Annotated in this window: 46 protein-coding genes and 1 riboswitch (2 of these 47 running past the window's edge); of the genes, 26 read left to right on the forward strand and 20 right to left on the reverse strand. The window is 69.1% G+C overall.

Going from position 1 to position 57,671, the window contains the following annotated elements; translation table 11 throughout:
- From AC069H_RS09805 to AC069H_RS09830, 6 genes are all read left to right on the forward strand, one after another.
- Positions 1-1,346, forward strand: the 3' portion of a protein-coding gene (locus AC069H_RS09805) for a trypsin-like serine protease (protein WP_478231978.1). The gene continues 112 nt to the left of window position 1, outside the view; 1,346 of the gene's 1,458 nt are visible here — the last part of the coding sequence; the start codon falls outside the window, past its left edge; the stop codon is at positions 1,344-1,346.
- Between the two features lie 27 nt (positions 1,347-1,373).
- On the forward strand, positions 1,374-2,912 hold the full coding sequence (locus tag AC069H_RS09810; RefSeq protein ID WP_478231979.1) for a S8 family serine peptidase: 1,539 nt from the start codon (positions 1,374-1,376) through the stop codon (positions 2,910-2,912).
- A gap of 214 nt (positions 2,913-3,126) precedes the next feature.
- Positions 3,127-3,825, forward strand: a complete 699-nt coding sequence (locus AC069H_RS09815; protein WP_478231980.1) for a TetR/AcrR family transcriptional regulator — start codon at positions 3,127-3,129, stop codon at positions 3,823-3,825.
- Positions 3,825-6,347, forward strand: a complete 2,523-nt coding sequence (locus AC069H_RS09820; protein ID WP_478231981.1) for an ABC transporter ATP-binding protein/permease — start codon at positions 3,825-3,827, stop codon at positions 6,345-6,347. Before AC069H_RS09815 ends, AC069H_RS09820 begins: the two co-directional genes overlap by 1 nt.
- Complete coding sequence (locus AC069H_RS09825; RefSeq protein WP_478231982.1) at positions 6,344-8,059, forward strand: ABC transporter ATP-binding protein; 1,716 nt, start codon at positions 6,344-6,346, stop codon at positions 8,057-8,059. The genes AC069H_RS09820 and AC069H_RS09825 overlap by 4 nt, the downstream gene beginning before the upstream one ends.
- Positions 8,056-8,910: an alpha/beta fold hydrolase gene (locus AC069H_RS09830; RefSeq protein ID WP_478231983.1), complete on the forward strand. Its 855-nt coding sequence runs from the start codon at positions 8,056-8,058 to the stop codon at positions 8,908-8,910. Before AC069H_RS09825 ends, AC069H_RS09830 begins: the two co-directional genes overlap by 4 nt.
- Here AC069H_RS09830 and AC069H_RS09835 read toward each other — a convergent pair.
- Positions 8,897-9,823: a hypothetical protein gene (locus AC069H_RS09835; RefSeq protein ID WP_478231984.1), complete on the reverse strand. Its 927-nt coding sequence runs from the start codon at positions 9,821-9,823 to the stop codon at positions 8,897-8,899. The genes AC069H_RS09830 and AC069H_RS09835 overlap by 14 nt on opposite strands.
- Positions 9,824-10,061: 238 nt before the next feature.
- Between AC069H_RS09835 and AC069H_RS09840 the strand changes: the two genes are divergently transcribed.
- The gene (locus AC069H_RS09840; protein ID WP_478231985.1) at positions 10,062-16,433 is read left to right on the forward strand and encodes a DUF7927 domain-containing protein; all 6,372 of its coding nucleotides are present in this window, start codon (positions 10,062-10,064) and stop codon (positions 16,431-16,433) included.
- Positions 16,434-16,617: 184 nt separating this feature from the next.
- Here AC069H_RS09840 and AC069H_RS09845 read toward each other — a convergent pair whose 3' ends face one another.
- Complete coding sequence (locus AC069H_RS09845; protein WP_478231986.1) at positions 16,618-17,031, reverse strand: RidA family protein; 414 nt, start codon at positions 17,029-17,031, stop codon at positions 16,618-16,620.
- 112 nt (positions 17,032-17,143) lie between these two features.
- Between AC069H_RS09845 and AC069H_RS09850 the strand changes: the two genes are divergently transcribed.
- Positions 17,144-17,794, forward strand: coding sequence for a maleylpyruvate isomerase family mycothiol-dependent enzyme (locus AC069H_RS09850; RefSeq protein WP_478231987.1), 651 nt, complete (start codon positions 17,144-17,146; stop codon positions 17,792-17,794).
- Here the strand turns inward: AC069H_RS09850 and AC069H_RS09855 are convergent.
- A complete protein-coding gene (locus AC069H_RS09855; RefSeq protein ID WP_465536937.1) occupies positions 17,785-18,114 on the reverse strand; it encodes a rhodanese-like domain-containing protein in 330 nt (109 codons plus the stop codon). The two genes, AC069H_RS09850 and AC069H_RS09855, sit on opposite strands and share 10 nt — an antisense overlap.
- An 81-nt stretch (positions 18,115-18,195) precedes the next feature.
- Between AC069H_RS09855 and AC069H_RS09860 the strand changes: the two genes are divergently transcribed.
- From AC069H_RS09860 to AC069H_RS09875, 4 genes are read left to right on the forward strand one after another with little or no spacing between them, the layout of a single operon-like run.
- Positions 18,196-18,771, forward strand: coding sequence for a TetR/AcrR family transcriptional regulator (locus AC069H_RS09860; RefSeq protein ID WP_478232272.1), 576 nt, complete (start codon positions 18,196-18,198; stop codon positions 18,769-18,771).
- 28 nt (positions 18,772-18,799) lie between these two features.
- Positions 18,800-19,192: a hypothetical protein gene (locus AC069H_RS09865; protein WP_478224747.1), complete on the forward strand. Its 393-nt coding sequence runs from the start codon at positions 18,800-18,802 to the stop codon at positions 19,190-19,192.
- Between the two features lie 60 nt (positions 19,193-19,252).
- Positions 19,253-21,532, forward strand: a complete 2,280-nt coding sequence (secD, locus tag AC069H_RS09870; protein WP_478231988.1) for a protein translocase subunit SecD — start codon at positions 19,253-19,255, stop codon at positions 21,530-21,532.
- 54 nt (positions 21,533-21,586) lie between these two features.
- Positions 21,587-22,810, forward strand: coding sequence for a cation:proton antiporter (locus tag AC069H_RS09875; protein ID WP_478231989.1), 1,224 nt, complete (start codon positions 21,587-21,589; stop codon positions 22,808-22,810).
- A gap of 321 nt (positions 22,811-23,131) precedes the next feature.
- Here the strand turns inward: AC069H_RS09875 and AC069H_RS09880 are convergent, their stop codons facing one another.
- Entirely contained in the window at positions 23,132-24,439 is a 1,308-nt protein-coding gene (locus AC069H_RS09880) for a hypothetical protein (RefSeq protein WP_478231990.1), read from the reverse strand.
- 160 nt (positions 24,440-24,599) lie between these two features.
- On the opposite strand from AC069H_RS09880, the gene AC069H_RS09885 reads away from it, so the two are divergent.
- A complete protein-coding gene (locus AC069H_RS09885; RefSeq protein WP_478231991.1) occupies positions 24,600-25,583 on the forward strand; it encodes a LysR family transcriptional regulator in 984 nt (327 codons plus the stop codon).
- A 132-nt stretch (positions 25,584-25,715) separates the two neighbouring features.
- Complete coding sequence (locus AC069H_RS09890) at positions 25,716-27,041, forward strand: alpha-lytic protease prodomain-containing protein (protein ID WP_478231992.1); 1,326 nt, start codon at positions 25,716-25,718, stop codon at positions 27,039-27,041.
- 353 nt (positions 27,042-27,394) lie between these two features.
- On the opposite strand, the gene AC069H_RS09895 is transcribed toward AC069H_RS09890, so the two are convergent.
- Positions 27,395-27,709 (reverse strand): DMT family transporter, encoded by a 315-nt coding sequence (locus AC069H_RS09895; RefSeq protein WP_063277207.1) that lies wholly within the window; start codon positions 27,707-27,709, stop codon positions 27,395-27,397.
- 11 nt (positions 27,710-27,720) lie between these two features.
- Positions 27,721-27,789: riboswitch (guanidine-III (ykkC-III) riboswitch) on the reverse strand.
- A gap of 78 nt (positions 27,790-27,867) precedes the next feature.
- On the reverse strand, positions 27,868-29,079 hold the full coding sequence (locus AC069H_RS09900; protein ID WP_478231993.1) for an MFS transporter: 1,212 nt from the start codon (positions 29,077-29,079) through the stop codon (positions 27,868-27,870).
- Between the two features lie 83 nt (positions 29,080-29,162).
- Between AC069H_RS09900 and AC069H_RS09905 the strand changes: the two genes are divergently transcribed.
- Positions 29,163-30,065 (forward strand): LysR family transcriptional regulator, encoded by a 903-nt coding sequence (locus tag AC069H_RS09905; RefSeq protein ID WP_478224740.1) that lies wholly within the window; start codon positions 29,163-29,165, stop codon positions 30,063-30,065.
- A 2-nt stretch (positions 30,066-30,067) separates the two neighbouring features.
- On the opposite strand, the gene AC069H_RS09910 is transcribed toward AC069H_RS09905, so the two are convergent.
- Positions 30,068-30,649, reverse strand: coding sequence for a TetR/AcrR family transcriptional regulator (locus AC069H_RS09910; RefSeq protein WP_478224739.1), 582 nt, complete (start codon positions 30,647-30,649; stop codon positions 30,068-30,070).
- Positions 30,650-30,708: 59 nt separating this feature from the next.
- On the opposite strand from AC069H_RS09910, the gene AC069H_RS09915 reads away from it, so the two are divergent.
- A complete protein-coding gene (locus AC069H_RS09915; RefSeq protein ID WP_478231994.1) occupies positions 30,709-31,254 on the forward strand; it encodes an SRPBCC family protein in 546 nt (181 codons plus the stop codon).
- On the opposite strand, the gene mptB is transcribed toward AC069H_RS09915, so the two are convergent.
- Entirely contained in the window at positions 31,158-32,597 is a 1,440-nt protein-coding gene (gene mptB, locus AC069H_RS09920; protein WP_478231995.1) for a polyprenol phosphomannose-dependent alpha 1,6 mannosyltransferase MptB, read from the reverse strand. The genes AC069H_RS09915 and mptB overlap by 97 nt on opposite strands.
- Before the next feature lie 111 nt (positions 32,598-32,708).
- Between mptB and AC069H_RS09925 the strand changes: the two genes are divergently transcribed.
- The 4 genes from AC069H_RS09925 to AC069H_RS09940 all read left to right on the forward strand — a co-directional run bounded on the left by AC069H_RS09925 (position 32,709) and on the right by AC069H_RS09940 (position 36,803).
- Positions 32,709-33,344 (forward strand): DUF4230 domain-containing protein, encoded by a 636-nt coding sequence (locus AC069H_RS09925; RefSeq protein ID WP_478231996.1) that lies wholly within the window; start codon positions 32,709-32,711, stop codon positions 33,342-33,344.
- A gap of 59 nt (positions 33,345-33,403) precedes the next feature.
- Complete coding sequence (locus AC069H_RS09930) at positions 33,404-35,746, forward strand: molybdopterin oxidoreductase family protein (protein ID WP_478231997.1); 2,343 nt, start codon at positions 33,404-33,406, stop codon at positions 35,744-35,746.
- Between the two features lie 3 nt (positions 35,747-35,749).
- Complete coding sequence (locus tag AC069H_RS09935; RefSeq protein WP_478231998.1) at positions 35,750-36,208, forward strand: hypothetical protein; 459 nt, start codon at positions 35,750-35,752, stop codon at positions 36,206-36,208.
- Positions 36,209-36,293: 85 nt separating this feature from the next.
- Entirely contained in the window at positions 36,294-36,803 is a 510-nt protein-coding gene (locus AC069H_RS09940) for an SRPBCC family protein (protein WP_478224734.1), read from the forward strand.
- A 441-nt stretch (positions 36,804-37,244) separates the two neighbouring features.
- On the opposite strand, the gene AC069H_RS09945 is transcribed toward AC069H_RS09940, so the two are convergent.
- A complete protein-coding gene (locus AC069H_RS09945; protein WP_478231999.1) occupies positions 37,245-38,501 on the reverse strand; it encodes a cation:proton antiporter in 1,257 nt (418 codons plus the stop codon).
- A gap of 44 nt (positions 38,502-38,545) precedes the next feature.
- A complete protein-coding gene (locus AC069H_RS09950) occupies positions 38,546-39,748 on the reverse strand; it encodes a sigma-54-dependent transcriptional regulator family protein (protein ID WP_478232000.1) in 1,203 nt (400 codons plus the stop codon).
- 158 nt (positions 39,749-39,906) lie between these two features.
- On the opposite strand from AC069H_RS09950, the gene AC069H_RS09955 reads away from it, so the two are divergent.
- Positions 39,907-41,724, forward strand: coding sequence for an NAD(P)-binding domain-containing protein (locus AC069H_RS09955; RefSeq protein WP_478232001.1), 1,818 nt, complete (start codon positions 39,907-39,909; stop codon positions 41,722-41,724).
- A 134-nt stretch (positions 41,725-41,858) separates the two neighbouring features.
- Here AC069H_RS09955 and AC069H_RS09960 read toward each other — a convergent pair whose 3' ends face one another.
- The gene (locus AC069H_RS09960; protein ID WP_478232002.1) at positions 41,859-42,812 is read right to left on the reverse strand and encodes a helix-turn-helix transcriptional regulator; all 954 of its coding nucleotides are present in this window, start codon (positions 42,810-42,812) and stop codon (positions 41,859-41,861) included.
- 91 nt (positions 42,813-42,903) lie between these two features.
- Here AC069H_RS09960 and AC069H_RS09965 point away from each other — a divergent pair, with 91 nt between their 5' ends.
- From AC069H_RS09965 to AC069H_RS09980, 4 genes are all read left to right on the forward strand, one after another.
- Positions 42,904-43,467, forward strand: a complete 564-nt coding sequence (locus AC069H_RS09965) for a DinB family protein (protein ID WP_478224729.1) — start codon at positions 42,904-42,906, stop codon at positions 43,465-43,467.
- A gap of 297 nt (positions 43,468-43,764) precedes the next feature.
- Entirely contained in the window at positions 43,765-45,801 is a 2,037-nt protein-coding gene (locus tag AC069H_RS09970; protein ID WP_478232003.1) for an acyltransferase family protein, read from the forward strand.
- Positions 45,802-45,919: 118 nt separating this feature from the next.
- On the forward strand, positions 45,920-46,675 hold the full coding sequence (locus AC069H_RS09975; protein WP_478232004.1) for a carbon-nitrogen hydrolase family protein: 756 nt from the start codon (positions 45,920-45,922) through the stop codon (positions 46,673-46,675).
- Positions 46,672-48,363, forward strand: a complete 1,692-nt coding sequence (locus tag AC069H_RS09980) for a flavin monoamine oxidase family protein (protein ID WP_478232005.1) — start codon at positions 46,672-46,674, stop codon at positions 48,361-48,363. Before AC069H_RS09975 ends, AC069H_RS09980 begins: the two co-directional genes overlap by 4 nt.
- Here the strand turns inward: AC069H_RS09980 and AC069H_RS09985 are convergent.
- The 4 genes from AC069H_RS09985 to AC069H_RS10000 all read right to left on the reverse strand — a co-directional run bounded on the left by AC069H_RS09985 (position 48,327) and on the right by AC069H_RS10000 (position 51,447).
- Positions 48,327-48,839, reverse strand: coding sequence for a VanZ family protein (locus AC069H_RS09985; RefSeq protein WP_478232006.1), 513 nt, complete (start codon positions 48,837-48,839; stop codon positions 48,327-48,329). The two genes, AC069H_RS09980 and AC069H_RS09985, sit on opposite strands and share 37 nt — an antisense overlap.
- 12 nt (positions 48,840-48,851) lie before the next feature.
- Positions 48,852-49,400 (reverse strand): isochorismatase family protein, encoded by a 549-nt coding sequence (locus AC069H_RS09990; RefSeq protein ID WP_478232007.1) that lies wholly within the window; start codon positions 49,398-49,400, stop codon positions 48,852-48,854.
- Between the two features lie 10 nt (positions 49,401-49,410).
- Positions 49,411-50,409, reverse strand: coding sequence for a TolB family protein (locus AC069H_RS09995; RefSeq protein ID WP_478232008.1), 999 nt, complete (start codon positions 50,407-50,409; stop codon positions 49,411-49,413).
- 174 nt (positions 50,410-50,583) lie between these two features.
- Positions 50,584-51,447: an alkaline phosphatase family protein gene (locus AC069H_RS10000; RefSeq protein ID WP_478224722.1), complete on the reverse strand. Its 864-nt coding sequence runs from the start codon at positions 51,445-51,447 to the stop codon at positions 50,584-50,586.
- A 346-nt stretch (positions 51,448-51,793) separates the two neighbouring features.
- Between AC069H_RS10000 and AC069H_RS10005 the strand changes: the two genes are divergently transcribed.
- On the forward strand, positions 51,794-52,429 hold the full coding sequence (locus AC069H_RS10005) for a MerR family transcriptional regulator (RefSeq protein ID WP_478232009.1): 636 nt from the start codon (positions 51,794-51,796) through the stop codon (positions 52,427-52,429).
- Here AC069H_RS10005 and AC069H_RS10010 read toward each other — a convergent pair.
- The 5 genes from AC069H_RS10010 to AC069H_RS10030 form a co-directional block, all read right to left on the reverse strand.
- Positions 52,386-53,192 (reverse strand): serine hydrolase, encoded by an 807-nt coding sequence (locus AC069H_RS10010; protein WP_478232010.1) that lies wholly within the window; start codon positions 53,190-53,192, stop codon positions 52,386-52,388. The two genes, AC069H_RS10005 and AC069H_RS10010, sit on opposite strands and share 44 nt — an antisense overlap.
- A gap of 174 nt (positions 53,193-53,366) precedes the next feature.
- Positions 53,367-54,965, reverse strand: a complete 1,599-nt coding sequence (locus tag AC069H_RS10015; protein WP_478232011.1) for a purple acid phosphatase family protein — start codon at positions 54,963-54,965, stop codon at positions 53,367-53,369.
- Between the two features lie 232 nt (positions 54,966-55,197).
- Positions 55,198-55,467: a hypothetical protein gene (locus AC069H_RS10020; protein WP_340685579.1), complete on the reverse strand. Its 270-nt coding sequence runs from the start codon at positions 55,465-55,467 to the stop codon at positions 55,198-55,200.
- Positions 55,468-55,626: 159 nt separating this feature from the next.
- Entirely contained in the window at positions 55,627-57,579 is a 1,953-nt protein-coding gene (gene glpK, locus AC069H_RS10025) for a glycerol kinase GlpK (RefSeq protein ID WP_478232012.1), read from the reverse strand.
- A gap of 13 nt (positions 57,580-57,592) precedes the next feature.
- Positions 57,593-57,671, reverse strand: the 3' portion of a protein-coding gene (locus AC069H_RS10030; RefSeq protein ID WP_007033228.1) for an IclR family transcriptional regulator. Its footprint extends 689 nt past the window's final position; only the last 79 of its 768 coding nucleotides appear in the window; its start codon lies beyond the right edge, outside the window; the stop codon is at positions 57,593-57,595.

Here is a 57,671-nt window from a genome sequence, read left to right on the forward strand (position 1 = left end):
CCGATGCCGCGCCCCTGCCGGCGGGTGGCGTCCAGGGCCAGAGCATCGGCGGCACACCGGCGTCGGTGAAGGACTACCCGTACGTCATCGCCGCGCTGCGGGAAGGTGGCTCGCGACCGAAGGGGCAGAGCTGCTCCGGCTCCGTCATCGCGCCGCGGAAGGTCCTGGTCGCGGCCCACTGCAAGGAGCTGGCGGGTGAGAAGAGCGTCCTTTATGGACTCGACGACCTGAAGAGCGCGGGCGGCACCCAGCTGAAGGCCGTCGACTACAAGATCCACCCCAGGTTCACCCAGCCCTGGAACGGTTACGACGTCGCGGTGATCACCGTCGACGGCGACATCCCGGTCCCGCCCGGCGGCTACGCGAAGGTCGCCACGTCCGCAGACACCGGCCTGGAGGCGCCGGGCAAGGACGGGTTCAGCCTCGGGTACGGAAAAAAGGACATCAACGACTCCACGCAGGACGTCACGCTGCACAAGCTGACGTTGCCGATCGTGAACGCGAGCCAGTGCACCGGCGTGGAGAACGGCGTCGACCCGAAGACGATGATCTGCGCCGGTTACCCCGACGGCCACAAGACCGTCCTGCCGGGCGACTCCGGCGGCCCGTTCGTCGTGAACGGGAAGGTCGTCGGGGTCACCTCGTGGAGCCGCAGCGACTTCCGCTGGTACAGCGTCTACAGCAGGCTCAACAACGAGATGGGGGACTGGGTCGCCGAGCAGATCGGCGGCGAACAGCCGGGTGACGCCTTCACTCTCGCGGCTTCGCCCTCGTCGGTGAAGGTCCTGCCGGGGAAGTACGTGTCGGCGAGTGTCACGAGCGAACCGGGCAAGAACGGCGCCGAGAACATCACCCTGTCGGCGTCGGGACTGCCCGAAGGTGCCAACGCGACGTTCCAGCCCGCCACGATCAAGGCGGGTGAGGTGGCGAAGCTGACCATCGAGACCGCCACCGGCACTCCGGAAAAGACTTATCAGGTCACGGTTTCCGGAAAGGGCACCACCGAGACGGCCACCGCGGGACTCTCGCTCACCGTCGGCGCGGGTGAACCTCCGGTCGGCGACCTGAAGGTGACCGTGAACCCGTCTTCGGGATCCGGCCGCGCGGGCTCGCTGGTGAGCGCGACGGTCACCGCGGCCGGGGGCATCGGCTCGATCACCCTGTCCGCCAGTGGATCCGGACTGCCGACCAACCCGTTCTTCTCGCCGCAGAGCGTGTCGAGCGGTGGCAGTTCGACCATGCAGGTCTTCGCGCCGTTCCAGCCGGGCACGTACCCGGTCACGGTGACCGCCAAGGACGGCGGCGGCGAGACCGCGACCACCACCTACACCCTCACCGTCCAGTGATCTTCACCGAAACAGAGGGGAATTCCCATGCGTGACAAGACGAAAACCCTGCTGGCGCTCGGCCTGCTGAGCCCGTTGCTCGCCCTCGGCGCCGGAACGGCCGTCGCCGCCGAGGCCGAAGGTGTGGTGATCCCCGCCAAGGTGCACTACGGCGACCAGTACATCGTCGTCCTCCATGACGTCGCCGCGGCGGGACAGTCGGCTTCGGCCGATCTGGCCAAACGGTACGGCGGTGAGGTCCGTTCGGTCTGGACGTCGGCCATCCGCGGGTTCTCGGCCAAGAGCATGACCCCCGCGGAAGCGCGGAAGCTGGCCGCGGACCCGTCGGTCAAGGCGGTGTACGAAGACGGCACCGCGCGCGGCACCGGCACCCAGCAGAACCCGACCTGGGGCCTGGACCGGGTCGACCAGAAGAACCTCCCGCTCGACAAGGCCTACACGTATCCCAACGAGGGCGCGGGCGTCACGGCGTACGACCTCGACAGCGGCATCAACCCGTCGAATCCGGAGTACGAAGGGCGCGCCGGCCTCGGCAAGGATTTCATGGGTGGCGACGGCACGGACTGCAACGGACACGGCAGTCACACCGCGGGCACGATCGGCAGCAAGACCTACGGGGTCGCGAAGAAGGTCAAGATCGTCGGGTTGAAAGTATTGGGCTGCGACAACTCCGGTCCGGACTCGGGCATCATCGACGCCGTCGACTGGGTGACGGCGAACGCCAAGAAGCCCGCCGTGGCGAACATGAGCCTGACCATGGACGCTCCCGGGGTCGGGGACGACGCGGTGAAGCGGTCGATCGCGTCGGGTGTCGTCTACGGCGTGGCGGCGGGCAACGCCTCCACCGACGCCTGCAACACCAGCCCGGCCCGGGTGCCCGAGGCGATCACGGTCAACGCCTCGGACTCCTCGGACAACCGGTCTTCGTTCTCGAACTACGGAAGCTGCACCGACATCTTCGCCCCCGGTTCGAACATCACGTCGCTGAGCCCGAGCAGCGGCGGTTCGGCGGTGATGAACGGGACTTCGATGGCGACACCGCACGTCGTCGGCGCGGCCGCGCTCTACCTGTCGGCCAACCCCGGCGCCACTCCGCAACAGGTGCGGGACGCGCTGGTGAACGGCGCGACCGCGGGTGTCATCAAGAACGCGGGCAGCGGCTCGCCGAACAAGCTGCTGAACGTCTCGTCGATCGGCAGCGGTGGCCCCGGGCCGCAGTGCGGGGCCAAGTCGAACACCACGCCGGTGTCCATTCCGGACGCCGGGGCGGCGGTGACCAGTTCCGTGACCCAGGAAGGCTGTGACGGCAAGGCTTCCGCTTCGCTGCCGGTGAAGGTGGACATCTCGCACACCTACACCGCGGACCTCGTGCTCGACCTGATCGGGCCGAGTGGCAAGGCCTACCGGCTCAAGGAGTCGGGCGGAGTCGGTTCGGCCGACGGCGTGCACGAGACCTTCACGGTCGACGCCTCCGGTGAGGCGGCCAACGGCACCTGGAAGCTGAGCGCGCAGGACGTCTACCGGTTCGACACCGGCTCGATCGACGGGTTCGCCATCACGTTCTGAACCCGCTGAGACTCGCCGGCAGGGCGGGAGGGAAAACACCGGTGGGGCCGCTTCGGCGGTCTCGCCGGTGTTCGTTCGTTTGGCGACATGGTCACAGCGCGATCGAAGGCAACCCCTTGGCAGCTTCCGGCCACCAGCCGAACCGTGTCTTGACACCAAACTAAGCCTACCCTTAGTTTCCCCCTATAACTTTCCTTGGCCGCGAAGGGGCGAAATGCCGAAGATCGGTGGCCGTCCGGCGATGATCGCGCGGGACGACATCCTGCGTGCCGGTCGCGAGCTCGGGATGCGCCGGCTCAGTGTCAAGGCGGTCGCGGTCCGGCTGGGGGTGACCGCGACCGCCCTGTACCGGCACGTCGACGGCCGGTGGGGCCTGGAGCGGCTGGTCGGCGAGAGCATCCTGGCCGAGCTGCGGCTCCGGGACGATCCGCGGCACGACCTCGAACAGCATTTGCTGTCCTTCGCTCTGCAGATGCGGGCCTTCGTGCTGGACCATCCTGGCCTCGTCACCTACCTGCAGTTGCTGTTCCCGCGCGGTGACGGCGGTCAGCGCCTGCTGAACACCGAGGTCGACGCCCTCGTCCGCCGGGGTTACGAGCCCGCCGCGGCGATCGTGCTCAGTGGTGCCGTCGCGTCGCTGACCATCGCGATGACCGCGTCCGAGGAGAACAGCATGGCCGCGGAGGAGGCCGACGGCGACGGGCTGGACCGGGAGCGGCAGGCCGTCCGCGACCGGTTGTCCCGCGACGACCGGCTCGCCGGGCCGTCCGCCGCGTTGCCGGAGGTACCGCGGCCCGAGTACGTGCGGCTGCTGCTGACCGCGTCGATTCGCGGGTTGATCGAGTCCTGCCCGCCGGGCAGGCCGGTCGCCGAGATGGTGGCCGTTCTGGCGGCCACGGGGGAGGGTCTGTGATGGCGCGCGGGTTCCAGGGCGCGGTGATGCGGGGTTTCGGAGCCAGAGACCACGAAGCGACCGTCGTCGGGACAGAAGAGATCACGCCGCGTTTCGTGCGGGTCCGTTTCGTCTCACCGACCTTGTTCGAGGACGTCGTCGTGGAGCCGACGGCCTGGCTCCGGTTCTGGTTCCCGGATCCGGAAGGCGGCACGACGGAGTTCCAGCGCGCGTACACCCTCACTGAAGCCGATCCGGAAGCCGGCACGTTCGCCATCGACGTCGTCCTGCACGAGCCCGCCGGACCCGCCTCGCGGTGGCTGCGGGAAGCGCGGCCCGGAGCGAAGGTCCCGGTGATGTCACTGGGTTCCTCGTCCTTCTCGGTTCCCGCGGAACCTCCGGCCGGGTACCTGCTGATCGGCGACTCCGCCTCGATCCCCGCGATCAACGCGATCCTCGCGGTGGTCCCGGCGGACATCCCGATCGAGCTGTACCTCGAAGAGCACGACGAGACCGATCGCCTGATCCCGCTGGGGGAGCACGCGAGGCTGACCGTGCACTGGGTGCCACGTCTCGACGCGACCTCGCTGGCCGCGGCGATCGAGACGCGCGACTGGTCGGACTGGCAGGCCTGGATCGCGACGGAAGCCGGTTCGTTCAAGCAGCTGAAGACGCGTTTGCGCGACACGTTCGGCTTTCCCAAATCCGAGGTGCACGGCCGGGCGTACTGGTACTACGGCCGAGCCATGGGCGCGTTCCGCGGGGAGAAGGAGGAACCGGCCGCCGAAGTCGTGAAATCCGTCAAGGAGGCGCCCAAGGGAGCATGGCGGGCACAGGCGGCCGGACGCCTGCTCGCGCCGGTGCGCAGGACGCTGATCTTCGCCGGCCTCTTGCAGGCCGTCGTGACGCTGATCGGTCTCGCGCCGTTCGTGCTGCTGGTCGAACTGGTCCGGCGGCTGCTCGCGGGCGGCGAATCGCTGTGGGCGATGGGCGTCGCGGCGCTGGTGCTGCTGGGCGTGGGAACACTGCTCGAATCCGCGGTCGTGCTCTGGCTGCACGCGGCCGACGCGCGTTTCGCCCGGGATCTGCGGCAGCGGCTCTTGGGCAAGCTCGCGCGGCTGCCGCTGGGCTGGTTCACCGCGCGCGGTTCGGGCACGGTCGCGAAACTCGTGCAGGGCGACACGCTTTCGCTGCACTATCTGGTCACGCACGCCGTTCCCGACGCGGTGGCGGCCGTCGTCGCGCCGGTCGCGGTGCTGGCCTATCTGTTCGCGGTGGACTGGCGGCTCGCGCTCGTCCTGCTCGTCCCGATTCTCGTCTACCTCGTCACCACGTCGATCATGGTCGTCCAATCGGGACCCAAGACCGGCCAGGCGATGCGCTGGGCGGAACGGATGGCGGGCGAGGCGGGCGCGTACCTGGAGGGGCAGCCGGTGATCCGTGTGTTCGGCGGCGCCGCGGCTTCGTCGTTCCGTCGGCGGCTCGACGAGTACATCGGTTTCCTCGGCGACTGGCAGCGTCCGTTCACCGGCAAGAAGACCATGCTGGACTTCGCCACCAGACCCGCGACCTTCCTGCTCCTGATCACCGGCGCCGGGACACTGATGATCTCGGGTGGCGGCATGGAGCCGGTGACCCTGATCCCGTTCCTGCTGCTGGGCACCACCTTCGGCGCGCGGCTGCTGGGCATCGGGTACGGCCTCGGCGGTGTCCGCGAGGGGATGCTGGCCGCCCGCCGCGTCCAGGTCGTGCTCGACGAGCCGGAACTGTCCACAGTGGAACTCAAGGACCGGGACGGCGTCGAGCCGGGCACGGTGGAACTGGACCGCGTGGGTTTCGCCTACCGCACCGGCGTTCCCGTTCTGGAGGACGTCTCCCTGATCTTGCGGCCCGGCACGGTGACCGCGCTGGTCGGCCCGTCGGGAGCGGGGAAGTCGACCCTCGCCGCCCTGGTCGCGCGGTTCCACGACGTCACCGAGGGCGCGATCCTGGTCGGCGGCCGGGACGTCCGCGCCTTCGCCGCCGACGAACTCTACGGCCGGGTGGGCTTCGTCCTGCAGGATCCGCAGCTCGTCAAGGGGACCGTGCGGGAGAACATCGCCCTCGCCGTCCCCGGCGCCACCGAAGACCAGGTCGTCGCCGCGGCGCGCGACGCGCAGATCCACGAGCGGATCCTGCGGCTGCCGCGGGGTTACGACACCGTTCTCGGTGCCGGTTCCCAGCTGTCCGGCGGGGAACGCCAGCGGGTGGCCATCGCCCGCGCGATCCTCGCCGACGCCCCCGTCCTCGTCCTCGACGAGGCGACCGCCTTCGCCGATCCCGAGTCGGAGTACCTCGTGCAACAAGCACTCGACCGGCTCACCGCGGGCCGGACCGTCCTCGTCATCGCCCATCGGCTGCACACCGTCACCGGCGCCGACCGGATCGTGGTCCTCGACCGCGGACGGATCGCCGAAAGCGGGACCCACGAAGAACTTCTCGCTTCGGAAGGGCGGTACGCCCGCTTGTGGCAGGCCGGTGCCGGTGCGGGGGTGACCGCGTGATCCGCACACTGCTGGACCTGATCCCCGGCCCGAAACGCGCGGCGTTCCGGCGTTATGTCGTGCTCGCCGTGCTGTCGGTGCTCCTGCGCGCCGCCGGTGTCGTGCTGCTGGTTCCGTTGGTGGGCGCCTTGTTCGGTGCGGGCCCCTCGGACGCGCTGCCCTGGCTGGGTGCGCTCGCGGCCTCCACCGCGGCGGGCTGGGCCGTCGACGCCGTCGTGGGGCGGCTCGGGTTCGAGCTCGGGTTCGGCGTGCTGGACCACGCCCAGCACGACGTCGCCGAGCATCTGACGAACGTCCGTCTGTCCTGGTTGGACAGTGAGCACACACAGACCGCCCGTCAGGCGATCGCCGCCACCGGACCCGATCTCGTCGGCCTGGCCGGCTACCTGCTCACCCCGCTCATCGGCGCGGTCCTCCTGCCGATCGCGATCGCGCTGGCCCTGCTGCCGATCGCCTGGCCGCTCGGCGTCGCCGCGCTGGCCGGGGTCCCGGTGCTGCTGGGCGCGCTGTGGGCGACCGGGCGGATCACCCGGCGCGCCGACCGCGCTGCGGCCGACACGAACACCACACTGACGGAGCGGATCGTCGAGTTCGCCCGTACCCAGCAGACATTGCGCGCCGCCCGCCGCGTGGAACCCGCGCGCAGTCACGCCGGTGCCGCGCTCGCCGCGCACCATGGCGCGACCGTCCGGCTGCTGCGTCTGCAGATCCCGGGGCAGGTGCTGTTCGGCGTCGCCGGTCAGCTGGCGCTGGCCCTGCTCGCCGGGACGACCGTTCTCCTTGTCACACAAGGCGGTTTGAGCGTGCCCGAGGCCATCGCGCTGATCGTCGTGATCGCCCGGTATCTGGAACCGTTCACCGCGCTCGGCGATCTCGCGCCCGGTATCGAAACCGCCGCCACCACACTCGGCCGCATCCGCACCGTGCTCATCGCACCGGTCGCCCCGTCGGGGGAGGCCGCGGCACCGGCCGAGGCTCCGCTGATCCGCTTCGAGAAGGTCGGGTTCCGGTACGCGGCCGGGACCGAGAACGTGCTGGAGGACTTCGACCTCACCCTCGAACCGGGGACGACGACCGCGATCGTCGGGCCGTCCGGCTCGGGCAAGAGCACCGTCCTCGCGCTGCTCGCCGGCCTCTACCAGCCCACCAGCGGGCGAGTGCTCGCCGACGGAACCGACCTCGCCGGGTTGTCCACGGCCGCCCGCCGGGATCTCGTCACCGTCGTCTTCCAGCAGCCGTACCTCTTCGACGGTTCGGTGCGCGACAACGTGCTCGCCGGGGATCCCTCGGCGAGCGACGAGAGGATCGCCGAGGTCGCCGGGCTCGCCAGGGTGGACGAACTGCTGGAGCACACGGCCGTCGGCGAGGCGGGCGGCGCGCTCTCCGGCGGTGAGCGGCAGCGGGTGTCCATCGCCCGCGCGTTGCTCAAACCGGCGCCGGTGCTGCTGGTCGACGAGGCCACGAGCGCGCTGGACACCGAAAACGAGGACGCCGTGGTCCGCTCGCTCAGCGCCGATCCCGTGCCGCGGACGCGAGTGATCGTCACCCACCGGATCGCCGGGATCCGGCACGCGGACCGGGTCCTGTTCCTGGAGGACGGGCGGATCGCCGAGGACGGCACCGTCGAAGAACTCCTTGCCGGACAAGGACGTTTCGCCGAATTCTGGCGGCGCCAGATCGACGCCACCGGCTGGAGGATCACCGCGAGATGACCCATACCCAAGGTGAGCCGGAATGGGTCGTCACCCGCGACGGCAGACAGCTCCACGCGATGGTGCACCCGGGGCCCGAGGGATCCACCGGGCCGACGGTCGTGTTCGAGGCGGGTGCCGCGGCCACCCGATCGTCGTGGGCGGCGGTCCAGCCGGAGGTCGCCCGGTACGCCCGTGCGATCGTCTACGACCGGTCCGGGCTCGGCCGCAGCGCCCCCGACCCCGGCGGTCGCACGCTGCGGCGGATGGCCGACGACCTCAACGACGTCCTCGATCATTTCGGCCAGGGGCCGTACGTCCTCGTCGGGCACAGCGCCGGCGGGCCGATCGTGCGGCAGGCCGCCGCCCGACGTCCGGAGCGGATCGCCGGGCTGGTGCTGGTCGATCCGACCGACGAAGCGGCGGACGTCCTCTTCGGCCGCGCCTTCCGCACCGGTGAACGCGTCATGCTCCGGCTCGGCGCCGTGCTCGCGCGGCTGGGCCTGCTCAAGGTCCTCTTCCGCGGCTTGCTGCGGGGGATGCCGGACGACGTCCGCCGCGACCTCGAACGGGAGGCGTTCACCGTCGGGACGGTGCGGACCCAGCGGGAGCAGGCCCGCACCTTCCTCGACGAACTGGCCCTCTGGCGGCGGGATCCGCCGGTGCTCGGCGACATCCCGGTCACCGTGGTGTCCGGCGGACTCGGCGGTGGCGGCTTCTCCGCCGGCATGAGGGCGCGGACGAACGCCTCACACGCTCACCGGGTGAGCCTCTCGCCCGGCGGCAGGCACGTCATCGCGGAGCGGTCCGGCCACTACGTCCCGTTGACCGAGCCCGACGTGCTCGTCCGCGAAATCGTCAGGATGACGTGAGCGCCCGCCTGAGTTCTTCGTAGGTCGGGGCGAGCGCCCGGAGGGTCGCGGTGGCGCGTGCGTCGTCCTCGACGACGAGGTCGTACTGCAACGAGCCGATCAGCCGAGCCTGCGTGGTGAGGACGGCGGCGGCCTTTTCGCGGCCGGCCCGGCGCAGGCACGCCGCGGCGTCGGCCGTCCGTCGAGCGCCGAGGCGCACGACGAAATGGATGAGCAGTCCCCGCAGGTCCGGGTCGCCGCCGGAGCCGATCCGGTCGGCGAGCGCGAGTGCCGCGTCGCCGTTGCCGAGCGTGCCGGGCGGGAGCCCGGTGTCGTTCTCCCCGCTGAGCCGCCTGATCGCCCTGGGAAGCGACGCCACGATCGCGGCCTCGTCTTCGACGAAGGTGTGCCGCACGAACTTCGTCCGCATCGTGTGCGGTTTGCCGTAAGCGACCGTTTCGGCGCGCCAGGCGGCGGCGAAATCCGCCCGCGGGATCCGCGCGTACGGGTAGCCCTGCGGGTCGTGGGCGGTGACGGACTCGTCGTCCGCGGCGAGCGCGACCAGGAAATGGTCGGCGCCGATCGGGCCGGTCATCCCCGGCTGGTGGCGCAGGTGCCCCATTTCGACCGGACCGAGCAGGACCGGGCCGTCGGCGAGGCTCTCGACGAGCCGGGCGAAGGCGGCATCCGGATCCGGCTCGCTCGCCGTTTCCGCGCGCCAGCCGAGGACGTCGAGGGCCTCGCCGATACCGAGATCGGGATCCCAGCCGAAGGCGTCGAAGAACGGCAACGAACCGCCGATCAGCTGCATGCCGAAGGGGCTGCCGGTCACGGTTTCGAGCACGTCGGCGCCCGGAGCCTCGGAGCCGAGCATCATCGCGAGGGAATGGGCGTAGCAATAAGGGCCGGAGCCGCGATAAGGAAGATCGATCACGTGTTCGACGATGGCAGTTTTCGCGCGAAAACGCCACACCCCGTCGCGTCCGTTGTGGACAGTGAATTTATCACCCGTCCGGGGGTTTCGGGGCCACTCAACGGGTTCTATCCCGGCGACACCGCCGATCCCGGTTGCCGTCGACGATCTTGCCGACCCAGGATGACCACCACTTGAGCTCGCAGTCCCCGCCGTCCTGACCTGGGTCGACGGGAGCGAGGGGTGAGGCGGAGGCGGCATGGCGGAACGTCGTGGGCGGAATCGGTGGCGCCGGGGCATAGCGGTGCTCACGGTGGCCGTCGTGGCCTTGCTGATGGGCGCCCCGCTGCCCGCGAACGCCCAGACCCAGCCACGCGGAGCGGGCACCGAACGGCCGATCGGGCCGGAGCCGGTGTACTCCGGGCTGGCGCACGGCGGTATCACGATGGCCGCCAACTCCGTCGTGCAGTGCGGCGTCGGCGTGGTCTGCAACGAGTCCGCGAGCAACGCGAGCGCGGTGTCGTGGATCAAGACCGACCCGGCCGCTCCCGGCAACACCGCCTCCGCGGCGAGCCTGAACGTCCCGGCCGGCGCGAAGGTGCTCAACGCCCGGCTGTACTGGCAGTTCAATCCGGTCGCCAGCAGCGGGACCTCCGGCGACGGGGCCCGGGGCAACCAGGTCTCCGTGAAGACCCCGGGCTCCAGCACCTACCAGCGGATCACCGCTGAAACCTACGACTGGTTCCCCGCGACCACGACGGGCGGCTCCCCGACCCTGTACGCCTACGGCGGCGCCGCCGACGTCACGAACCTCGTGACGGCCGCCGGGACCGGGCAGTACACGGTCGCTGACATCCAGGCCTGCCAGGGCCAGTCGGTCAGCCGGACGAATCTCGGCTGCTGGGGTGGCTGGTCGCTGGTGGTGGCCTACGAACTGCCCAGCGAGCCGTTGCGGTATCTACAGGTCTGGGACGGTATGCAGGTGGTCGCGGGCGGGAGCACCCCGAGCTCGGCCACCATCGCGCTGAGCGGTATCAAGGCGCCGACCTCGCGTCAGCCCAATGTCGAACTCGGCATCGTCGCGGGTGACGGGGACGCGCCCATCACCGGCGACTACCTCCAGGTCGGCCCGGACGCGTCCAGCCTGCAGACCATCGCGATGCCCGCGCCGGGCGGCGTGGCGGCCAACAACGCCTTCAGTAGCCGCATCGACCGGGTCACGGCCACCGGTTCGGGTACGAACGTCACTTCACGCGAGCCCAACCCGGTGAACAACGTCGGCTACGACGCCCGCAGCATCGACATCACCGGCAAGGTCCCCGCGGGGACTACCGCGCTCCAGGTGAAGATCGGCACCGTCGGCGACGCGCTCTACCCGCAGACGATCTGGCTCGTCACCGACGCGCTCGAACCCGACCTCCAGATCACCAAGGCCAACGACCCGGTCGGCAACACCGACGACGATCCGCCGGGTTACGTCACCAAGGGCAGCGAGGTCACGTACACCTTCGACGTCGCCAACCGGCACGCCGACGGCAGTGTCACCGATCTCGACACCGCGACGAACGTGGTGCTCACCGACACCCTGCCCGACGGCGTCACGTTCGTGGCCGGGTCGAATCCGGACTGCTCGGCGTCCGGGCAGCTGGTCACCTGCACCCTGCCGAACCTGAGGCCGGGGCAGTCGCAGAAGGTCGCCTTCAAGGTCAAGGTCGGTGCCTCGGTGCCGGACGGCACCAAACTCGACAACACCGGCAAGCTGACCTTCCGCGGCGAAGACACCGGACGGCCGCAGGAGCGTACGTCGAACACGGTGCGGAACACGGTCGCCTCACCGGGATACCAGCTGACGAAGACGGTCGACCTCGCCGAAGCGATCCCGGGTGACACCCTGACCTATCAGGTGGCCGTGCGGAACACCGGGGTGATCCCCGTGCCCGCGTTCACGGTGCGCGACACCTTGCCGCCGGGGACGACCTACGTGTCCTCCACGCCGTCGAAGGGCACCGCGTCCGGTACCGGGCCGATCGAGTGGGCCGTGAACGGCCTCGCCGTCGGAGAGACGGCCACGTTGACCGTGCGTGTGAAGGTCGAAGAGGCCGCCATCGGCAAGGAGCTGGTGAACCGCGCGACCGTTCCGATCGGGCCGCCGCCGGTCGTCCCGCCGGACAACCGCTGCCCGGACGATCCCGCGGCCGCGTGCGCGAAGACCAAGGTGCCGCCGCCGTCGTACACGGTGACGAAGACCGCGGACAAGGAATCCGCGAACCCCGGCGACGTCGTGCGCTACAAGGTCACCGTCGCCAACACCGGAAAGGTGACCGCGGCGGATCTCAAGGTCGTGGATGATCTGACCGGGGTGCTGGACGACGCGGTCTACCAGAACGACGCCACCGCGTCGCCAGGTTCGGTGTCCTATGCGGAGCCGAGGCTGACCTGGACCGGTACTCTCGCGGCGGGGCAGAGCGCCGAGTTCACCTACACGGTGAAGGTCAAGAGCCCGAACACCGGCGACAATCGGCTGACGAACGTGGTGACGTCGGAGACTCCTGGTGGAAATTGCCCGCCGGGTTCGACCGATCCGAAGTGCGGGACCACGACGCCGGTTTCCGGGCTGTTGATCGAGAAGTCGGCCGACAAGCAGTCGGCGAATCCGGGCGATGTCGTGAAGTACACGGTCACGGTGCGGAATACGGGCCAGACGAAGCTGAGCGGTGCGACGTTCACGGACGATCTCACGCAGGTGCTGGATGACGCGGACTACCAGAACGATGGTGCGGCGACGATCGGTGGTGTGTCGTACGCGGCGCCGAAGCTGACGTGGACCGGTGACTTGGAAGTCGGTGCGACGTCGACGGTCACGTACACGGTGAAGGTCAAGAGTCCGAACACGGGCAACAACGTGCTCAAGAACGCGGTGTCGTCGGAGACGCCAGGTGGTAACTGTCCGCCGGGTTCGACGGATCCTAAGTGTGGGACCACGACTCCGGTGTCCGGGCTGTTGATCGAGAAGTCGGTGGACAAGCAGTCGGCGAATCCGGGCGATGTCGTGAAGTACACGGTGACCGTGCGGAACACGGGGCAGACGAAGATCTCCGGTGCGACGTTCACCGATGACCTCACGCAGGTGCTCGATGACGCGGACTACCAGAACGACGGTGCCGCGACGATCGGTGGTGTCACCTATGCGGCGCCGAACCTGACGTGGACCGGTGACCTGGAAGTCGGTGCCACGTCTGTGGTGACGTATACGGTGAAGGTCAAGAACCCGAACCCCGGCGACAAGAAACTGTCCAATGTGGTCACGTCGGAGACGCCAGGCGGAAATTGCCCGCCGGGTTCGACTGATCCGAAGTGCGGTACCACGACTCCGGTGTCAGGGCTGCTGATCGAGAAGTCGGTCGACAAGCAGTCGGCGAATCCCGGTGACGTCGTGAAGTACACGGTGACGGTCAAGAACACTGGGCAGACGAAGCTGGCCGGTGCGACCTTCACCGATGACCTCACGCAGGTGCTGGACGACGCGGTCTACCAGAACGATGGCGCGGCGACGATCGGTGGTGTCACCTATGCGGCGCCGAACCTGACGTGGACCGGCGATCTCGAAGTCGGTGCCACGTCTGTGGTGACGTACACGGTGAAGGTCAAGAATCCCAACCCCGGCGACAACGTGCTCAGGAACGCGGTGTCGTCGGAAACTCCAGGCGGGAACTGTCCGCCGGGTTCGACGGATCCGAAGTGTGGGACCACGACTCCGGTGTCGGGTCTGCTGATCGAGAAGACCGTGGACAAGCAGTCGGTGAATCCGGGCGATGTCGTGAAGTACACGGTGACGGTAAAGAACACCGGGCAGACGAAGCTGAGCGGTGCGACCTTCACCGATGACCTCACGCAGGTGCTCGATGACGCGGACTACCAGAACGACGGTGCCGCGACGATCGGTGGTGTCACCTATGCGGCGCCGAAGCTGACGTGGACCGGCGATCTCGAAGTCGGTGCCACGTCTGTGGTGACGTACACGGTGAAGGTCAAGAATCCCGTCCCGGGCGACAAGAAACTCATCAACACGGTCACGTCGGAGACACCGGGCGGGAACTGTCCGCCGGGTTCGACCGACCCGAAGTGCGGTACCACGACTCCGGTGTCAGGGCTGCTGATCGAGAAGACGGTCGACAAGCAGTCGGCGAACCCCGGCGACGTCGTGAAGTACACGGTCACGGTCACCAACACCGGTCAGACGAAACTGACCGGCGCGACGTTCACCGACGACCTGACCCAGGTGCTCGACGACGCGGACTACCAGAACGACGGTGCCGTGACGATCGGTGGAGTGTCGTACGCGGCACCGAAGCTGACCTGGACGGGTGACCTCGGCGTCGGCGAGACGGCCACGGTCACGTACACGGTCAAGGTCAAGAACCCGAACACCGGCGACAACCGGCTCAAGAACGTGGTGACGTCGGAGACGCCGGGCGGGAACTGCCCGCCGGGCTCCACGGATCCGGACTGCGGCACGGAAACCCCGGTTTCGGGCGTGGAGATCAAGAAAACGGTCGACAAGCAGTCGGCGAACCCCGGCGACGTCGTGAAGTACACGGTCACGGTCACCAACACCGGTCAGACGAAGCTGACCGGCGCGACGTTCACCGACGACCTGACCCAGGTGCTCGACGACGCCGTTTACCGGAACGATGGAGCGGCGACGGTCGGTGGTGTGTCGTATGCGGCGCCGAAGTTGACGTGGATCGGCGACCTGGAGATCGGGCAGACCTCGACCGTCACCTACACGGTCCAGGTGAAGAATCCGGGCGACGGCGACAAGAAGCTCGTCAACGCCGTCACGTCCGAGACCCCGGGCGGGAACTGCCCGCCGGGCTCGACCGATCCGGATTGTGGCACGACCACCCCGATCTCCGGACTGCTCATCAAGAAGACCGCCGACAAGAAGTCGGTCGACCCCGGCGACACGGTGAAGTACACGATCACCGTCACCAACACCGGGCAGACCAAGCAGGACGCGGCCACCTTCACCGACGACATGACCGAAGTCCTGGACGACGCCGACTACCAGAACGACGGTGCGGCGACCATCGGCGGCGTCACGTACGCGGCGCCGAAGCTGACGTGGACCGGCTCGCTGGAGATCGGGCAGACCTCGACCGTCACCTACACGGTCAAGATCAAGAACCCGAACCCCGGCGACAAGAAACTGTCCAATGTGGTCACTTCGGACACGCCGGGTAACAACTGCCCGCCGGATTCGACCGACCCGAACTGCGTCGCGGACGTGCCGTCCCGCGAACTGACGGTCAAGAAGACGTCGGACAAGCAGACCGCGAATCCGGGTGACGTCGTCACGTACACCGTCGTCGTCACCAACACCGGCAAGGTCGACCTGGTCGGCGAGGACGCCGCACGGGTCACGGACGACCTGTCCGAGGTGCTCGACGACGCCGACTACGCCGACGACGCCGCGGCGGCCCCGGTCGCCGGGACGTTCGCGTTCACCGCGCCGAACCTGGTGTGGGCAGGCGATCTCCCGGTGGGTGCTTCGACGACGCTGAAGTATTCGGTGAAGGTGAAGAACCCCGTGACCGGCGACCACGAACTGCGGAACACCGTCAGCACCAACACCCCGGGCACCTGCCCACCGCAGTCCGACGACCCGGCGTGCTCGACCGTCACCCCGGTGCCCGGCATCTCGCTGGAGAAGAAGGCGGACAAGGCCACGGCGAACCCGGGCGACGTCGTGAAGTACACGGTGACCGTGCGCAACACCGGCAAGACGAAGCTGACCGGTGCGACGTTCACCGACGACCTCACCGAGGTCCTCGACGACGCGGTGTTCCAGAAGGACGGTGCGGCGACGATCGGTTCGGTGACCTACGAGGAACCGAAGCTGACCTGGACCGGCGATCTGGAGATCGGGCAGACGGCGACGGTCACGTACAGCGTCAAGGTGACCAAGACCGACGGCGACGGCAAGCTGACCAACGTCATCACCACCGACACTCCGGGTGGCAACTGCCCGCCGGGCAGCAAGGATCCGAAGTGCGGCACGACGACACCGCTGTCCAGCCTGAAGATCAAGAAGACCGTCGACAAGGCGGAGGCGAAACCGGGCGAGGTCGTGACCTACACCGTCACGGTGGAGAACACCGGGCAGGCCACAGTGGACGACGCGACGTTCACCGACGATCTGACCCAGGTGCTGGACGACGCCACGTTCGACGGCACGGCGAAGGCCAGTACGGGAGCGGTCACCTATTCCGCGCCGAAGCTCACGTGGAAGGGCGAGCTCAAGCCGGGGGAGAAGGCCACCGTCACCTACGCCGTCACCGTGCGGAAGCCGGCGACCGGTGACCACCGCCTCCGCAACGTCGTCACATCGGACACCCCGGGCGGCAACTGCCCGCCGGGTTCGGCGAACCCCGACTGCGGCACCGACACCCGGGTGCCGCCGACGCCGCAGCCGCCGGGCAAACCGAACCCTCAGCCGCCGACGACCCCGCGTCCGCCCGGGCTGGCCGTGACCGGCTCACCGGTGAAGACGATGACGGTGCTGGCGCTGGGCATGCTGGCCATCGGCGCGCTGCTGCTCCTCGCCGGACGGAGGCGCCGGGAGTCCTAGGAACGGGCGATTCGGTCTGGGAGTACAGGCGTGGTGTGCGCAACGGCGTGACTCGCGTGCTCAGGCACGGAACTCGCGTGCCTGGATGCCGCACTCGAGTGTTCCGCCGCTGAGCACGCGAGTTCCGGCTTCGATCACGCGAGTTCCGGCTTCGATCACGACCCGCCCGGACCGAGCCACCGTCCTAAACGGCGCGCGGAACCGCGATCAGCGCTTCCACCTCGACGACCAGTTCCGGTCGGGCCAGTGCCGCGACCACGATCAGCGACTGGGCGGGCCAGTCCGCTTCCGGATACCAGCGGGTGAAGGTCTCCCGCATCGCGGTGCGGAACCCGGCGAGGTGCTCGGTGCCGGAAAGCATGCTGAACACCTTGACCAGATGTTCCGGTCCGGCGCCCGCGGCTTCGAGAAGCCGTTCGAGGTTGCCGAGCAACGCCCGGGTCTGGGACTCGGCGTCGGGCCCGGCGAGTTCGCCGTCGGGCCCGACGCCGATCTGGCCGGACACGACGACGAGTTCGTGATCGGCGGGAACGCGGACGAGATGGCTGTACGGGCCGATCGGCGCCGCCACGGTCTCCGGATTCCAGCGCTGGATCATCGGTCCCCTTCTCGTCAACGGAAGAATTCGTCACCAAAAATAGCGAAGACCGATGATTCCGCGCCGCGGCGGGAGTCTCACCTCCGGACAACGACGACTGGAGGGACTCCGGATGACGGATTCAGGAACGAAGACCGAGATCTGGCCGCTGATCCACGCCGAGCGGGCGGCGCTGGCGAACGACCTGGCGGAGCTCACCGAGGAGCAGTGGAGAACACCGTCGCTGTGCGCGGGGCTGACGGTGCGTGAAGTGCTCGCGCATGTCACTTCGGCCGCGAGCCTCACCCCGCTGCGGTGGATGGCGGGCGTGATCCGCTGCCGGTGGGATTTCGACAAGCAGGTCGCCATGCGGCTGGCCGAGCAGATGGGAGACGACGGCGCCGAGACACTGGAGCGGTTCCGCGGCGTCGTCACCAGCACGACGAAACCGCCCTTGCCGAAGAGGGCCATGCTCGGCGAGACGATCGTGCACGGCGAGGACATCCGGCGTCCGCTCGGCATCCGCCGCGATCACCCGATCGACGTCCTCACCGCGCTGGCCGAGTACTACCGGGGTTCGGACCTGGTGGTGATGGCGAAGGGACGCATCGGCGGGCTGCGGCTGGAAGCCACCGATGGTCCCTTCGCCACCGGGACCGGTCCGCTCGTCTCAGGCCCGACCTTGGCGCTGATCATGGCCATGACCGGACGGGCGGCCCACCTCGCCGAACTCGACGGCGGCGGGGTCCCGATCCTGCGGAAGCGTGTCCTTTCTCAGGACTGAGACTCGAGGGGCAGGCCCGCGCCGGCCCAGTCCTCGATGCCCTCCCGGTACTTGCGGACGTCTGTGTAGCCGAGGGCGGTGAGCCGGTCGGCGACCTGGCCGCTGTTCGGGCAGCCGGGGTTCGAGCAGTAGGTGACGATGGCGGCGCCGCGATCGGGCAGCACGGTCGCGGCGTGCGCGTCGACGTCGGCGAGGACCAGGGGAACGGCGCCGGGCAGATGCTGCTTGGCGTAGTACTCGCCACCCAGTGCGTCGACCACTGTCACGGTCTTCGCGTCGATCGCGGCCTTCAATTCGTCACGGGTGATGAGTGCGGTCATGTCGCTACCTCCAGTTAATCGGACTATAGTCCGGATGTGCCTCGCGACCATAACGGACCGCAGTCCGCTTCTGCAACCTCGCTGGAACTCCTGCGCACGCCGCCGCCCAAGGAGCGCGCCGACGCCGCCCGCAACCGGGCCGCGATCCTGGACGCGGCGGCGGCCTTGTTCGCCGAGCACGGCGTCGAAGCGGTGTCGATGGATCAGGTGGCGGCGGCCGCCGGGGTGGGCAAGGGCACGCTCTTCCGCCGCTTCGGTGACAAGGCGGGGCTGGCCGTCGCCCTGCTGGACGCGCGGGAACGCCTGCTCCAGGAGGGAATCCTGCACGGCCCGCCCCCGCTGGGACCCGGCGCGCCGCCGGTCGAACGGCTCGTCGCCTTCGCCGAGGCCTACGTCGACTACGTGCTCGAACACCTGCCGCTGGTGCGGATGTCGGAGACCGCCGTGCCGGGGGCGCGCTACCGCATCGGGGCCTACCGGTTCTGGCACCGGCATGTCGCGCTCCTGCTCGACGGCACGCCCGACCCCGAGCACGCCGCGCACGCCCTGCTGGCCCCGCTCGCGGCCGAGCATCTGACCGCGTTGCTGCCGGAGCTGGGGGAGGACCGCGTCCGCGCCGGGATCGCGCGCCTGTGGCGGCAGGCCGGATCCCAGTAGGGTGTCGGCGAGACCCGGGAGTGTGTCGATGACGGTGGAGAGCGGGAGGTACCGGACGGCCAGGCAGGCCGTGCCGGCGCTGCTCGCCGCCGTGCTGACCGCGCTCGGTCTCTTCCTCGCGCTCCACACGGGCGGTTCCGCTTCGGCGGACGAGCCGCGCGGGGCGGACGCGACGGTCGGCTCCTCGGTCTCCAAGGCCGTCGCGCCGGTGCGCGCCGCGGGCAGGCTCGCCGCCGAACCCGCCCTGCTGGGAGTGCACGGTCACGGTGACCTGCCTCTCTTCGGCACCGTCCCGCACGGGCCGGCGTCCACGACGCTGCTCCGCCTGAGCGAACTCCACGAAGACGTCACCCCGCCCTCGCGCGCGGCGAACCGCCTCGCGCTGGGGGATCGAGCTCCTCCTTTCCCGGCAGCCGTCTGAAGCTGACGGGCGCGCGGTCCGCGCGTGCCCGAACCGGGAAACGTTCGAGGAGAGAACTTCGTGCCGCGCGAAACCGCGCGGCGAGGCATGACCGGGCGAGCAGTCGTCTCGCTGGTCGTCCTCGCCGCGACCGTGTACCTGTTGCTGACCACCGCCCCGCGCCTGGGGCTCGATCTGCGTGGTGGCACGCAGATCGTGCTGGAGACCAAGGATTCGCCCACCGTCACCGCCGACGCCCAGACCACCGACCGGACGCTCGAGGTGCTGCGCCGCCGGGTCGACGCACTGGGTGTCGCCGAGCCGATGCTGGCCCGCTCCGGCGACAACCGGATCATCGTCGAACTGCCCGGCGTGCGGGATCCGCGCGAGGCCGTCGAGGTGATCGGCCGCACCGCGCAACTGTCCTTCCATCCCGTGCTCGCCGCCGGCGCCGCCCCTGGCGATTCCAAGGTCCTCAACGACGAGAGCGGGCAGCCGATCACGCTGGGACCCGCCGCGCTGACCGGTGAAGGCGTCGACGAGGCACTCTCGTCGATCGATTCGCAGGGCGGCGGCGGATGGCTCGTTTCGGTCGACTTCAAAGGGGACGCCGGCCGTGCCTGGGAGCGGCTGACCGGCCAGGCCGCCTGCTCGCCACCCGGCGATCCCGCCCGCCGGGTGGCGATCGCGCTCGACGACAAGGTGATCTCGTCGCCGCAGGTGAGCCCGCAGGTCGCCTGCGGGGTCGGGATCGTCGGCGGGAGCACGCAGATCACCGGGCGGTTCTCACCCGCCGAAGCCAAGGATCTGGCGCTGCTGATCAACGCGGGCGCGCTGCCGACACCGGTCGAGATCATCGAGCAGCGGACCGTCGGGCCCACGCTCGGCGCGGCCGCCATCGACGCCAGTGCCCGTGCCGCCGTGATCGGCCTGGCGCTGACCGCGCTGTTCCTCCTCGCGGTGTATCGCCTGGCCGGGCTGATCGCCGTGGGCGCGCTGGTGGCGTACGCCGCCGTGTCCTACGCCGCGCTGCTCGCCGTCGGCGCGACACTGACCTTGCCGGGTCTCGCCGGGTTCGTCCTGGCGATCGGCATGGCCGTCGACGCGACCGTGCTCGTCTTCGAAAGGGCGAGAGAAGAACACTCCGTCAAACACGGAGGTTCCCTGCCGCGGTCGGTCAGCCGCGGGTTCAGCGGGGCTTTGTCGGCGATCGTCGATTCGAACGTGACCACCCTGCTCGCCGCGGGACTGCTGTTCTGGCTGGCGTCCGGGCCGGTACGCGGATTCGGGGTGACGCTGTCCATCGGTGTCGTCGTGGCGTTGTTCATCTCGCTCGTGCTCACGCGTTTGCTGCTGCACCTCACGATGCGGGGCGTGGTCGCGCGCAAACCACGGCTGTCCGGCCTCACCCACGAGGGCCGGGTCCGGCGGTGGGTGAACCGCCGCGATCCCGGGTTCCTCGGGAAGCCCCGGCGCTGGCTGATGGTCGCGGGTGCGGTCGTCATCGCCGCGATCGCGGGACTGTTCGTGGCGGGACCGAACCTCGGCGTCGAGTTCACCGGTGGCAGGGTCATCGAATACAGCACCTCGGCGCCAGCCGACGTCGAGCGGGTCCGGGACGCGGTCTCCGACGCCGGATTCCCCCGCGCCGTCGTGCAGACGTCCGGGGCGAAGGACATCTCCGTCCGCACCGAGCCGATCGACGAGGACGCCACCGAACGGATCCGGGCCGCCGTCGCCGGGGTCGCGGGCGACGCCACCGAGATCCGCGACGAGCAGATCGGCCCGAGCCTCGGCGCCGAACTGCGCACCAAGGCGGTGATCGCGCTCGGCCTCGCGGTGCTGGCGCAGCTGATCTACCTGGCGGTGCGGTTCGACTGGCGGCTCGGCGTGGCCACGGTGGCCGCGCTCGCGCAGGACGTCCTGATCATCCTCGGGATCTTCGCCTGGCTGGGCAAGTCCATGGACGGTGTCTTCCTCGCCGCGCTGCTGACGGTGATCGGCTATTCGGTCAACGACTCGGTGGTGGTCTTCGACCGGGTGCGGGAGGTACGGGGGCAACGCCGCAAGGAGCCGTTCTCGCGGGTCGTCGGCACGGCGGTTCTGCAGACGCTGCCGCGGACGATCAACACCGGGATCGGGGTGCTGTTCGTCCTCGGGGCGCTGCTGTTCCTCGGGGACGGGTCGCTGGCCGACTTCGCCCTCGCGCTCCTGCTCGGTCTCGTCGCCGGCACAGTGTCCACAGTGGCCACTGCCGGTCCCGTCGCGATCCTGCTCGACAAGCGGTGGCCAGGGGCCGGACGTCCCGTCCGGAAGGCGTCGCCCGCACGACAGCGGGACGACAACGGCGCGGTGGTGTGATCGACGTTCCTTTGTGGACCGCCGCACTCGGTCCGGCCTCTAAGCTCGTTCCCGGTGGCAGGGGAGTCCACCGGGAACGAGGGGCGGGAGATGATCCAGAGCGTGCTCGTCGGCGCGGTCGTCGTGCTGGCTTGGACGATGACGGCGGCCAGGCTGGAACGGTGGCAGATCACCGCGCCGATGGCGATGGTGGCGGCCGGGCTGGCGATCGGGTTCAGCACCCGCAACGATCTCGGCAACGGGCTCAACACCGAGATCGCGCTCAACGCGGCGGAACTGATCCTCGCGCTGCTGCTGTTCGTGGACGCCACCGCGGTCAAGGGCGGCTATCTCGGCCACGACGCCAAGACCGCGGTGCGGCTGCTGCTGATCGCGCTGCCGCTGACGATCCTGATCGTCATGGGTGTCGGCCTGCTGGCGCTGCCGGGCCTCGGCTGGGCGGCGGTCCTGCTGATCGCCTGCATCGTCGCCCCGACGGATTTCGCCCCGGCGACGTCCGTGGTGCACGACGTCCGGGTGCCCGAACGCGTGCGGCATCTGCTGAACGTCGAGAGCGGCTACAACGACGGCGTCGTCGCCCCGGTGTTCATCTTCGCGCTCACCCTCGCGGGGAGCCACCACCAGGCGGACACGCCGGGCGAGGCGCTGCAGACCGCGATCCCGGCGGCGTTGCTGGCCGTGCTGGCGGGCTCCGTCATCGGTGCGGTGGCCGCGGTGGCGATGAACGTGACGGCCAAGCACGGCTGGTCGACCCGGCATTCCGCGCGGGTCGCGGCCGTCGCCCTGCCGCTGCTGACCTACACCGCCGCCGTCGCGATCGGCGGCAACGGCTTCGTCGCCGCGTTCATCTGCGGGATCGCCTACAAGACCGCGCGGCACCCCGGCGAAGACGAAGTCGGGCTCGCCGAGGACGTCAGTTCGCTGTGCGGGCTGCTCATGTGGTTCGTCTTCGGCAGTACCGCGGTGCTGGTGCTGTCCTTCGGCCTCACGTGGGGCATCGTGCTCGTCAGTGTCGTCGCGCTGACCGTCGCGCGGCTGATCCCGGTGCTGCTCACCTTGCTGCGGACGGACTTCCGGTGGCGGGACCGGATGACCATCGGCCTGCTGGCCCCGCGCGGCGCGGCGTCGATCGTGTTCGGCCTGCTCGCCTTCAACTCACTCGACGGGGACGCGGCGGACGTCGCGTTGAGCGTCATGGCGGTGACCGTGCTGCTGAGCGTCGCCGCGCACGGTTTCGGGGCCTCGGCGTTCCTGAATCGCAAGTCGAAGAGGACGTGACCGGCTAGGACGGTCAGGGTCAACGGCGCCTTCACGTACGGCAAAGGTGTCCCGAAAGTGGCTTTCGCGACACGCCTTGTCGGCGTACATGGGCACGTCTTCGACGATCGTCTTGGACGCCCCATTCACGTCGAAGATGGGCATTCCCGGCTTGGACGCCGTCGGCGGGATGTTCTTGATACCGCTGATCTTCTCGACGGCGAACGTGTGCTTCTTGTAGTTGAGCCCCTTGACCGCGGCCTTGACCGTGATCGTCCGGCCGCTGAAGCTGATGGAACGACGTCTGGCGTGGATGCGCACGAACCCTCCTCTGGGCGCGGCTCAGCTGCCTGCCGTCTCCACGTCGCCCACGGTCAGGTCGTACGGTGCGGCGCTGTTCCACAACGCCTCCGCCTCGCCGAGGAAGGTCCGGTACGCCGCGCCGTCCGCGGGCTGCAGCACGAACTTCGGCTCACCCGCGGCCTGGTAGGTGTAGTACTCGGCGAACAGTGCCGAGCCGGTGACGATGACTCCCGTGGCGACGGGGTGCGCGACGAGCCGGACCGTGAGGTCGCCGCCGGTCGAGCGTTTCAGCTCGGCCAGCACCCGCAGCGTGTGGAGGACCCGCTCCCGCGCGCTTTCCGGAGACCGCACGGCGTAGTAGCGGGAGGCCGCGGTGCCGATCGCGGGTGAATGCGGGTCGATCAGCACGAACCGGATCTTGGCGCCGGCCCGCAACCGTTCTTCGAGTTTGCCGTAACTGTTGTTCACCAGGGTGTTGCGGGCCATCCCGGTGACCAGGAGCTCGCTCGTGCCGTCGATCGCCTCGGCGAGTGCGGGGCCGAAGTCCTCGCTGAACACCGGGCGGCGCGCCCGCGCGACCTGGTCCGCGGGGGACAGCGGCCAGGGCGTGCCGTCCCCCCACAGCCGTTCCGCCTCGTCGGCGAAGTGCCGGTACCAGGGCGCGTCCTTCGGTTCCACTGTGAACACCGGCGCGGCTTCACCGCTCGGCCGGTATTCGTAGTGCTGTACGCAGATCAGTCCCCGTTTGCCGGAGACGTCGAGACAGTTGAAACCTGCGGAGGACATCCGCGACGACACCCGGATCTCCAGCCTGCCGCCGGTCCTGCTCTTCAAGGAGGTCAGCTCGTCCAGGGTCGCCAGGATCCGCTGCCGCAGCCGCCCCTGCCCGAAGCTCTGGGAGATCCGGCGATCGGCGATGGCTACGAGCTCTTCGTCGGTCGGATCCAGCACCAGCACCCGGATTCGTCCGCCCGATTCGAGGATCGACCGGATGTCGCCGCGCATTCCCTGCACGGTCCTGGTCATCGAATGGCCGATGAGCAGGATGTCGAACGCCGCCGCACGCCGGGAGATGAGATCCGCGGGGAACTCCGGTTCGAAGAACGACGCCGGGCCGCCTCGGTTGGAGTTCCGGACCTGTTCGGTCAGCCTTCGCGAGCGGATCTGGGAGAAGGCGAGCAGTGCCAGCAGCGCCGTCACCACGGACGAAAGCGTTTTGACGTCCGAGATCCCGGTCGCGCCCAGGACGGTGAACGCCAGTGCGACGGTGCCCAGTACGTACAGATCCAGGTTGTCGTCGGTGATCACGCGCGCCAGCGATCGCCGGATCCGTCCACGCTCCGCCACTGAACCCCCTCGTCGTCGGTTCCGTGGTGACAGTATCGGCCGGAGCCCTGGCGTGTCCTGGATTCCTGACATCGATGGCATCGCCGAACCAAGCGATACGAAGCCATTTGGCTCATTCGTTTGTCTGGTCCAGTCCAGTTATGTCTACTAACGTAGAGGGATGGAGCTGGAACTGCGCCACCTGCGCATCATGTGCGCGATCGCCGAACTCGGGAGTATCACCAAGGCGGCGAACACGCTCGGAATGGCGCAGCCTGCACTGACAGCACAACTGAAGCGCATCGAACGGACCCTCGGCGGAAAGCTGTTCCTGCGCGACCACACGGGCACCCGGCCGACCGCGCTCGGCCTCCTCGTCCTCGACAGGGCGAAGATGGTGCTCCCCGCCGTGTCGTCGCTGCACGACGAGGCGGCGCGGCTCGCCCAGCACGCCGGCACCGGGGAGCCGGTGACCCTGCGGCTCGGCTCGGCGACGGGGCCGATGCTGGGGGCGCTCCTGCAGCGCCTCGGCACCACCCATCCCGACATCCATGTCGCCACGCATACATCGTGGTCGGCCAACAAACTCGCGGACATGACCGCCGAGGGCGCGCTGGACTTCGCCTTCGTCGGCGTCTGCGGTGACGCGGCCCCGCCGCCGGAGCCCGGTCTCCGCTGGCGGACGCTCGCGCATCATCCGGTGTTCGTGCTGATGTCGGCGCGGGACGAGCGCGCGCAGCGGCCCGAGGTGGAACTCGGCGCGCTCGCGGACGAACGGTGGTGCGCGACGCCGGGTGACGGATGCTTCGGCGACTGTTTCGCCTCCGCGTGCGCGAGATCGGGGTTCACGCCGCGTTCGTTGTACGAAACCGATGTGCTGACCTGCATCGAGATGGTCGAATCGGGGCACGCGGTTGTGCTGTGTCAGCCGCTGTTCCACGAGATCCCGGGCATCGTCGCGGTCCCGATCGCGGGGAATCCGCTGAGCTGGCGGAATCTCGTCGGCTGGTCGGAGCGGGGGGAGATGGGTCCCTTCGCCGCGGAGATGATCGCCCTGTCCCGCGCGGTGTACGGCGAACTGATCGACCGGCGGCCGACCTACTCGAAGTACCTGGAGTTGAACCCGGGGTACGGCGTGGACTACACGGACGCCGGGATGCGCTGACCTGCGCGGAAGCGGTTGAAAGGTCCAGTCCACTGGGTGGATATGACCTAAATGGTATGTACCATTCGTAGCAGGTGCCTCGTACGGTCTGGACGAGATCTTCTTCCGGAACGCGGTGAGGAAACGCCTGAAATGAACCGAAAGATCGTAGCGGCCGCCGCGGCGGCCCTGACCGGCGCGGGCCTGGTCACGGCTATCGCGCTGACGCCGAGCGCCAGCGCCGGCCAGAACGGGCCTGCCGCCGACCAGGTCCAGTCGGAAATCGTCGCCGCCTTGGCGCGCGACCTGAAGATCAGCCCGGAGCAGGCAAGGACCCGCCTCGCCGGCGAGCAGAAGGCAGCCCGCGCCGACAGCGACCTCAAGTCCCGGCTCGGCACGTCCTACGCCGGATCCTGGCTGGACGCGGCCGGGACCACGCTGACCGTCGCGGTCACCGACGCGGCGCTGGAAGGTGTCGTCCGTGCGGCCGGCGCGACACCGAAGACGGTCGCGCGGAGTGCCGCACAGCTCGACGCGGCGAAGTCGTCGTTGGACGCCAAGGGAACCAGCGCTCCGAAGACCGTGCCCGGCTGGTACGTCGACGCCACCACGAACTCGATCGTGGTGCTGGCCAACGCCGGTGGCGAGTCGGCCGCGAAATCGTGGGCGACCGCGGCCGGCGTGGGTGCCGACGCGGTGCGGGTCGAGACCAGTACCGAAAGCCCGGTTCCGCTGATCGACGTCATCGGCGGCAACGCCTACACCTTCGGCTCGGGCCGGTGCTCGATCGGCTTCTCGGTCGAGGGTGGCTTCGTGACCGCGGGACACTGCGGCACCACGGGGACGCGGACCTCGAACCCGAGCGGGAGCGTCGCGGGCTCCAGCTTTCCCGGGAACGATTACGGGTGGGTCCGCGTGGACGCGGGCAACACCCCGCGTCCGCTGGTGAACCGCTACCCGGGCACCGTGCCGGTGGCGGGTTCGCAGGAGGCCGCGATCGGCGCGTCGGTCTGCCGTTCCGGTTCCACGACGGGCTGGCACTGCGGCACCATCCAGCAGAAGAACGCGTCGGTGAACTACCCGCAGGGCACCGTTTCCGGCCTCACCCGGACCAACGCCTGCGCCGAGCCGGGCGACTCCGGGGGTTCGTGGCTCGCCGGCGACCAGGCACAGGGCGTCACCTCCGGCGGCTCCGGCAACTGCAGCTCGGGCGGCACGTTCTACTTCCAGCCGATCTCGGAGATCCTGAGCGTCTACAACCTGCGCCTGGTGACCTCGGGTTCGAACCCGCCCTCCAGCACGACGCCGACCACCACGACGTCGAACAACCCGCCCGGCGGAACCTGGGCGGCGGGCACCACCTACGCCATCGGCGCGACGGTGACCTACGGCGGTGCCACGTATCGGGCCCTGCAGGGCCACACAGCACAGGCCGGTTGGGAGCCGCCGAACGTCCCAGCGCTTTGGGCGCGCGCCTGACCGCCTAGCCGTCCGGGCCACACGCAGGGGTGCGCCCGGACCGACCGCCCCCGACGTCGTCCGTGCGTCGGGGGCGGTCCCTCTTTGCGCTGAGGTGGTCGTGAGTAACGATTCGGGTTATTGAGGGGAAAGGCAACTGTGGCGTGTTGCGAAGCTACTTTCGCGCCGTCAGCTGAAGTGATCGACCCAGGTGGTGGTGAAGGCCTCCTTGCCTACCCTGAGGGTAGGGAAGGGGGCCTTCCCGAAAGTGGCTTTCGCGACACGATCGAAGGCGGCCATGAGCGGACCGCCCACCGCACCCGACACGTTTGCCTCACCCCTCAATAGAACCCGAATCGCCACTCACGACCGGGTCAGTGCAGGACTTTCAGGCCCACCACACAGGCCACGATCCCCACGATCAGCAGGATCCGGGCCACTGAAACGGTTTCCGCGCCCGACCACATGCCGTACGCGACGGTGAGCGAAGCCCCGATCCCGACCCAGACCGCGTAGGCGGTGCCGACGGGGAGATCCTTCATCGCGTACGCGAGACCCACCATGCTGGCGACCAGCGTCACGCCGAAGATCACCGACGGTACCGGCCGCGACAACCCTTCGGATTTGCCGAGGGCGGTGGCCCACACGGCTTCCAGCACACCCGAAACGATCAGGACAAGCCACGACATGACGCGCTCCCAGAGTGCCGTCTTGTCGCTGGCCGGGTACGGCACCCACTCGTCCGGGGACCTCGATCACGAGGTTCCGCGACCAGGATGGCACACCGCCGCGCGGAGCGCCCGCGGGTTTGACGAGGGTCACCACCCGGACGAGCCACTGTGGACGGTCAGGTCAGCACCTTGGGCGCCGACCAGGCGAGCAAACCCAGCTCCAGCACCGAGAATCCGATCAGCGCCCATGCACTCGGCAGCCAGACCAGCGCGATTCCGACGAGAAGGACGGGCAGGACCAGCCCGGCGTAGGCGGCCAGGAACAGGGCCGCGAGAACCTCGCCGCGCACCGGTGGCTCGGCGAGGGCGGCGACGGTGGCCACCGACGCGCGGAAGCCCAGCCCGACGCCGGCGCCCGCCACGAACCCGCCCGCGAGGAAGAGCCACAGCTGGGACGAGGTGACCGCGACCGGCAACGCCACCAGACCGGCCACCATCAGCCCGAGGCCGAGCCGTAGCTGGGTGTTCCTGGCCAGTCCGGCGAAGACCACCTGCGCGCCGGCGGCCGCGAGGAATACGGAGAACGACGCGAGACCAGCGAGCATCCGCGAACTCTCGTGCATGCCCTGCGCCAGCAACGTCGGCGTCAGTGCCATGAACAACCCGGTGATCGCGAAGGCTGCGAAGGCGCCGATCGCCGCGCCGAAGAAGGCAGGTCGCGCGCTCGACGGCAGTGAGACGCGCTGCGGCCGGTACGCAGGTCGCTCTTCGGCGCGCTCCACCGTCTCCGGCACCAGCGCGACGGCGATGGCGGCGGCGAGCAACAGAACCAGGAAGAACACGAACGGCGTGGTGAGCGGCTCGGCCGAATAGCTCGCGAACACGCCGCCGAACAACGGCCCGAGCGCCAGCCCGCCCATGTTGACCACGGTCGCGATCAGCCCAGCGCGGCCGTGGTCCTCGCGCGGGCGGGCGACAGCGCGCAGTTCGGACAGGTGCGCGGTGGCGGTCGCGGTCAGCGCGCCGATCCCCGCCCCGCCGATGAGCCTGGCCAGGATCAGGCCGGGAACGTCCGGCCACGCCAGGAAAAGCGTCGCGGAAAGCGCCTGGGTCAAGGTCGCGGCGAGGATCATCCGCCGCCGTCCCAGCCAGTCGCTGACATGGCCGGCGAGGTAGAGGCTGCCCATCACGCCGACCGCGTAGGCGGCGAAGACGATGGTGACGACGTAGGTCGGGAAGCCGTCACGTTGCTGGTAGAGCACGTAGAGCGGGGTGGGAACGGTGGAGAAGGCGAGTGAGGCGGCATAGGCGGCCGCGATGACCCAGAAACCGCGGCCGTGGTTGATCCGCCGGAGCGCGGGACGGGGGAGGGCGACGCTGTTCAGCATGCCTTCACTGTGAATCGCCGGATCATCCAAGTCCAACGAACAATACTGGTCACAGTTATCGGTGAATGCGATAATCCGCGACCGTGGAGACCCGTCAGCTCGAATGTTTCGTCGCCGTCGCCGAGGAACTCAGTTTCACGCGCGCGGCCCGGCGCCTGTACGCGGTGCAGTCCACCGTCTCAGCGACGATTCAGGCGCTCGAAAGCGAACTGGGCGTCAAACTGTTCGACCGTTCGACACGGCGGGTCGCGCTCTCTCCGGCGGGCAAGGTGTTCCTTCCCGAGGCCAAGGCCGCGCTGGAGGCGGTCGAAAGGGCACGCGAGGTGGTCGCCGACGCCTCCGCCGGCCTGCGCGGCAGCCTCCGTATCGGCACTTTGACCAGCGTCGGGGACCTCGACCTGCCCGATCTGCTCGGCGCGTTCCATCGGCGTTACCCGCTGGTCGACCTGCACGTTTCGGTGTCGATCACCGGGTCCACCGGGCTGGCCGAGGACCTGCGCCATGGCAGGCTCGACATCGCCCTGCTCGGCCTGCCCGAATCCGACCTCGCCGGGCTCGACACCAAAATGCTCGGCTCGGCGCCGTTCGTCGTCGTGCTTCCCGACGCTCACCCGTTGTGCGACCGGCGGTCGCTGACCTTGGCGGACCTCGCGGACGAGTCGTTCGTGGACAATCCGCGCGGCTTCGGCAACCGGGTCGCCCTGGATCGCGCGTTCGAGGCGCTCGGGACGCCGAGACGGGTCGTCGTCGAGGTCGCCGACCTGCGCGCCGTGCCCGCCTATGTGGCGGCGGGGCTCGGTGTCGCCGTCGTTCCCGATCTTCGCCTGCTGGCAGGGGTCCGGACGATCCCGCTCGACGAACCGGGGCTCGCCTGGCCGCTGACCATCGCCACCAGGGGAGAGCGGCCGCCCGGCCGGGTCGCCCGGCTGTTGCTCGACCTGATCGACGAAGAGGAGTTCTCCCTCGTGCTCCCGGCCCGGCCCTGAGTTCAGCCCGTCAGCAACGTGCGGGTCGTCCTGGCGACCAGGTCGACGGTGCGCGGCGGTGGCGCCTCGCCGCGGTCGAGGTGCCGCCTCACCGCCGCGTAGGGAAGGTCGACGAGGGCCAGCATCAGTTCGTCGGTGCTCCGGCCGGTCAACGGGCGCAGCCGCCGCAGGACCCTGGTGATCGCCGCATCGAGGCGGCGGTTGGCGTCGTCGACGCGAGCGCGATCTTCGGCGCTCCAGTCGTCGACGCCGAGCGCTCTGTCGCCACCGTAGAGCAGCTTCCCCTCGGCGGGATGGGCTCGGCACCAGTGGACGACCTGTGCGGCCGCCTCGATGGCGGCTTCGGTGACCGGTTCCCGTTCGAGTGCTTCGAGGTAGCCCTGCTGGAAGCGGCTCACCGTGCGGAGCCAGACGGCGGCGAGCAGCGCCGGTCGTCCGGGGAAGCGGTGGTAGATCGACCCGCTCGGCGCGCCGACCTCGCGGGCGACGGCCGACATGGTCACCCCGGCGACCCCTTCGGTGGCGAAGATCCGCACGGCGGCGTCGAGGAAGTCGTCGGCGGTGTGCCGCGGTGGCCGTCCCATTTTCAGAGACTATCCTCTACTATGGTTTTAGGGGAAGGTCTCTAGAACTGGGAGGCGCGATGCGCGTGTGGAACAGGCATCACCGGATCGTCGACGTGGCACAGGAGCGTGCCGGCGCGCTGATCGACACTCTGTCCACGGACGGAGACAGGCTCTGGCCCGTCGACACGTGGCCGCCGTTGCGGTTCGACCGGCCACTCGGGGTGGGGGCCGACGGCGGGCACGGACCGGTGCGGTACCACGTGGAGTCCTACGATCCCGGAAGGTCCGTGCGGTTCAGGTTCAGCGCGCCCCGCGGCTTCGACGGGTTCCACGAATTCACCCTGCGTGCGACGGAAACGGGGGAGACCGAACTCGCGCACCTCATGGTGCTGCGGCTTCGGCACCCGGCTTGGTTCACCTATCCGCTGCTGTGGCGGCCGATGCACGACGCGCTGCTGGAAGACTGTCTCGACCGTGCCGAACGTGAACTCACCGGCACGGTCGCGAAGCCCGCGCGATGGAGCCTTTACGTCCGGCTCTTGCGGAGCCTGATCTCCGGCAAGAGGTCCTTTCGCTTGAGTGCGACCAAAGTGCCGCCGACGAGCACGACGGCGATCAAGTAACCGAGGGCCAAGGACACGGCGCCGCCGTTCGCGGGTGGGAGCAGAACACCGAACACCGCGCTGACGACGGCGAGGAGCCGGCGGCCGCGGTCGGTCGTCAGGCTCACGGCCAGCAGGGCGACCGTCCACAAGAGATACCAGGGCTGGACGACCGGCCCGAGGACCAGCATCGCGGCGAAGGTCAGCCCCGCGGCGTAGAGCGGGTGCAGCTTCTCACGGTAGGTGAGCCACAACAGCCTGGCGCCCACGGCGAGCCCGAGGATCGCGCCGATCAGGGAGAACACCTTGATCGCGCCGTCGGTCAGGTCGGCCCCGAAGATCTTGCCCAGCCCGCCGACGAGGAAGCCGAGTTCGTTGGTGGGGGCCATCCAGCTGTGGACCTGGCCGGAAACCCCGGACAGCACGCGCACCCAGCCGAAGCCGAGCCCGCTGCCGAGTGAGATCGCCACCGTGACGGCGGCGAATCCGGCGGGCAGCCCGAGCGCCACCGCCGCCCGGCCGGCGGGAGTGGCCCGGCGGAACAGATCGACGCCGACGAACAGCAAGCCGGCGACGGCCACGATCTTGATGTTCGCGGCGGCGCTCACCGCGATCACCCCGGCCGCGATCAGTGCGGGCCGGGCCACGCCGGTCTTCGCCGCGCCCATGAGGACGAGTTCCAGCCCGGCGACCATCAGGCCGACCATGAGCCCGTCGTTGTGGACACCCGCCACGACGTGCCACAGCACGAGCGGGTTGAGCAGCGCCAGCCACAGCGCGATCGACGGCGAGACCCCGACACGGCGGGCGAGCCGGGGGAGCGCCCACGCCATCAGCACGATTCCGATCAGCCCGAGCAGCCGGTGCAGCAGCACCGTCGGCACGAAGGCGTCCCCGGCGACGTGGGCGATCGTGCGGGCCAGCGCGACGAACGCGGGACCGTAGGGTGCGGGCGTGTCCCGCCAGTAGTGGCTGACCGCCATCGTCACCGGCGAATCGGCGCCGAGCGCCTCGGCGGGCCCCACGAGATAGGTGTCGAATCCCTTGGCCGCGATCAGGCCCTGTGCCAGATAGCTGTTGATGTCGCCGCTGAACAGCGGGCGCGCGACCAGCAGCGGCGCGCACCACGACACCGCGATCCAGTACAGCCGCCGCTCGGGCAGCCCTGCGGCGAGCCGTCCGATACCGAGCCAGGAGAGTACGAGGGTGGCCATCCCGGCGACGCCCAGCGCCACCACCAGCACCGAGGGGAGGCCGATCCCGGACGTGACCAGCACCAGCACGGCGATTCCGAGGAAACCCGCCCAGTGCAACGCCGAGATGTTCAGCCCGGTCTTCTCCGGCGCGGGCAAGACGTTCTGCATGCGGCCAAACTACTCCAAGTGCGGAATCCGGTTCCGCCGATCGCACGGTAAACCGGCATGGACGCTTCGGGGCCGCGTCCGCCGGGTACTCCACGCCGTGGAGAGGCGGTGGTGAGCGTGAAGAAGCGCTGGGTGCGTCTCGGGGCGTTCGCGCTGGTCGGGTTCCTGATCGTCGCGGCGGCACTGCGGATCACCGGGCTGCTGCCGAAGCTCGATCCGTTCGGGACGTCCACTGTGGACCGTTCGCAACCCGCGGTGCTCCAGGCGGTCCGGGATCTGAGCCGGTATCACGCGGCGGCCGGTGACTACCAGGTCGTCGTCGACATCGAGAAGGACGTCGAGTGGGTGCCCGCGAGCATCGCCGGGGAACGCACCCTGTTCGTCGCGGCGGGCTCTGTCGACGCGTACGTCGATTTCGGCCCGCTGGTGGAGAATTCGCTGACCGTGTCCGAGGACCGGCGGTCGGTCGAGGTGCGGCTGCCCGAGCCGAAGCTCGCGAAACCCACCTTGGACCACGAACGCAGCTACGTCTTCGGTCAGGAGCGCGGCTTGATCGACCGGCTCGGCGCGCTGGTTTCCGCGCAGGACCAGCGGCCGTTCTACCTCGCCGCGGAGAAACGCATCGGTGAGGCCGCGCGACACTCCGGCCTGCTCGAACGCGCCAAGGCCAACACGAAGGTGATGCTCACGCGGCTACTGCGGGCGCTGGGCTTCCAGGTCACCTTCGCGGCGGAACCGGCCACCTGACCCCGTTCGCCCGCTTTGTCCGGTGTTTCGGCTGGTGAGCGAGGTGGTACGGCTTCCACATGAACGCAAACCCGGTGCCGGAGCGGATCGCGGAAGTCTGGGGAGAACGGACGCCCTACCGGCGTGGGGACACTTGGCCCCGCAGAACGGACTCGCATCTGGAAGCAGGTGTCGGGGAATCCGATGTGGACCGATGGGTCCAGTCGGCCTGCGTGTTGTGCAGCAACGGATGCGCGTGCGACATCGCGGTGAAGGACGGCCGGATGGTCGGTGTCCGCGGCCGCGAGACCGACCTCGTCAACCACGGCAGGATGGGTCCCAAGGGCCTCTACGGATCGTGGCAGTGGAACGGCAAGGACCGGCTGACCCGGCCGTTGATCCGTCGCGACGGTGAACTGGTGGAAGCCGGTTGGGATACCGCGATGGACCTGATCGTGCGGCGCTCCACGGAACTGCTGGACGAGGCCGGGCCGTTGTCGCACGGGTTCTACACCAGCGGCCAGCTGTTCCTGGAGGAGTACTACACGCTCGGCGTCATCGGCAAAGCCGGCCTCGGCACACCGCATATGGACGGCAACACCCGGCTGTGCACGGCGACCTCCGCCGCCGCGATGAAGGAGAGTTTCGGTTCCGACGGCCAGCCCGGGACGTACGCCGACATCGACCACTGCGACGCGCTCTTCCTGTTCGGCCACAACATGGCCGAGACGCAGACGGTGTTGTGGAGCCGTGTCCTCGACCGGCTCGCCGGGCCGGAGCCGCCCGTGGTCGTCGTGGTCGATCCGAGGCGGACGAAGGTCGCCGAGGCGGCGGTGGAATCCGGTGGTCTCCACCTCGCCCCGCTGCCCGGCACCAACCAGGCACTGATGAACGGCCTGGTCCGCGAGCTGATCGTGAACGAACGGGTCGACGAGGACTACGTTTCCGCGCACACCCTCGGTTTCCCCGAACTCGAAAAGACCGTCGAGCCGTACACCCCCGGTCACGTCGGCGAGATCTGCGGGATCGACCCGGACGCGCTGGTGCGGGCCGCGAAGATCTTCGGCACGGCCGAGCGGGTGCTGTCGACCGTGCTGCAGGGCTTCTATCAGTCGCATCAGGCGACGGCGGCGGCCTGCCAGGTCAACAACCTGCATCTGCTGCGGGGGATGATCGGCAGGCCGGGCGGCGGCGTGCTGCAGATGAACGGCCAGCCCACCGCGCAGAACACGCGCGAATGCGGCGCCGACGGCGACCTTCCCGGGTTCCGCAACTGGGAGAATCCCGGGCACGTCCGGCAGCTGGCCGAGCTGTGGAACGTCGATCCGATGACCATCTCGCACTGGTCGCCGCCGACGCACGCCATGCAGATCTGGCGGTACGCGGAGCAGGGTTCGATCCGGTTCCTCTGGATCTCGGCCACCAATCCGGCCGTCTCCATGCCGGAATTGCCGCGTATCCGGGAGATCCTCGGCAAGGAGGACCTGTTCGTCGTGGTGCAGGACGGTTTCCGGACCGAGACGGCCGAGTTCGCCGACGTCGTGCTCCCCGCCGCGCTCTGGGGCGAGAAACAGGGGACCTTCACCAACGCCAACCGGACGGTGCATCTTTCGGAGAAGGCGGTCGACCCGCCCGGGGAGGCCCGCGCCGATCTGGACATCTTCCTCGACTACGCGCGGCGGATGGACTTCCGCGATCGTGACGGCGACCCGCTGATCGGCTGGCGGACCCCCGAGGAGGCCTTCCGCGCCTGGCAGGAGTGCAGCCGGGGCCGGTTGTGCGACTACAGCGGGCTGTCGTACGGCAAACTCCGCGGCGGCAGCGGGATCCAATGGCCTTGCGACCAAGAGCACCCGGACGGGACCGAACGGCTCTACGCGGACGGCGTGTTCACCACGAAGACGGACGCGTGCGAGGACTACGGCCACGACCTGCTCACCGGCGGGACGGTATCGGCTCAGGAACACAAAGCCTCGCGCCCGGACGGGCGCGCTTTCCTCAAGGCCGCCGAATACACGCCTCCGCCGGAGGAACCCGGCCAGCGGTATCCGTTCGTCTGCACGACCGGGCGCACGGTGTACCACTTCCACACCCGCACCAAGACCGGACGCGCCCCGAAACTCCGGCGGGCCGCACCGGAGCCCTGGGCGGAACTCGCCGCGGCCGACGCCGCCGAACTCGGGGTCACGGACGGAGATCTCGTCCGGGTCGAGTCGGCGAGGGGCGGTGTCGAGGTGCCGGCGCGGATCGGCCGGGTCCGTCCCGGCGTCGTGTTCCTGCCGTTCCACTACGGCTATTGGGACACCGGCGGTGAAGATCGTCCGCGCGCCGCCAACGAGCTGACCATGACCGAATGGGATCCGGTGTCCAAACAGCCGTTGTTCAAGATCGGTGCCGTCCGCGTCCGCAAGGTGGAGGGCTGACTCATGCATCTCGCCACCTATCTGGGGCTTCTGCACAGCTCGCTGACCACGCTCGCCGACGCCTTCCGGCAGGTCGGCCGAGGCCACGGTGAGGAACCCGACGTCCGGCAGACGTGCCTGCTGCTCGCCGGGCGGATCGACCGGCAGACCGAGGCGCTCGCCCCGATCGTCGAGCGCTACGGCGAAGACCGCGAGCAGGAGCCCGAGCGGCTCCACGCCGCGGGCCTGGAAGGCACCCGCGGCGGCGGCGTCGGCCTGCTCCGGGACCTGCAAGACCTCTACGCCCTGTCTTCGTTCACCGACATCACCTGGACGGTGGTCGGTCAGGCGGCGCAGGGTCTCCGAGACCGGGAGCTGCTCGATCTGGTCGAGAATCACGAACAGGAGACCGCGCGGCAACTGACCTGGCTTCGTACGCGGATGAAGCAAAGCGCACCCCAGGCACTCATCGCCGCACACTGATTCCGCGTCCGTGCGGTGCTTACCCCGCCGGTCTTGACCGGACGGGCTCGTGCTGGTGGGCTGGCGAAGTCGACTGGGAGGCGCGATGGTGACGAAGCCGAGGGACAGCCTGACCTACAGCGAACCGATCGCGACCGGGGAGGTCACGATCGACACCGCCCCCGAGCAGGTGTACCGGCTCGTCAGCGATCCGGTCTCGATGTCGGAGTGCACCGAAGAGCTCCGCAAGGCACGCTGGATCCGCGGCGCGACCGAGGCGCGCGTCGGGAACTGGTTCGCCGGCAGCAACCGCAACGGATGGCGGCGCTGGGTGACCCACGCCGAGATCACCGAGGCCGAACCCGGCCGCCGGTTCGCCTACCGGGTGCGGACCCCGTTCTTCGTGCCGATTTCCCGGTGGGAGTACGAAATCGTCCCGGAAGGCGACGGCACCCGGCTCGCCGTGGCGAACTGGTTGCTCGTGCCGCCGTGGTTCGTCCCGTTCGCCATCCTCATCACCGGCGAGCCCGATCGGGCCGGGACCAACCGGGCCAACATCGCCGCCACGCTGGAGCGGGTGAAGGCCCGGCTCGAGGGCCGTGAGTGGCACCGCTAGCGGGTCGTGAGTGGCGATTCGGGTTCTATAGGGGGTAAGGCAAACGTGGCGTGCCGGAGTTGGCGGCAGGAGCGGGGCTCGCCGAAGGGACACCTTCCGGACTGTCCATAAGGGACTTTTTCCGCGGTGGCAGCGCCCGAGTTGAGTGATTTGTGCGGTTTGGAGAGGGGGTCGTGAGTGGCGATTCGGGTTAGAACCCTACCTGCCACTCACGACCCCCTCGCCAAAACGGGCATATGGCCTTGAATCAGACATTTCGTCGCTGGAAAGCGTCCCTTGTGGACACTGAAGAGCGCAGCTGCCTGCCGCCTCTCTGCCTTCACCAGGCGAAGGGGGTCCTGCACCGCAGAGGCCCGGGCACGCCACATTTGACTTGCCCCCTATAGAACCCGAATCGTCACTCACGACCACGGTGACCCAGTCGGTACCGGTGCGCCGGCCTCACCTGTTCTCGAAGTTCTGCATCCCCCGGTGCTCCAGTTTGCGCATCACCGGGCCGGACAGCAGCCCGTGCACGAGCACCGAAACCGCGATCGTCAGCGCAGTGACCCGCCACAGCGAGTCGGCCATCGGGAAATCGCCGTGCCCCAGCGCGTAGGCGAGGTAGTAGAGACTGCCGATCCCGCGGATACCGAAGAACGCGATCGCCACCGCGGCCGGGCGGGTGGTGGAGTCGCCGCCGAGCAGGGCGAGGCCGCCGAACAACGGGCGGACGATGCCCACGGCCGCGACCGCCACCAGGACTTCGACGAGTTTCAGCCCGTCCAGTAGCCCATCGCCCAGTGCGACGCCGAGACCGAGCAAGGCCAGCGCGACGAAGAGCCGTTCCAGCTGATCGCCGAATTCGTGCAGCACCTCGTGATACTCGTGCGAACGCTCGCTGGCGCGGATGGTCGCGGCCGCGGTGAACACCGCGACGAAGCCGATGCCGCCCAGCCATTCGCAGAGCGCGAAGGGGAGGAACGCGATGGCCAGCACTACCAGCCCGTCGGAGTATTCGCCCAGGCGCAGCCTGTCGTGCCGCACCCGGAACATCAGCCAGGACAACAGCCGGCCACAGGCGAAGCCGACCAGCACGGCGACCGCGAGCGGAATCACGACCTCGGTCAGCAGCCAGGGCACGGGGGACGTACTCGCCGTTCCGGCCAGCACGAGGGCCAGCAGCACGAACGGCATCGCCAGTCCGTCGTTCAGCCCGGCTTCCGAGGTCAGGGTGAACCTGATTTCGTTGTCCGAGCCCCGGCCGTCGTCGGTATGCGGGGCGGGGACCTGGACGTCGCTCGCCAGCACCGGGTCGGTCGGCGACAGCACGGCGCCCAGCAGCAGCGCGGCGGCGGGGGACAGGGCGAGCGCCCACCAGCCGAGCAGGGCGACCGCGCAGACCGACAGCGGAAGCGTGATCGCCAGCAGCCGCCAGGTCGAGTTCCACGACCGCCAGCCGAACGGCCGGTCGGATTTCAACCCCGCGCCGACCAGTGACACCAGCACGCCGAGCTCGGTGATCACTTCGACCGCGCCCACCTGCGACCGTGGGTCGAGCACCCCCTGGCCATAGGGGTGTCCGAACGGGAGCAGCCCGAAAACGAGCCCGCCGACCAGGAGGACCAACGGCATCGAAAGCGCGCGTTCGTGCAACAGGTTCGGCAGCACGGCGGCACACAGCGCCAGAACGCCTGCCCCGGCGAGCAAGATCTCCATTCGCGCGGAGTACCCGGCCTGCTCCTCCGGCAACCGGGCGGGGTTCAGCCGCCCACTTCAAGTCCTTCGTGGACTGTCAGGGTGACACCCGCGGCCAGCCGGTACGGCCGGGTGTCCACAATGGCGCCGAGCAGCCGTCGCAGCCGGGAGACCTCGGCGCGGACGGTGACGAGGTGTTCGGCGTCGCCGTAGAGCGCCCGGCTGAGCGCCTCGGCCGAAAGCCCGGACAGGCCCGCCGTGTTGAGGTGTACCAGGATCTCCGCGTGCCGGGGCGTCACCGTGCGGACCCAGCCGACGTCGCCCGACGCCATCCGCAGCATCGGCGCGTGGCCGAGTTCGAGGTCCAGCCGGACGCGGCGCGCGGTGTCGGCAGGGCGGACGAGCCAGCCTTCGGCCAGCCGTTCGGGCAGGCAGGCGCCGAGTCCCGGCACGGCGAGGATCTGTCCTTCCGCCGGCGCGGCGATCCGCGCGCCGGAGGCGACGCCGGCGGAGTGGGCCACCCAGCCGTCGTCGTCCACCAGCAGTACCGGGCCGCCGACGCCGGTCACCACCGGTTCGGCGGTCCGGCGCAACCGGTCGAGACCCTGCTGATGGTGCCGCCAGAGTTCGGATTCGACCAGGCGCCGCCCGGTCTCCACCAACGCGCCGATCGCCGGGTGCAGCGTCAGCGCGGGACCGCTGACGTCGATCACGCCGAGGAGTTCGCCGGTGCGCGGATCGTGCACCGGCGAGGCGGTGCAGTACCAGGGATGCTGGCCCTGTTCGAAGTGTTCACCGGCGAGCAGTTCCACGGGCGAGGCCTCGGCGAGCGCGGTGCCGATCGCGTTGGTGCCGACCCTGCTCTCGGTCCAGACGGCACCTTCGGTGAAGCCCAAGGTGTCGGCCCGGCGCCGTACGGCGGGCGATCCCATCCTCCAGAGGATGATCCCCTCGGCGTCTGTCACCACCAGAAGCATGTTCGCGGTGTCGGCCGTCGCGCCGACCACCTGTCCGAGGTCTTCCACCACCAGCCGCAGCGGGGAGGCGCGGCGACGGCGGCCGACCTCGTCGAGCGGCACCGAATCCCGGGTGTTCACCCCGTCGGCGGCGAGCCCGAGGCTCAGCATCCGTGACCACGACCGCGACACCAGCGGCCGCGGCCGGACCCGCGGACGGCCGCCGCCGATCACGGCTTCGTGCATGCGGATCAGGTCCCGGGCGTGCATCGGCAGGTCGACGCCGGGCGGGACCGAGCTGTACAAGCTCACCGGCCACCTCCGCACCATCGCGTCGATTGACCAGCATAGGACCGCCCGCCGAGGCGCGCCAAGGAGCCGGAGGTGCAACACGCTGCAACCTTTGCCGCCGTACTCGCCCGAGGCGTGTGATCGGGGTAACAGCCGAACGCCGAAGTTCAGGAGTGGCCATGACACAGACGGTGGACCGGATCGAGGCGACGGGCTCGCCGCAGGCTCGGGTGGACGCCTGGCTGAGCCGGTTCGAATCGGCCCTCGCCGCCCGCGACGTCGAAGCCGTCGCCGCGCTTTTCGCCATCGACAGTTACTGGCGTGACCTGGTCGCCTTCACCTGGACGATCAAGACGGTCGAAGGCCGTGACGAGGTGGCCGGAATGCTCGGCGCGTGCCTCGACCGGATCGACCCGTCCGGGTTTCGTACGACCGAGACGCCGACCGAAGCCGACGGCGTGACCGAAGCGTGGTTCGAATTCGAAACCGCGACCGGACGCGGGAAGGGGCACTTGAGGCTGAAGGACGAGGGCGCCTGGACGCTGCTGACGAGTCTGCGCGAGCTCAAAGGTTTCGAGGAACGTCGCAACGAGCAGCGGCCGAAGGGTGTCGAGCACGGCGTCGTACGCGGCCGGAAGTCCTGGGCCGAGAAGCGCCAGGAGGAACAGACCCGGCTCGGCTACGAGCAGCAGCCGTACGTCGTCGTCATCGGCGGCGGCCAGGGCGGGATCGCGCTCGGCGCCAGGCTGCGGCAGCTCGACGTGCCAACGCTGGTCCTGGAGCGCAACGAGCGGCCGGGCGATTCATGGCGCAAGCGGTACAAGAACCTCTGCCTGCACGACCCGGTCTGGTACGACCACCTGCCGTACCTGCCGTTCCCGGACAACTGGCCGGTGTTCGCGCCCAAGGACAAGATCGCCGACTGGCTCGAGATGTACACGCGGCTCATGGAAGTGCCGTACTGGACCGGCACCGAGGTCACCTCGGCGTCCTGGGACGAGGAACAGCGGCAGTGGCTCGTGACCGTGGTCCGCGAGGGCGAGGAACGGGTGCTCACGCCACGGCACGTCGTGTTCGCGACCGGAATGTCGGGCAAGCCGAATCTCCCGTCGTTCCCCGGGATGGACGTGTTCGAGGGCGATCAGCATCATTCGTCCCAGCACCCCGGCCCGGATTCCTACGCGGGCAAGCAGGCCGTCGTGGTCGGCTCCAACAACTCCGCGCACGACATCTGCGCGGCACTGTGGGAACACGGCGCGGACGTCACCATGGTGCAGCGGTCCTCCACGCATGTGGTGAAGTCGGATTCGTTGATGGAGCTGGGACTCGGCGACCTGTACTCGGAACGCGCGGTGCGGTCGGGGATCACCACCGACAAGGCGGACATGATCTTCGCGTCGATCCCGTACCGGATCATGCCGCAGTTCCAGATCCCGGTGTACGACGCGATCCGCGAGCGGGACAAGGACTTCTACGCGCGGCTGGAAGCGGCCGGGTTCCAGCACGACTGGGGCGACGACGGATCCGGCCTGTTCCTGAAGTACCTGCGCCGCGGCTCCGGCTACTACATCGACGTCGGCGCGTCGGAACTGGTCGCCGACGGGAAGATCAAACTGGCCCACGGACAGGTCGACCATCTGACCCGTGACGCGGTGGTGCTGGCCGACGGCACGGAACTGAAGGCGGACCTCGTCGTCTACGCCACCGGCTACGGCTCGATGAACGGCTGGGTCGCCGACCTGGTCGGGCAGGAGACCGCGGACCTCGTCGGCAAGTGCTGGGGCCTGGGCTCCGGGACCACGAAGGACCCCGGGCCGTGGGAGGGGGAGCAGCGCAACATGTGGAAGCCCACGCAGAAGGAAGGCCTGTGGTTCCACGGCGGGAATCTGCATCAGTCGCGCCATTACTCGCTTTACCTCGCGCTGCAACTGAAAGCGCGTTACGAGGGCATCCCGACACCGGTGTACGGCCTCCAGGAGGTGCACCACAAGGCGTGAGGAGCATCGAAGCTTCGGTAACCGGGATGCCGGGCGGTCCCGGTACCGGAGGGCACCGCCTCCGGATCCCGGGCGGTAGGCGACGTCGGGCACCGTCCCCAGACCCTGGGCGGTTCCCGGCGTCGTATCCGTGTTCAGCCGATCCGGGCCGCCTTCGCGTAGCGGCGGGCCAGAACGGCGAAGGCGTCCTGGAGTTCGGGAGGCCCGACGACCTCGATGTCGGCGTCGAAGCGGCCGATACTCGCCGCGAGCCCGGCCCACGACCACGACCCCAGCAGCAGACGGCACCGATCCGGCCCGAGTTCTTCGACGACACCGTCGCGGACGTAGTGGGACACGGTGGCTGCGGGAAGATCGAGGACGACTTCGCCGCGGCACGGCCACTCGCCGGACTCGGACGCACCACGGAAGCGGCTCGCGACGAAGGTGGCGACATCGGGGACCGGGAGTTCACGTGGTGTGAACCGCGGACCGGTCGGGGTGCGCGGGGAGATCCGGTCGGCCCGGAAGGTGCGCCAGTCCGCGCGATCCAGATCCCACGCGACGAGATACCAGCGGCCATGCCAGGTGACGAGGTGATGCGGTTCCGCCCGGCGCGGCGCGTCCGCGTAGTCGAACCGCAGGACCTCGCGGGCGTGCACGGCCGCGCCGAGCGCGAGCAGGACGTCGCCGTCGACGCGGGGGCTCGACCGGCTCGCGGGCGATTCGACGGCCGTGACCCGCAGGGTGTCGATCCGGCGCCGCAGCCGGGAGGGCATCACCTGCCGGACGGTGTGCAGTGCCCGCATCGCCGCTTCCTCGATCCCCGCGCCGCTGATGGTGGCGATCTGGAGCGCGACGGCCAGCGCGACCGCCTGATCGTCGTCGAACAGGAGCGGCGGCAGTTCGGACCCGGCGTCGAGCCGGTACCCGCCGTCGGGGCCTTTGATGGTCGCGATGGGGTAGCCGAGCTCGCGCAACCTGTCGACGTCGCGCCGTACGGTGCGCGGGCTGATGTCCAGCCGCTCGGCCAGTAGCGCTCCCGGCCAGTCACGGCGGGCCTGCAGCAACGACAGCATCGAGAGCAGGCGCGCGGAGGTTTTCGGCATGTTTCCATGATGCCCCGAGAAGCGGCCACAACCTGTCCTCTACCCCTGAGAGAGTCGTCATGTGCCAGAAAACGACAACTCGGAGGGCCCGATGACCGCCACCATCCTCGACGCCGAGCGCGCCGACCTGCTCGAAGCCCTCGACACCGTTCGCGCCGCCCTGACCGCCACCGTCCAGGGGCTCACGGACGAGCAGCTCGACGCGCATCCGACGATCAGCGAACTGAGCCTCGGCGGCCTGATCAAACACGTCGCTTCGATCGAGGAGATGTGGCTGCGCTTCGCGGTCGACGGCCCGTCCGCGATGACCTACGACCTGCCGGAAGGCGTCACCTGGGCCGACCTCGGCGCCGGTACCGCCCGCGAGTTCCCGCAGTGGGCGATCGACCACCGGAACAACTTCAGGATGCTGCCCGGCGACACGCTCGCGGGAATCCTCGCGCGCTACGAGCAGGTGGCCGCGCGGACGAGGGAGATCGTCTCGTCGATCCCGGATCTTTCCGCGACCCACCCGCTGCCGGAGGCGCCCTGGAACCCGCCGGGCGCGGTGCGCAGCGTGCGCCGCGTGCTGACGCACGTCATCGCCGAGACCGCGCAACACGCCGGCCACGCCGACATCCTGCGGGAGAGCATCGACGGCCAGAAGTCGACCTGACTCTCGTGGCCGGGTTTTCTTGAGGGGATAAGGCAAAGGTGAGCATGGGCCTCACCAAAGCCACGGCGGCGTAGTGAAGGCCTCCTTTCCTACCTTCAGAGTAGGGAAGGAGGCCTTCGCTACCGTCTGGGCTGGCCACTTTCGCAACCCCGTCTCCTTGCCCAACCCCTCGAGATGACCGGCCTTCATGTACTTGTGGCGAGCAACCTCGCCACTCACGAGGGGGCATAGCTCGCTCACAGCTTCCTGCCGTAGGGTCCCCGCCCGTCGGTGGCCGGTGATCTTGGTGGTGGTTGTGTGCGGGAGACGGAGCGGCGGTTCCGCCCGGAAATCCAGGGGCTGCGGGCACTCGCGTGTGTTCTGGTGGTCGTCTATCACGTGTGGCTCGGCCGGATCTCCGGTGGCGTCGACGCGTTCTTCCTGATCTCCGGGTTCCTTGTCACCGGCCAGCTCTACCGGGCGGCGGTGCGCGGGAGGATCGAGTACCGGCCGATGTGGGGCCGGATGATCAAGCGGTTGTTCCCGGCCGCGCTCACCGTGCTGCTGCTGGTCGTCGCGGTGAGCCTGGTGCTGCTGCCGCAGAATCGCTGGTTCCAGACGATCAAGGAGGTCGTCGCTTCCGCGCTGTACCTGGAGAACTGGCAGTTGGCGGCGGATTCCGCCGACTACTTCGCGCAGCACAACTCGGCCAGCGTGGTCCAGCATTTCTGGTCGTTGTCGATCCAGGGGCAGTTCTACGTGGTTTGGCCGTTGCTGGTCGGCCTGGTGTTGCTGGTCGCCAGGCGGACACGCCGCAACGTCCGGTCGATGCTTCTCGGTGTGCTCGGCGCGGTGTTCGTGGCGTCGCTGGCGTATTCGGTGTGGTCGACGGCGGTCGACCAGCCGCTGGCGTACTTCGATTCGCTGACGCGGGTCTGGGAATTCGCGCTCGGCGGGCTGCTCGCGCTGGTGCTCGACCGGGTTTCGGTGCCCCGGCCGGCGCGGGTCGTGTTCGGCTGGGCCGGGGTCGCGGGTCTCGTTTCCTGCGGCCTGGTGCTTCAGGTCGGCACGGTCTTCCCCGGGTATCTCGCGCTCTGGCCGACGCTTTCCGCGGCGCTGGTGATCCTCGCGGGCGACACCGCGTTCAAAGCCGGCGCCGATCGTTTCCTCAGCAGCCGCCCGTTGACGTACCTGGGCGATCTGAGCTACGCGCTCTATCTCTGGCATTGGCCGGTCCTGGTGTTCTACCTCGTCGCCCGTGACCGTGAGGAGGTGGGCCTGCGCGGCGGCGCGGTGATCATCGCGCTCTCGTTCGCTCTCGCCGTGCTCACCCATCACCTGGTCGAAAAACCGGTCCGCGTGTCCGCGATCGGGACCGCGGACCGGTGGGGCGCCTACCGATTCGGCGCCGCGACGCTCGCGGCCGTGCTCGCCGCGGCAGGCGCGTGGCAGTGGGTGAGCGTGAGCCAGGCGGAGCGCTACTCGATCGCGGTCGACGACCCCGATCACCCCGGCGCGCTCGCGCACACCGAAGGATTCACCTACTGGGGCGCCGCCGACGCCGCGCTCGTCCCGTCGTTCGTCGCGGTGTCCGAAGACTGGGCCGGGATCGACCCCGCCCGCTGCGGCACTTCCCCGCGCAACGCCGACCTCGAGGTCTGCACCTCGCAGACCTCCGGGCATCCCACTCGCCGGATCGTGGTCACCGGCGACTCCCACGCCGGGCAGTTCCTCGGTGCCCTCCTCCCGATCGCCGAAAAGAAGAACTGGGAGGTCACGTCGATCCTCCGCGGCGGCTGCCCGTTCTCCACCGACTCCGACACCGTGCCGGGGGACCAGTCCTGCATCGACTGGAACGCCGCCGTGGTGGACGAGATCGTCACCACCCGCCCCGACGCGGTGATGACGATCGGCACCAGGGACGTGAAACCCGGCGTCGAGGAACGAGTGCCGTCCGGCTATGTCGCGCAGTGGCGCAAGGTCGACGACGCGGGCATCCCGGTGCTCGCGGTGCGGGACAACCCGCGCTTCGGCCAGTCGCCGTCGGCGTGTGTCGAAGTCCGCGGTGTCACGGCGCCTGAATGCGCGACTCCACGGTCAGAGCTCTACGCTGCCCAGCCGCCGTACGAAACAGTTCCGGATCTCCCGCCGAACGTGCGGTTCGTGGACTTCAGCGACTACTTCTGCACGGCCGAGGTCTGCCCGCCGGTGATCGGCAACGTGCTCGTCTACCTCGACGACAACCACGTCAGCGGAACCTACATGTCGACCATGTCGGCCATCGCGGAGAAGGCGATCACCGAGGCGCTCGGCTGGGCGGACGACCACGCGGAAGAACCGCCGCCGGGCGGGTGATCGAGACAACAAATCGCCGCTGGATTGCGTGATGCTGCACTGACTCGACGGTATACCGGTTTTCTGTGCAACGATTTGCCCTTATCGGTGCATCGAAACGGTGGATATCGTCGTCGGTATGAAGGTCGCCGTCCATCAGGGCTCGTCCGCCGAGCTGCCGTCCGCCGTCGCGGCGTCGGGCGCCGATCTCGTGATCGCCGCCGAGATGATCACCACCGGCTACCACATCGGCGCCCGTTCCCACGAACTCGCCGAACCGGCAGACGGTCCGACGGCGGAGCGGATGTCCACGCTGGCAAGGGAAAGCGGTATCGCACTGGCCTACGGGTACCCCGAGTCCGCCGACGGCCGCGTGTACAACAGCGTCCAGCTGATCGGCCCCGGCGGACAACGTCTGGCGAACTACCGCAAAACGCATCTGTTCGGCGATATCGACCGTGACTGGTTCGAGCCGGGCGCCGAGGCGGTCGTGCAGGCGGACCTCGGCGGTCTCCGCGTCGGCCTGCTGATCTGCTACGACGTCGAGTTCCCCGAACTGGTGCGGGCGCACGCCCTGGCGGGGACCGAACTGCTCGTGGTGCCGACCGCGCTGATGAGCCCCTACGAACTGGTCGCCGACACGCTGGTGCCCGCCCGTGCCTACGAGAGCCAGCTGTTCGTCGCCTACGCGAATCGTTGCGACACCGAACAGGAACTGAACTACTGCGGCCGTTCCTGCGTCGTCGCCCCGACCGGCGAAGTGCTCGCTCGCGCGGGCGCCGGTCCGGAGCTGATCGGCGCCGAAGTCACCCGTGACGCGCTCGCCGCGTCGCGTCTGGAGAACACCCACCTGGCCGACCGAAGGCCCGATCTGTACCGAGGACTTTCCGCATGACCTCCGCCCTCCCGACCGCGATCCACCACGACGAATCCACGGGCCGTCCGATCACCATGTTCGGCCCCGATTTCCCGTTCGCCTACGACGATTTCCTCGCCGACCCCGCCGGGCTCGGCTCGCTCCCCGCCGAGCGCCACGGCACCGAGGTGGCGGTGATCGGCGGCGGCCTCTCCGGCATCGTCACCGCGTACGAGCTGATGAGGCTCGGCCTGCGCCCGGTCGTGTACGAGATCGCCGAGATCGGCGGCCGCCTGCGCACGGTGAACTTCCCCGGCTGCCCGGACGACGTCGTCGCGGAGATGGGCGCGATGCGCTTCCCGCCGGCGTCGACCGCGCTCTTCCACTACATCGACAAGGTCGGCCTGGAGACGACACCGTTCCCGAACCCGCTGGCTGCGGGAACGCCGAGCACCGTCGTCGATCTCAAGGGGGAGAGCCACTACGCGCGCACGGCGGACGAACTTCCCGCCGTCTTCGGCAAGGTCGCGGCCGCCTGGGACAGCACACTGTCCGAGCAGGCCGCGTTCACCGAGATGCAGAAGGCGATCCGCGAACGCGACGTCAAGACGATCAAGCGGCTGTGGAACGAACTCGTGCCGAAGCTGGACAACCAGACCTTCTACGGCTTCCTCTGCGACTCGCCCGCGTTCGCGTCCTTCCGCGACCGTGAGATCTTCGGACAGGTCGGCTTCGGGACCGGCGGCTGGGACACCGACTTCCCGAACTCCATCCTGGAGATCCTGCGGGTGGTCTACACCGGTGCCGACGACGAGCACCGCAGTATCGTCGGCGGGAGCAGGCAGCTCCCGTTGCGGCTTTGGGAACACGCGCCCGAGGACATCGCGTTCTGGCCCGTGGGAACGAGTTTGAGCTCGCTGCACGGCGGGTGCCCGAACCCCGGCGTCGCCCGGCTGCACCGCACCGCGCCGAACAACATCACCGTGACCGACACCGAGGGCCGCATCCGCACCTACCCGGCGGCGGTGTTCACCGCGCAGAGCTGGATGCTGCTGTCGAAGATCGAATGCGACGAGGCGCTGTTCCCGATCGACCACTGGACGGCGATCGAGCGCACGCACTACATGGAGTCCTCGAAGGTCTTCGTCCCGGTCGACCGGCCCTTCTGGCTGGACAAGGACCCGGCGACCGGCCGCGACACGATGAGCATGACGCTCACCGACCGCATGCCGCGCGGCACGTACCTGCTCGGCGACGACCCGGACGCGCCCGCGGTGATCTGCCTGTCCTACACCTGGGCCGACGACTCGCTGAAGTGGCTGCCGCTCTCGGTCTCCGAGCGGGTCGAGGTGATGCTGCAGTCACTGAAGGAGATCTATCCGGGCGTCGACGTCCGGCGGCACATCATCGGCGACCCGGTGACCGTGTCGTGGGAGGCCGAGCCGCATTTCATGGGCGCGTTCAAGGCCAACCTGCCCGGTCACTACCGGTACCAGCACCGGCTGTTCACCCATTTCAAGCAGGACCGGCTGGAGGAGCGCCACCGCGGTCTCTTCCTGGCGGGCGACGACATCTCGTGGACCGCCGGCTGGGCCGAAGGCGCCGTCCAGACGGCGCTCAACGCGGTGTGGGGCGTCCTGCACCACTTCGGTGGCGAGACGGACCCGGCGAACCCGGGACCGGGTGACGTCTACGACGAGATCGCGCCGGTCGAACTGCCCGACTGAGCGCGGCGGTCCACCAGCCACGCCGTGCCCGCCGCGATGAGGGCACCGAGGACCGCGCCGATGGTGTTCATCAGCCAGTCGTTGGTGTCGCAGGCACGGCCGATCGCGGGCACGAGCGCCTGGAGCGTCTCGATCACGGCGGACAGCACCGAACCCGCCGCGAGCATCGTCACCGGTCGCCGGGACGCCAGCGCGGCGAAACAGACCGGCGGGAGGAACAGCGCGACGTTGGCCAGGAGTTCGACCGCTCCCAGCGTGGGCACGGAGAACTGGACGGTGCACAGGATCTCGTCGATCGTGTGCACTGTCGGCACCAAGGTCAGCGCGAAGACCGGGAGCGAGGACACCCCGGCGAGCGCCCACAGGATCCGTCGCCTGTCCACGAACAGACGGCCGAGGACGGCGCAGACGAGCGCGACCAGCAGGATCGCCACCGGCACGAGGGCGGAGTGGTCGAGCAGGAAGTTCGTGATCATGGCGGGCCGATCCTACGGGCCGGTGAACTCGACCTCCGCCGACGGCACCACGCGCACCCGCCCACCGGGATGGATCGCCGTGCTCAGAAGCAGGTTGTGCCGGGCGATGACCTGTTCGGCCGTCAGGCCCGTGGTGGGATCCCCGTCGGCGGACGGCGCGTGGCCGTCGGCGACCAGCACGACGTCCAGGCCGTGGCTCTGGGCGGCCCTGGCGGTCGCGTCGACGCAGTAGTCGGTGGCCAGCCCGGTCAGCACCACGGTGTCGACGCCCCGGTCGACCAGCAGTCCCGCCAGGCCGGTGCGGTAGAAGGAGTCGGTCGCCGTCTTGTCGATCACCAGGTCGACCGGTTCGAGACCGAGCAGCGCGCTGACCCGGGTGCCGGGCGACGCGGGATCGAAGTCGGTGCCGGGGGCGCCGATCTGCCGCAGCGCGATCACCGGAACGCCGTTCTCACGGGCTCGCCGGGCGAGTCCGGCGAGCCCGGCCGCCAGTTCCTCGCCGCGCCAGACCAGGGGAACGAGCATTTCCTGCATGTCGACGATCAGCAGCGCGGCCCTCATACGCGGCAGCCTAGGGCAGCGCGGCGGGCGACTCGGCCTCCGGGATGAGCAGCCGCGGCGTTCCGGTGCCGTCGGCGGGGACCGACCAGACGTCGGAGTGTCCTGGCGTGCGGGGGAGGGCATAGGCGACGGTGCGCTCGTCGAGCCAGGCGGGCTGGTCGTCGACGCTCCGGGTCTCGGCCAGCGCGGTCACGGTGCCGTTCGCGAGGTCGAGCACCGAGAGCCGCCAGCCCTTCGCGGGGTCGCCGTCGACGGCGGACTTGTAGGCGATGCGGGTCTCGTCGGGGGAGAGGGACGGGCATTCGACGTTGTCCCGCACGGTCCGCACGGTCCGCACGGTCCGGGCCGTCGAGTCGCCTTCGACGAGGTACCGGTGGGAGCCGGTCGACATGGTGGCGTAGAACCGGTTCGGCTGCCGGGTGAAGGTGACGCCCCAGAAGTTGACGTCGGCCGCCTTGTACGGCTTGCCCCCCACTGTCACGGCGAAGTCCTCGAGCGTGCCCTCGACGTCGCCGGTGGTGAGGTCGAGGGTGCCGGCGCGAGTGGAGAACCGGCCGCCGTTGTAGGAGTCGCCGGTGACGAACACCGTCCACGCCAGCCGCTTCCCGTCTGCCGAGACCCGCGCCCGGTTGGGCACCCCGACCAGCGGGATCTCCTGCGTCACCGCGAGACGGCGGTCGAGCACGGCCAGCTGGTAGGTGGTCAGCCCGGTTTCCGGCCGCAGGCAGATCCCGGTGCCGCCCGCCGCGTGGACCCGGCCGCAGGACACGGTCGACACCGCCCGTGCCCCGCCGGGATCTGCCGCGCTGACACTGGACACGTGGCCGCGGTCGGCGTCGGCGGTGCTGCGGAACAGCAACCGCGGGCCTTCGAGCGTGACGGCGTCGCTGGTGCCCGCCGACGCGGCGTCCTGGTTGCGCGCGCCCGCCGCCCCGACGTAGATCACGGCGGCCGCGGCCAGCGTGAGTGTTCCGGTGACGGCGATCAGGACGCGGGTGCGGGTGTTCACGGTCGTGCCTTCCTGCGGGGAGTCAAAGAACTATTGAGGTGTCCGGGTTCACTCGGCCGTGAAGGCCTCCTTCGCTACGACTCCGCCGGGTTCATGGCGTGCCTCATGGTCAAGACGGGTCGCGGGCGCCCCGCGGGCGCGTCCACAGTGGACACGCCCGCGGAGTTCACCCGATCACCGCCAGACGCTCGTGATCGGCGGCTTGTTCGCCGCGTTGGCGATGCCCGGCAGGCCGAACGCCGCCTCGATCGTGCGGAGGATCGAGTAGTGGTTGATGGATTCGCTGTAGCTGCCCGGCTTCACGTGGGCACCGACGAACGTGGTGAAGATCTGGTTCACCGACGTCCCGCTGTCCTCGTCGAAATTGACGATGAGCAGGCTGTTGTGCGTCTTCGCCCACTGCGCGTAGGCGTCGAGGTTCTTCTTCAGCCATTTGTCACCGGTGTCGACCGGGCAGTCGTGCATGTCGCTGCACAGGTCCGGGGTCACGAAAGCGACGTCCGGCAGCTTGGTGAAGTCGCTCGGGAACGACGAGAACCGTTTGTTCGCCGACGACGGCACATTGCCGAAGCTGACCCAGCTGTTGTGCTTGCGTGCGTATTTTCCCTTCGTGCAGCCGGTGTAGCCGTCGGAAGGCATGCTTTCGGCATAACCGACGAACTTCTTGCCGATCCCCGCCAGCTGGGAAGCGAGATTCTCCTTGTTCCCGAGATCCTGGCATTTGTTGCTGTCGACACCGTGCGTCGAGCCCGCGAACTGGGCGATGTAGTTCGGCTGGCTCGGGTGCGTCGTCCCGTACGCCTTGGTGAACTTGGCTCCCTGCGAGGCGAGTTGGTTGAAGTACGGTGCTTTCGAGCTGCCGCTGATCTCCTTGTAGTCCTTGTTTTCGAACATCACGAGAACGATGTGGTCGAATTGGGGCACCGCCGCCGCAGCGGGCGTGCCCGCGGCGGCGGGTGTGTCCTGATGGGACACCACCAGCGCCGTGGCCAGCCCGGTCGCGGCCACGGCCGCGACCGCGATCCGTTTCCAGAACATTGAAACCTCCTGGGGAAAAGGTTGAAACTTTGACGACCGACCGTGGGGTTCAGCGGCGCTCCGCAGGCGTCGACAGAGTCGAGACATCAGATATCTCAGGTGCATTTAAACGGCAGGGGGGTCCTTGGCCCATCAAGATCGCCTGACTGGAGCAGTCGGCGGGCGCGGAACGCCTCAAAACCGGCATTGCTTGACATGAAACCATGTAAACCGGGCGTTCACCTTGTGTTCGGGCGCGCGAACCGATCAACTTATGGCAACTCGCTGATTCAGCCGGTTGACAGTGGCGGTGCCATTGCCCCGGCTTCATGGTGCACTCATCCGACCATTGGTTAAGCTGGTCGGTGTGAAGCCCTTTTCGCCGAGACCGGCCGGATACACGATCGAAGAACTCTCCACGATCGTCGGCATGTCGGCGCGCAATATCCGGGCCCATCAGACGAGGGGCCTGCTCGCCCCGCCGGTGCGGCACGGCAGGTCCGCCTACTACGGCCCGGCCCACCTGCGGCGGCTGCGGCGGATCACGATGCTGCAGAAACAGGGCTTCAACCTGGTGTCCATCGCCGCGATGCTCGGAACGACCACAGTGGACGGCGTCGAGCGGCTGGACGCGGCGATGGCCGACATCGCCCGTGACCAGCCCTCCGTCGTCCGTTGCCTGGAGCGGCACGGCGTGCTCGGGCGGGACGATGCGGGAACGCCGTCCGTCGTGCGCCCGTCGGTTTCGCGCGCGGTGGCGGAGCTCGCCGGAGCCGGGGTGCCGCCCGCCGCTGCGCTGCGGTTCCTCGGGCAGTTCATGGACCGGGTCGCGCCGCTGGCGTGCGAGCAACTGGCCGCGCTCAAAGCCCAGACCGGCGGTATGTCGGCAGCTTCCTGGGCCTGTTTCACCGAGCTCCTGGTAAGCGCTTTCAGGGCGACCGTGGAGAACGCGGCCGAAGTCACTTTCGCAGACGGGGAGCCAGCGACACGGCCGCCGAGGTGACCGCCGCCGTCGCGACGTCGAGGCTCGTGCCGTCGGCGAAAGCGGACAGCATGACGACGATGTAGCGGTCGCCTTCACCGACGAGCCCGGTCGTGTGCGCGTCCACCGAACCCCGGCCGGCCGCCCAGCCCTGCTTCACGGCCCACGGCAGGCCGGGGAAGGCCGAGGGGATGCCGAAATGCTGGTCGAACCCGTCCGCGGCGGTGCGCGTCGCCTCCCGGAGCGGTTTGAGCACCACGTTCCGTTTGGCCTTCGGCAGGGCGAGGATGTGGCGGTAGACCGCGGCGACGTCGTCCGCTGTGGACAGTGTGTCGCCCCAGCGGCCCGGGTCGGCGGGCGGGGTGGTGTTCTTCAGACCCGCGGCGGCCATTGTCCTGGTGACGATCGCTGGCCCGCCGTTTCTGGTCCAGAGGGTGTTGGCGACGGCGTCGTCGCTTTTCGCCAGCATCCGGTGGATGTGGGATTCGTCGGTCCTGCTCGCCTTGCGGGTGACGGCGTCCAGCGCGATGAACAGTTTCACGACCGACGCCGTGCGGAATCTTTCCGAGCCCCGGTCGCCGATCACCTGCTCGTCCGACGTGCGGTCGAAGACCACGGTGGCGTCGCGTCGTTCGGGGGCCGGAAGGCTTTCCGTGCCGACGCGGAAGACCACGTAGCCGAGGATCGCGGCGATCGCCAGGAAGACGATCAGGATCGTCACGCGAAGGCGTGTTCGCCGGTTCGTGCCCGGCACCGCGATGGGCGTGGTTCGTTGGTCGAGCATGCTGCCGATGTTCAGAGGCGATCATCGTGGCCCCGTCTCGTTCATGTCATGACTCCGTAACAGCGGCCGACTACATGGAAGGCGCTTTCTCGCTTCGGGAAATGGGCCGGGAAAACGGGCGTCCACATCGGCCGATCGGCCGATGTGGACCCCTCGTCCGGTGGATGTGCCTGCTCAGGAACGCTGCACGATGATCTGATCGACCAGGGTGCCGTCGGCGCTGATCGCCCGGACGTCCATTTTGGGCGGTGTGGTGCCCGTACCCGCGATGACGTCGACCGCGACCAGGCTGTAGCCGCGGAACCGGACACGGGACCAGGTGACCTTCTTGGTGCGATCCTGGCCGTCCCGTTCCGAGTACTTCATCGGGACCGGAGTGTCGTTGGCGGTCTCATGGCCCAGGTAGGTGTCCGGCGCCGGGAATTCGGAGACGCTTCCGCCTCCGCCGCCCGCGGTGATGTAGGTCGTTCCGTCCTTGACCGGGTCGGTCGTCCCTCGCGACGGCACCTTCTTGACGGCTTTGCCCGCCCGGATGGGGTCGGTGCGTTCGTAGATGTGGTTGTGGCCGTTGAGTACCAGGTCGACCTGATATTTGTCGAACAGGGGAGCCCAGTCCTTCTGTGCACCGAGTTCGGCGCCGTTGGAATGGCAGGTGGAATACGTGCACTGGTGGCAGTAGACGACGATGAAGTCGATCGTGGGATCGGCGCGGAAGGCGGCGAGCGTCCTGCTGAGCCACTTGAGCTGCTTGCCCTTGGTGTAGTCCAGATTGGACGGACTGTTGTAGCAGACGTCGTTACCGTCCAGGCTGATCAGCCCGACGTTCTGGTAGCGCCACGAGTAGATGCAGGTGGAGCCGTCCCAGGCGTTGTCCGGCATGGTGAAACGCGCCCGCACGCCGCCGTACCCGTCCTCGGAGTACCAGCCCTCCATCTCGTGGTTGCCGAGCGCCATCATCCACGGGATCCCCGCGGTGACGGGCTCGTTCTGCACGAAGAAGGAGTCCCAGAGTCGCGCGTCGTACTGGTCCTCCTCCGGATGCCCGCCCTCGCCTTCGAGGGCGTAACTCAGGTCGCCCATGGCGAGATGGAAGGCCGGGTCGAGTCCCGCGATCAGGCTGCTGGTCGCGACGGCGTTGTAGCCCACCCCCTGGTCGCCGAAAGCGGTGAAGGAGAACGTGCCGTCGCCGCCCGGGGTGGGAGCGGTGCGGAAACTCGCCATCTCGCCGAGCCTGGTGGCGGGGTCGTAACCCTCGTGGCCGACGACGTAGTAGTACGTGGTGTTGGGCAGGAGCCGGTCGATCCGGGCGTGGAGGTAGTACTGGGTGATCGACTTCGGGCTGTTCGGCGGGACTTCCTCGACCGGGTGCTGCCACGACATCTGGCTGGTCAGCGCCCTGACCTCGGCTGGGATGGGCGGGCTGAAGTCGCCGGGGGCCGTGCCTATCCGGACGAACGGCGCGGTCACCGCCGCGGGAACCTGCCACGAGACCACGACCTGCTGCGACGGGTCGGCCCCGTAGGCGATATGCCGTCCGAACGGACGCAGCGCCGATCCCGCGACCTTGTCGGCGTTGAGCAGCACGGTCGGTCCGGGGGAGGCCGCGGCCGATCCGGGGAGGAGGACGCCACCGGCGGCGAGTGCCGCGCCGCTCACCGCGCCCACGCGGAACAGGGTCCGCCGCGAGTACTGATTGACGAACTTGTCGTGTTTCTCGGCCAGACTGAGCCGACGATAGGCTTGAGACCTGCTGTTCCGCGGAGTTACGGCCATGAAATCGAAGTTAAGAAGGCTTCTTAACCAAGTCAATACGCGGATGGTTCTTCCTTGACCGGCTGCATGGAACCGTGCAAGGAACTTCGGGCATAGGGGATGTATGCGCCGATCTCGCGTGATCAGAGACGTAACTCGCGTGCTTGGAGACGTAACTCGTGAGATCCGCCTTCAATCACGTGAGTTCCGTGTCTGATCACGCGAGTCACGGATTCCGGGCCGTGACCGGCGGTCAGACCAGTTCGGAGGAGACGACCGAGGTCAGCCCGCGCAGCCTCTCCAGCAGCGGCTCGACCTCATCGGCGTCGATCAGGACCGCGCAGGTCATGGTGCTTTCGCGGACCCCGTCGCGGACATCGACGGACAGGTCGTGGACCAGGCAGCCGAGCGCCTCGACCAGGCCAGGGATCTGCTCGACGCCACCGACGAAGTAGGTCGCGATCCGGCGGCGGACCAGCATGGACGAGCGAGGTGCGGGGATCTGGAACGAAACAGCGGACATCGTGGACTCCAAGGGCGGGAAACGTACAGGCCATGGAGGGCCAGGTCCCGGAAGATGCCCCGTATCGAGGGGTCGCCGGAATGCGCGCCGGCGACCTGGTTCAGCCGGCGCGCTTGACTACGAGTCGAGTCCAGCGGCGCACGGCGACAGGGTAGCACGTCACGAGAGGCGCAGCCGGGAGCCTTGCTCGCGGACGTGCGCGGCGGAGCCGCAGTCGAGGTCCAGCTGCCGCTGCCGTTCGGCCACGAACGCCCGGCCGAGGCCGGTGCGGTCCGAAGTGGACAGCGTGCGCCGGAGGTCGTTCAGCAACCCGCGTTCCTCTGCGCGGATATGCGCGTCCACAGAATTCTCCAGTACCACCAAGGCCTTCTCGGGGTCGGTGGATTCGAGCACGGTCAGAAGCTCGTCCGCGAGCCCGCGCTCCGTCGCATCGGGACGGACGATCCGTTCGGTCGCGGTGGCATGGGCGACCAGCGCCGCCGAGAGCTCCGCGATCAGCGCCGGACGGTCGGCCTCGTCGTTACGGAGATCCCGGAACAGCTGTTCGATCCGGCGGTGATCGGCCAGGACGACCTCGACCAGGTCGGAGCCCGGGGGAGCGGCGGTCGGACCCGGGCGCATCCAGCCGAACGTCAGTTCCACGGCCTGGCGCCAGTGCGAGTATTCGCTGTCGCGGCGGGCGGGGTCCATCTTCGGCAGCCACTGTCCCGCACGGTGCCAGTTCCGGCGGAGGCCTTCCAGGTCCGGCCAGTACCCGACCGACAACCCGGCTGCGTACGCCGCGCCCAGCGAAACCGTCTCGGCGACCATCGGGCGCACCACCGGCACGTCGAGGACGTCGGCGACGAACTGCATCAGCAGGTTGTCGGCGGTCATGCCGCCGTCGACCTTGAGTGTCGACAGCGCGAGCCCCGAATCGGCGTTCATCGCGTCGACGACCTCACGGGTCTGCCAGCCCGTCGCCTCCAGGACGGCCCTGGCCAGGTGCCCCTTGGTGATGTACGAGGTCAGCCCGGCGATCACGCCGCGCGCCTCGCTGTGCCAGTGCGGCGCGAACAGGCCCGAGAACGCGGGCACGATGTAGCAGCCGCCGTTGTCCTCGACCGTCCGCGCCAGTGTCTCGATCTCGGGAGCGCTGCCGATCAGTTCGAGCCCGTCGCGGAACCACTGCACCAGCGATCCGGTGACGGCGATCGACCCTTCGAGGGCGTACACGGCGGGCTCGTCGCCGATCTTGAACCCGACGGTGGTCAGCATGCCGTGGGTCGAGAGCACGGGCGTCGGGCCGGTGTTGAGCAGCAGGAAGCTGCCCGTTCCGTACGTGCACTTCGCCTCGCCGGGCGCGAAGCAGGTCTGGCCGAACAACGCCGCCTGCTGGTCGCCGAGCGCCGCCGCGATCCGGATCCCCGGCACCACCCGTGACGTCGTCCCGTACACCTCGGTCGACGGCCGGATCCGTGGCAGCATCGCGCGCGGGACGTCGAAGAACTCCAGCAGTTCGTCGTCCCACGACAGCGTCCGCAGGTTCATCAGCATGGTGCGCGAGGCGTTGGTGACGTCGGTGACGTGGACGCCGCCCTCGGGCCCGCCGGTCAGGTTCCAGATCAGCCAGCTCTCGACCGTCCCGAACAGCACGTCGCCGCGTTCGGCGCGTTCCCGCAGGCCAGGAGTCCTTTCGAGCATCCACCGGATCCGCGGCGCGGAGAAGTACGTGGCCAGCGGCAGCCCGCACAGCCGCCGGACGCGGTCGGCGCCCGGCTCGCGGGCGAGTTGTTCGAGCATCGAGTCGGTGCGGGTGTCCTGCCAGACGATCGCGCGGCCGACCGGGTTGCCGGTGTGCCGGTCCCACAGCACCGTCGTCTCGCGCTGGTTCGCGATGCCGAGGCCGACCACCTGCGCCGGTTCGACGCCGGCGTCGGCCAGCGCCTGCGGCACGATCCGGCCGACGTTGCGCCAGATCTCGGTCGCGTCGTGCTCGACCCAGCCCGGCCGGGGGAAGTGCTGCTGGTGTTCGCGCTGCGCGACCGACACCAGCCTGCCGCGCGCGTCGAACAGGATGCACCGCGTCGAGGTGGTGCCCTGGTCGATCGACATCACGTAGCGCTGGACCACGCGAGCACCTCCATCACCATCGGGACGCGCCGAGATCGCGGGAGACCGCCCGTGCCGCGTCGCGCACGTGGCCGAGCAGCCGCGGGATCGGG

This window comes from Amycolatopsis sp. NPDC043887, assembly GCF_056435665.1.

Excerpts from the sequence above, each read along its gene's own strand:
- AC069H_RS09965 (WP_478224729.1), top strand. The coding sequence starts at position 42,904 with ATGACCGCCACCATCCTCGACGCCGAGCGCGCCGACCTGCTCGAAGCC.
- AC069H_RS09910 (WP_478224739.1), bottom strand. The coding sequence starts at position 30,649 with ATGGGACGGCCACCGCGGCACACCGCCGACGACTTCCTCGACGCCGCC.
- AC069H_RS09980 (WP_478232005.1), top strand. The coding sequence starts at position 46,672 with ATGACCTCCGCCCTCCCGACCGCGATCCACCACGACGAATCCACGGGC.
- AC069H_RS10015 (WP_478232011.1), bottom strand. The coding sequence starts at position 54,965 with ATGGCCGTAACTCCGCGGAACAGCAGGTCTCAAGCCTATCGTCGGCTC.
- AC069H_RS09895 (WP_063277207.1), bottom strand. The coding sequence starts at position 27,709 with ATGTCGTGGCTTGTCCTGATCGTTTCGGGTGTGCTGGAAGCCGTGTGG.
- AC069H_RS09985 (WP_478232006.1), bottom strand. The coding sequence starts at position 48,839 with ATGATCACGAACTTCCTGCTCGACCACTCCGCCCTCGTGCCGGTGGCG.
- AC069H_RS09815 (WP_478231980.1), top strand. The coding sequence starts at position 3,127 with ATGCCGAAGATCGGTGGCCGTCCGGCGATGATCGCGCGGGACGACATC.
- AC069H_RS10010 (WP_478232010.1), bottom strand. The coding sequence starts at position 53,192 with ATGCTCGACCAACGAACCACGCCCATCGCGGTGCCGGGCACGAACCGG.
- AC069H_RS09855 (WP_465536937.1), bottom strand. The coding sequence starts at position 18,114 with ATGACCGCACTCATCACCCGTGACGAATTGAAGGCCGCGATCGACGCG.
- AC069H_RS09975 (WP_478232004.1), top strand. The coding sequence starts at position 45,920 with ATGAAGGTCGCCGTCCATCAGGGCTCGTCCGCCGAGCTGCCGTCCGCC.
- AC069H_RS09830 (WP_478231983.1), top strand. The coding sequence starts at position 8,056 with ATGACCCATACCCAAGGTGAGCCGGAATGGGTCGTCACCCGCGACGGC.
- AC069H_RS09900 (WP_478231993.1), bottom strand. The coding sequence starts at position 29,079 with ATGCTGAACAGCGTCGCCCTCCCCCGTCCCGCGCTCCGGCGGATCAAC.
- AC069H_RS09820 (WP_478231981.1), top strand. The coding sequence starts at position 3,825 with ATGGCGCGCGGGTTCCAGGGCGCGGTGATGCGGGGTTTCGGAGCCAGA.
- AC069H_RS09850 (WP_478231987.1), top strand. The coding sequence starts at position 17,144 with ATGACGGATTCAGGAACGAAGACCGAGATCTGGCCGCTGATCCACGCC.
- AC069H_RS10000 (WP_478224722.1), bottom strand. The coding sequence starts at position 51,447 with ATGTTCTGGAAACGGATCGCGGTCGCGGCCGTGGCCGCGACCGGGCTG.
- AC069H_RS09840 (WP_478231985.1), top strand. The coding sequence starts at position 10,062 with ATGGCGGAACGTCGTGGGCGGAATCGGTGGCGCCGGGGCATAGCGGTG.
- AC069H_RS09940 (WP_478224734.1), top strand. The coding sequence starts at position 36,294 with ATGGTGACGAAGCCGAGGGACAGCCTGACCTACAGCGAACCGATCGCG.
- mptB (WP_478231995.1), bottom strand. The coding sequence starts at position 32,597 with ATGCAGAACGTCTTGCCCGCGCCGGAGAAGACCGGGCTGAACATCTCG.
- AC069H_RS09960 (WP_478232002.1), bottom strand. The coding sequence starts at position 42,812 with ATGCCGAAAACCTCCGCGCGCCTGCTCTCGATGCTGTCGTTGCTGCAG.
- AC069H_RS09810 (WP_478231979.1), top strand. The coding sequence starts at position 1,374 with ATGCGTGACAAGACGAAAACCCTGCTGGCGCTCGGCCTGCTGAGCCCG.
- AC069H_RS10020 (WP_340685579.1), bottom strand. The coding sequence starts at position 55,467 with ATGTCCGCTGTTTCGTTCCAGATCCCCGCACCTCGCTCGTCCATGCTG.
- AC069H_RS09930 (WP_478231997.1), top strand. The coding sequence starts at position 33,404 with ATGAACGCAAACCCGGTGCCGGAGCGGATCGCGGAAGTCTGGGGAGAA.
- AC069H_RS09945 (WP_478231999.1), bottom strand. The coding sequence starts at position 38,501 with ATGGAGATCTTGCTCGCCGGGGCAGGCGTTCTGGCGCTGTGTGCCGCC.
- AC069H_RS09990 (WP_478232007.1), bottom strand. The coding sequence starts at position 49,400 with ATGAGGGCCGCGCTGCTGATCGTCGACATGCAGGAAATGCTCGTTCCC.
- AC069H_RS09865 (WP_478224747.1), top strand. The coding sequence starts at position 18,800 with ATGACGGTGGAGAGCGGGAGGTACCGGACGGCCAGGCAGGCCGTGCCG.
- AC069H_RS09915 (WP_478231994.1), top strand. The coding sequence starts at position 30,709 with ATGCGCGTGTGGAACAGGCATCACCGGATCGTCGACGTGGCACAGGAG.
- AC069H_RS09885 (WP_478231991.1), top strand. The coding sequence starts at position 24,600 with ATGGAGCTGGAACTGCGCCACCTGCGCATCATGTGCGCGATCGCCGAA.
- AC069H_RS09935 (WP_478231998.1), top strand. The coding sequence starts at position 35,750 with ATGCATCTCGCCACCTATCTGGGGCTTCTGCACAGCTCGCTGACCACG.
- AC069H_RS09890 (WP_478231992.1), top strand. The coding sequence starts at position 25,716 with ATGAACCGAAAGATCGTAGCGGCCGCCGCGGCGGCCCTGACCGGCGCG.
- AC069H_RS09845 (WP_478231986.1), bottom strand. The coding sequence starts at position 17,031 with ATGATCCAGCGCTGGAATCCGGAGACCGTGGCGGCGCCGATCGGCCCG.
- AC069H_RS09955 (WP_478232001.1), top strand. The coding sequence starts at position 39,907 with ATGACACAGACGGTGGACCGGATCGAGGCGACGGGCTCGCCGCAGGCT.